At 65.7% G+C, this 42,454-nt stretch carries 33 protein-coding genes and 2 pseudogenes (1 of these 35 only partly in view); 19 read left to right on the plus strand and 16 right to left on the minus strand.

Going from position 1 to position 42,454, the window contains the following annotated elements:
• Positions 1-115, minus strand: the 5' portion of a protein-coding gene (mtgA, locus tag AC1DW9_RS03645) for a monofunctional biosynthetic peptidoglycan transglycosylase (RefSeq protein ID WP_441487961.1). Its footprint begins 605 nt before the window's first position; 115 of the gene's 720 nt are visible here — the first part of the coding sequence; it begins with the start codon at positions 113-115; the stop codon falls past the left edge of the window.
• Positions 116-195: 80 nt separating this feature from the next.
• Between mtgA and AC1DW9_RS03650 the strand changes: the two genes are divergently transcribed.
• Positions 196-1,131, plus strand: coding sequence for a polyprenyl synthetase family protein (locus tag AC1DW9_RS03650; protein ID WP_441504378.1), 936 nt, complete (start codon positions 196-198; stop codon positions 1,129-1,131).
• Positions 1,132-1,460: 329 nt separating this feature from the next.
• The gene (locus tag AC1DW9_RS03655) at positions 1,461-2,573 is read left to right on the plus strand and encodes a branched-chain amino acid ABC transporter substrate-binding protein (RefSeq protein WP_441488337.1); all 1,113 of its coding nucleotides are present in this window, start codon (positions 1,461-1,463) and stop codon (positions 2,571-2,573) included.
• 722 nt (positions 2,574-3,295) lie between these two features.
• Here the strand turns inward: AC1DW9_RS03655 and AC1DW9_RS03660 are convergent.
• The 3 genes from AC1DW9_RS03660 to AC1DW9_RS03670 all read right to left on the minus strand — a co-directional run bounded on the left by AC1DW9_RS03660 (position 3,296) and on the right by AC1DW9_RS03670 (position 7,782).
• Positions 3,296-5,032, minus strand: coding sequence for a cache domain-containing protein (locus tag AC1DW9_RS03660; protein WP_441504377.1), 1,737 nt, complete (start codon positions 5,030-5,032; stop codon positions 3,296-3,298).
• Between the two features lie 33 nt (positions 5,033-5,065).
• On the minus strand, positions 5,066-6,046 hold the full coding sequence (locus AC1DW9_RS03665; protein WP_441504510.1) for an ABC transporter substrate-binding protein: 981 nt from the start codon (positions 6,044-6,046) through the stop codon (positions 5,066-5,068).
• Between the two features lie 245 nt (positions 6,047-6,291).
• A complete protein-coding gene (locus tag AC1DW9_RS03670; protein ID WP_441504376.1) occupies positions 6,292-7,782 on the minus strand; it encodes an amidohydrolase family protein in 1,491 nt (496 codons plus the stop codon).
• A gap of 310 nt (positions 7,783-8,092) precedes the next feature.
• Between AC1DW9_RS03670 and AC1DW9_RS03675 the strand changes: the two genes are divergently transcribed.
• The 6 genes from AC1DW9_RS03675 to yddG all read left to right on the plus strand — a co-directional run bounded on the left by AC1DW9_RS03675 (position 8,093) and on the right by yddG (position 15,246).
• Complete coding sequence (locus AC1DW9_RS03675) at positions 8,093-9,115, plus strand: amino acid ABC transporter substrate-binding protein (protein ID WP_441487957.1); 1,023 nt, start codon at positions 8,093-8,095, stop codon at positions 9,113-9,115.
• A gap of 85 nt (positions 9,116-9,200) precedes the next feature.
• Positions 9,201-10,373, plus strand: a complete 1,173-nt coding sequence (locus AC1DW9_RS03680) for an amino acid ABC transporter permease (RefSeq protein ID WP_441504375.1) — start codon at positions 9,201-9,203, stop codon at positions 10,371-10,373.
• 1 nt (position 10,374) lies between these two features.
• Entirely contained in the window at positions 10,375-11,496 is a 1,122-nt protein-coding gene (locus tag AC1DW9_RS03685; RefSeq protein WP_441504374.1) for an amino acid ABC transporter permease, read from the plus strand.
• A 48-nt stretch (positions 11,497-11,544) separates the two neighbouring features.
• Positions 11,545-12,819 (plus strand): NAD(P)/FAD-dependent oxidoreductase, encoded by a 1,275-nt coding sequence (locus AC1DW9_RS03690; protein WP_441504509.1) that lies wholly within the window; start codon positions 11,545-11,547, stop codon positions 12,817-12,819.
• A 266-nt stretch (positions 12,820-13,085) separates the two neighbouring features.
• Positions 13,086-14,225, plus strand: a complete 1,140-nt coding sequence (locus AC1DW9_RS03695) for an alpha/beta hydrolase (RefSeq protein ID WP_441504373.1) — start codon at positions 13,086-13,088, stop codon at positions 14,223-14,225.
• Between the two features lie 169 nt (positions 14,226-14,394).
• Positions 14,395-15,246, plus strand: coding sequence for an aromatic amino acid exporter YddG (yddG, locus tag AC1DW9_RS03700; RefSeq protein ID WP_441504372.1), 852 nt, complete (start codon positions 14,395-14,397; stop codon positions 15,244-15,246).
• Between the two features lie 6 nt (positions 15,247-15,252).
• On the opposite strand, the gene AC1DW9_RS03705 is transcribed toward yddG, so the two are convergent.
• The 4 genes from AC1DW9_RS03705 to argH all read right to left on the minus strand — a co-directional run bounded on the left by AC1DW9_RS03705 (position 15,253) and on the right by argH (position 21,179).
• Positions 15,253-17,931, minus strand: a complete 2,679-nt coding sequence (locus tag AC1DW9_RS03705) for a TIGR02302 family protein (RefSeq protein ID WP_441504371.1) — start codon at positions 17,929-17,931, stop codon at positions 15,253-15,255.
• Between the two features lie 130 nt (positions 17,932-18,061).
• A complete protein-coding gene (gene lysA / locus AC1DW9_RS03710; RefSeq protein WP_441504370.1) occupies positions 18,062-19,354 on the minus strand; it encodes a diaminopimelate decarboxylase in 1,293 nt (430 codons plus the stop codon).
• A 7-nt stretch (positions 19,355-19,361) separates the two neighbouring features.
• On the minus strand, positions 19,362-19,622 hold the full coding sequence (gene lptM / locus AC1DW9_RS03715) for an LPS translocon maturation chaperone LptM (RefSeq protein WP_441504369.1): 261 nt from the start codon (positions 19,620-19,622) through the stop codon (positions 19,362-19,364).
• Positions 19,623-19,787: 165 nt separating this feature from the next.
• Positions 19,788-21,179: an argininosuccinate lyase gene (argH, locus tag AC1DW9_RS03720; protein WP_441504368.1), complete on the minus strand. Its 1,392-nt coding sequence runs from the start codon at positions 21,177-21,179 to the stop codon at positions 19,788-19,790.
• A 29-nt stretch (positions 21,180-21,208) separates the two neighbouring features.
• Between argH and tlpA the strand changes: the two genes are divergently transcribed.
• The 3 genes from tlpA to AC1DW9_RS03735 all read left to right on the plus strand — a co-directional run bounded on the left by tlpA (position 21,209) and on the right by AC1DW9_RS03735 (position 23,953).
• A complete protein-coding gene (gene tlpA, locus AC1DW9_RS03725) occupies positions 21,209-21,838 on the plus strand; it encodes a thiol:disulfide interchange protein TlpA (protein ID WP_441487948.1) in 630 nt (209 codons plus the stop codon).
• Positions 21,839-21,886: 48 nt separating this feature from the next.
• Entirely contained in the window at positions 21,887-23,617 is a 1,731-nt protein-coding gene (locus AC1DW9_RS03730; RefSeq protein WP_476775563.1) for a carbamoyltransferase family protein, read from the plus strand.
• A gap of 87 nt (positions 23,618-23,704) precedes the next feature.
• On the plus strand, positions 23,705-23,953 hold the full coding sequence (locus tag AC1DW9_RS03735) for a DUF1272 domain-containing protein (RefSeq protein WP_441487946.1): 249 nt from the start codon (positions 23,705-23,707) through the stop codon (positions 23,951-23,953).
• A 39-nt stretch (positions 23,954-23,992) separates the two neighbouring features.
• Here AC1DW9_RS03735 and grxD read toward each other — a convergent pair whose 3' ends face one another.
• The 6 genes from grxD to AC1DW9_RS03765 form a co-directional block, all read right to left on the minus strand.
• A complete protein-coding gene (grxD, locus tag AC1DW9_RS03740) occupies positions 23,993-24,328 on the minus strand; it encodes a Grx4 family monothiol glutaredoxin (protein ID WP_043233156.1) in 336 nt (111 codons plus the stop codon).
• 46 nt (positions 24,329-24,374) lie between these two features.
• On the minus strand, positions 24,375-24,611 hold the full coding sequence (locus AC1DW9_RS03745) for a BolA family protein (RefSeq protein ID WP_113518613.1): 237 nt from the start codon (positions 24,609-24,611) through the stop codon (positions 24,375-24,377).
• A gap of 12 nt (positions 24,612-24,623) precedes the next feature.
• On the minus strand, positions 24,624-26,831 hold the full coding sequence (purL, locus tag AC1DW9_RS03750; RefSeq protein ID WP_476775641.1) for a phosphoribosylformylglycinamidine synthase subunit PurL: 2,208 nt from the start codon (positions 26,829-26,831) through the stop codon (positions 24,624-24,626).
• 167 nt (positions 26,832-26,998) lie between these two features.
• Positions 26,999-27,451 (minus strand): acyl-CoA thioesterase, encoded by a 453-nt coding sequence (locus AC1DW9_RS03755; protein WP_441504367.1) that lies wholly within the window; start codon positions 27,449-27,451, stop codon positions 26,999-27,001.
• A 16-nt stretch (positions 27,452-27,467) separates the two neighbouring features.
• Entirely contained in the window at positions 27,468-28,349 is an 882-nt protein-coding gene (locus tag AC1DW9_RS03760; RefSeq protein WP_441504366.1) for a methyltransferase domain-containing protein, read from the minus strand.
• A gap of 26 nt (positions 28,350-28,375) precedes the next feature.
• The gene (locus AC1DW9_RS03765) at positions 28,376-30,232 is read right to left on the minus strand and encodes a M3 family oligoendopeptidase (RefSeq protein ID WP_441504365.1); all 1,857 of its coding nucleotides are present in this window, start codon (positions 30,230-30,232) and stop codon (positions 28,376-28,378) included.
• 165 nt (positions 30,233-30,397) lie between these two features.
• Here AC1DW9_RS03765 and AC1DW9_RS03770 point away from each other — a divergent pair, with 165 nt between their 5' ends.
• The 3 genes from AC1DW9_RS03770 (at position 30,398) to AC1DW9_RS03780 (ending at position 35,896) form a co-directional block, all read left to right on the plus strand.
• Positions 30,398-31,891 (plus strand): sigma-54-dependent transcriptional regulator, encoded by a 1,494-nt coding sequence (locus tag AC1DW9_RS03770; protein WP_441504364.1) that lies wholly within the window; start codon positions 30,398-30,400, stop codon positions 31,889-31,891.
• 108 nt (positions 31,892-31,999) lie between these two features.
• On the plus strand, positions 32,000-33,925 hold the full coding sequence (locus AC1DW9_RS03775) for a L,D-transpeptidase family protein (protein WP_476775562.1): 1,926 nt from the start codon (positions 32,000-32,002) through the stop codon (positions 33,923-33,925).
• Between the two features lie 201 nt (positions 33,926-34,126).
• A complete protein-coding gene (locus AC1DW9_RS03780; RefSeq protein ID WP_441504362.1) occupies positions 34,127-35,896 on the plus strand; it encodes a peptidoglycan L,D-endopeptidase MepK in 1,770 nt (589 codons plus the stop codon).
• Between the two features lie 18 nt (positions 35,897-35,914).
• Here the strand turns inward: AC1DW9_RS03780 and AC1DW9_RS03785 are convergent, their stop codons facing one another.
• Positions 35,915-36,523, minus strand: coding sequence for a glutathione S-transferase family protein (locus AC1DW9_RS03785; RefSeq protein WP_441487939.1), 609 nt, complete (start codon positions 36,521-36,523; stop codon positions 35,915-35,917).
• Positions 36,524-36,601: 78 nt separating this feature from the next.
• The gene (locus tag AC1DW9_RS03790; protein WP_441487938.1) at positions 36,602-37,603 is read right to left on the minus strand and encodes a LysR family transcriptional regulator; all 1,002 of its coding nucleotides are present in this window, start codon (positions 37,601-37,603) and stop codon (positions 36,602-36,604) included.
• A 116-nt stretch (positions 37,604-37,719) separates the two neighbouring features.
• Here AC1DW9_RS03790 and AC1DW9_RS03795 point away from each other — a divergent pair, with 116 nt between their 5' ends.
• The 5 genes and pseudogenes from AC1DW9_RS03795 to AC1DW9_RS03815 form a co-directional block, all read left to right on the plus strand.
• On the plus strand, positions 37,720-38,325 hold the full coding sequence (locus AC1DW9_RS03795) for an FMN-dependent NADH-azoreductase (protein ID WP_441504361.1): 606 nt from the start codon (positions 37,720-37,722) through the stop codon (positions 38,323-38,325).
• A gap of 147 nt (positions 38,326-38,472) precedes the next feature.
• Positions 38,473-39,951, plus strand: coding sequence for an SLC13 family permease (locus AC1DW9_RS03800; protein WP_476775560.1), 1,479 nt, complete (start codon positions 38,473-38,475; stop codon positions 39,949-39,951).
• Positions 39,952-40,062: 111 nt separating this feature from the next.
• Positions 40,063-41,231 (plus strand): annotated as a pseudogene (locus AC1DW9_RS03805) (glycerate kinase family protein).
• Positions 41,228-42,217, plus strand: a complete 990-nt coding sequence (locus AC1DW9_RS03810) for a S8/S53 family peptidase (protein WP_476775559.1) — start codon at positions 41,228-41,230, stop codon at positions 42,215-42,217. Before AC1DW9_RS03805 ends, AC1DW9_RS03810 begins: the two are co-directional and overlap by 4 nt.
• 55 nt (positions 42,218-42,272) lie before the next feature.
• Positions 42,273-42,454, plus strand: a pseudogene (locus AC1DW9_RS03815) (IS481 family transposase); the annotation flags it as partial.

Raw genomic sequence — 42,454 nt, forward strand, 5'->3', positions numbered from 1 at the left:
GAAAGATCAGCAGCCCGAGCGCCAGGACAACGGCGAGCCCGATGAGGATGCGAAAACACCACCCCAATGCGCGGCCGACAATTCCTCGCCGCCGCGTTTGCTCGTGACCCGCCATGACCGCCATGCCCCCGCAACTTGACGATCCCGCCCCCATCCGGCAAGCCCCCGCCACCGTTGCGAACGCGAGATCAGCGCATGAGTTCCGCCGCAGATGACGCCCTTCCGGCCCGTCTTTCACAGACGGCCGATGCGATCGAGGCCCTCCTCGACGGTCTGCTCCAGGCTGTTCCGGGAGCGGGCGAGATCGCGCGCCCCGAACGGCTGCTCGCGGCCATGCGCCATGGCGCGCTCGGCGGTGGCAAGCGCCTGCGGCCCTTCCTGACGGTCGAGACGGCACTGCTCTTCGGGGCCAGCGAAGCGCAGGCCTTGCGAGCCGGCGCAGCCGTCGAGCTGCTGCATTGCTATTCGCTCGTCCATGACGACCTGCCTTCGATGGATGATGACGATCTGCGCCGCGGACGACCGACGGTCCACAGGGCCTTCGACGAGGCAACCGCGATCCTGGCCGGGGATGCGCTGCAGACGCTCGCCTTCGAGGTCCTTGCCGACCCAGCCACCCACGAGTCGGGTGCGGTCCGCGCGGCGCTGGTGCTTTGCCTCGCCCGGGCGTCCGGGCTCGGCGGCATGGTCGGCGGCCAGATGTTCGATCTCGCGGCGGAGGGACGCTTCGACCCGGGCTCGAACGCGTTGGCCGAGAACGAAATTCGTCGACTGCAGGCGATGAAGACGGGGGCGCTGCTGGCGGCCAGCGTCGAGATCGGTGCGCGCCTCGGCGGCGCCGATGAGGCCGCCCTTGCCGCGCTTGGGCAATACGGCCGGGCAGTCGGCGCCACCTTCCAGGTGGCCGACGACGTCCTCGACGTCGAGGCGAGCCAGGAGCAGATGGGCAAGGCCACGGCCAAGGACCAGGACAAGGGCAAGGCGACCCTGATCAGCGCGCTCGGTCTCGCCGGCGCCAAGCGCGAGCGCGACCGGCTCTGCGAGGAGGCCGTCGCGGCCGTGTCGGGTTTTGGCGAGGAGGCCGCGATGCTGCGGGCTGCGGCATGGTTCGCAGCGACGCGGCAGAACTAGGGCCCGAGCTTCGCAGCGATGACATCCACGCAGTTTTGCGTGGGGCGGCAGCATGCAGCTCCGCATTAGGCATGGACTCTGCGCCGCAGGACATGCCCACGGACGGAGGGCAGCCGCTCGCCCGGCCGACCCGGCAATTTTGACACCCACCCCACCTGGCGGGCGCAGTGCCGCGGGCAGGCCTGCTGCCCTATAAAACCCGCGAGCGATCTCTATGCACGTTTCGCCCCTGCCCGGCCTCCCCGCGCAGTGGCAGGGTATTCGACCGCTTCACCACGAAGGCTCGCATCCAGGACAGGAACTGCGAGCCAGTTGAGGAGAGGATTGTGATGAGCAAGTTCAAGTTCTTCGTCAGTGCGGCGTTTGCTGCCACGCTGCTCGCCTCGGCGCCGGCCGCACGGGCCGATATCGTCATCGGCCTCATCGCACCACTGACGGGTCCGGTCGCTGCCTATGGCGACCAGGTGCGAAACGGCGCAGAGGCGGCGATCGACGCCATCAACAAGAAGGGCGGCGTGCTCGGCGAGAAGCTGGTGCTCAAGCTTGCCGATGATGCCGGTGATCCCAAGCAGGGCGTTTCGGCCGCCAATCTGCTGGTCGGGGACAAGGTGCGCTTCGTTGTCGGCCCGGTGACGTCGGGCGTCGCGATTCCCGCGTCCGATGTCTTTGCCGAGAACGGCGTGCTGATGGTCACGCCGACAGCTACGGCGCCGTCACTCACCACCCGAGGGCTGACCAATGTTCTGCGGACATGCGGCCGCGATGATCAGCAGGCCGAGGTCGCCGCCAACTATGTCCTGAAGAATCTCAGGGACAAGCGGATTGCGGTCATCCACGACAAGGGCACCTACGGCAAAGGCCTCGCGGATGCCTTCAAGAAGGGGATCAACGCCGGCGGCCTGAACGAGGCGCTCTACCTGTCGCTGACACCGGCCGAAAAGGATCTCTCGGCCATCACCACGCGTCTCAAGGCCGCCAATATCGACCTGATCTATTTCGGCGGCTACCATCCGGAAGGTGGTCTCCTCGCCCGGCAGCTTCGCGACGCCGGGCTCAAGGCCACCATCATCGGCGGCGAGGGGCTTTCCAACACGGAGTTCTGGGCGATCGCCAATGAGACGGCGGCAGGCGCACTCTTCACCAACGCGACAGATGCGCTGAAGAACCCCGACTCCGCGGAAGCGGTCAAAGTTCTCAAGGACAAGGGTATCCCGCCGGAAGCCTTCACGCTCAATGCCTATGCCGCGGTCGAAGTGCTGAAGGCCGGCATCGAGAAAGCCGGCAAGGCCACCAATGCCGCCGCAGTCGCGACAGCGCTGAAGTCCGGAGGGCCCATCACCACCGCCATCGGCAAGCTGGCCTACGACAAGAATGGCGATCTCAGCTCGCCGGCGTTCTCGATGTTCAAATGGGAGGGCGGCAAGATCGTCGCCGTGGAATAACGAGCAGGTTCGGGCGCGAAGACGGCAAACCCGTGCCTTCTTCGCGCCACCGCCTGACTTCCTCGTTGATCCCGATGCCCCTGCCAGCTCGACGCTCTGCGCCAGGCTCTTCCAGGGCCGGGGCCGCGCGCCGAACATTGCCTGCCTCAACCCATGATTGAAGGGGAGTGGGGAGTGGAGCTGGACAATCACAACAACCTCGGACTTCGTCGGCAGCAATGCGGGAGCATCCGCCTTGCGCTCGGTTCCGTCCTCCGGCAACAATGCCTCATGATCAGGACGCCATTTGCGACGCTACTCTGCGTCACCGCACTCACAGCATGCAGCCCGACGCCAGTGCGTCAGGTTATCGTGCCGGACAGCACGCCCGAGAAGCGCATCATAAGGTCGGGCAGCGACTTCGTCCTGCCTGACGGCACGCGCGTGACACCCGACCAAAGCGGCGGTTTCCAGCTGCCCAACGGCGATTATGTCCGGCGGGATCCACGCGGCGCATTGATACTGCCCACGGGCGCGCGCTGCGTCCCGGACCCAACCGGATATGTTTGTCCCTGATCAACGGCCATCGTCGCCGGCGCGCTATCAGGAGCCAATCTGCTCCACGAGCGGCGCCGCCGGCACCTAAGGCATCGGCCCGAAAGGTGGATTGCGGTTTTCGGGAAAGCCGATGCCATCCCGGATGGTTAGATCATCGGATCGGATACGATATCTGGTCCGATGATCTAATGTCCGATGCCGAAGACAACGGCGAAGACGGGAACGGGTTGGTCGAACCCTTTCAGACTCCGCGGATCCAGCTCAGCCAGCGGCACGCTGGAACCAACCGCGCGGGCCGCGACGCGATCGATTAGGATCTCGGAATCCCGGGCGCTCGCGCATAAGCGCGATGCCAGGTTCGTGACGTTGCCGATCGCAGCGTAATCGAGGCGGCCTTCCGAGCCGATCCGCCCGACCGTGGCCGGCCCCATGGCCAGCCCCACGCCAAAGCCAAGCTGGTGGCCCCGGCTGCGCCATCCGACCAGAAGTTTCTGCACGCTCATTTGCATGTCGCTCGCCATGGTGACGGCGCGCAGGGCCGGGTCAGGGCAGGAAACCGGCGCGTTGACCAGGACCATCGCTCCGTCCCCGGAAAAGCCCATCAGCGTCGCCCCATGCGCGCTGACCACCGCTTCGATGGCGCCGTAGTACTCGCCGAGCACGCCCATCACGGTTTCGGGCTCAGCCTGCGCCGAGAAGGCGGTGAAGCCGCGCAAATCGCAGAAGACCACGACGACCTCGACGCGTCGTCCGTCGAGCACGCCGTCATCCCCCGTACGGTCGACGAGTTCGGCCACTTGCGGCGCGAGAAAGCGCCGGAGCCGGCTGATGCGTTCGGAGCGTTCCTGGGACACGGCCAATTCACCGGCCATCTCATTGAACCGGGTGGCTAGCCGCTCGAACTCGTCGCCCGTGCCCAGGCTGATCCGGTGGTCGAACTGCCCTGCGCCGATCTGCGCGACGCCCTCCTCCAGGAGCCGTATCGGCCCGACCATGCGCTGCGTCAGCCAATAGGCAAGCACCGCCGCAAGGGCCGTTCCCGCAATGAGCAGCACCCCGGTGCGCCAAAGTGCGGCGTTGATCCGGCGGAATGCCTCAGTCACGGGCTGCTTTACGATGACGCTCCAATCGACGCCGGGGATCGGCGCCATGGCGGCCAGCACCGTGTTTCGCGCGATATCCAGCCCGGTGATCGCTTGGCCGGGGCGCGCCAGCATGGCGGCCCGCAAGGCCTGAAGCGGTTGCGTTGCGGCTTCGTCGGCACGCAGCACCAGGCTGATATCGGGATGAGCGACAAGGCGCCCCGGCTGGTCGAGCACGAACGCCTCGCCGGTTCGCCCCACCCTTATCGCCGAGATCACATCCCAGATGAACTTGAGATTGACCTCCGCGACCGCCACTCCGACCGCCGAGCGATTGCCGGCGACCGAGACCGTCATGAATGGTTCCGAGCCGCCATAGAACGTCACCGGCCCAAACCAGACCCGCCCCGAGCGGGCTCCCGCCACCGCCGGATTCGCCGAGTGGTCCTCGCCGCTCTCGACCCTGTTCAGGCCGATGCGCGATACGAAAAGGCGTTCCTTGCCGGCAGCGTCGATGAGGCGGAGGCTGACCACGGCGGGGACCTGGCGCAGCAGGCGCAAGGCGTCGAGCCTGCGCCGCTCGTCGGTCGCCTCCGACCACGGCAATTGCACCATCCACCCAAGCTGATCGCGAATCCCTTCCATGAAATCCTGGATCTTCGCCGCCGCCCCTCGGGCTTCTGCATCGAGCAGGTCGTTCAGCCTGGCGCGCTGGTCGTGATAGCCGAACCAGGCTTCGCTCCCACCCGCGATCAGAAGCGGCAGGGCGACCGCCGCAAACAGGGCGAGAAAATACTTCCTGAACAGCGAGGTTCGTGGGACGTCGGGCGAATGGGGCACCGTGCTAGCTCACGCGCCGGCTCACCGGCCGGGTCATTCGATCACCCCGTCGGCGCTGCTCAGTAGCGAAGGCGGGAACGATAGGCCCAGAGAATTGGCGGCCTTCAGATTGATGAACATCTCGACCTTGGTCACGCGCTGGACCGGGAGTTCGGAGGGCTTTTCGCCCTTGATGATGCGGCCGGCATAGGTTCCGGCGTGACGGTGCGATTGCTCGAAATCACCGCCATAGCTCATCAGCCCGCCGGCGATCGGAAAGTCACGGGATTGGGTCACAGCCGGCACCGCGTGCTCGACTGCGAGGACGGCAAGCCGCTGACTGCGATAGGCAAAATAGGGGTCAGAGGAGAAGACGAGACCGCCCGGCCGCATCTGAGACACGGTCCTGAACATGCCGTCGAATTCCTGTTCGGTGCTGGCCGTCAGGACACGAAGCTGCAGACCAAGACTGTCCGCCGCTGCCTGGAGGTTCTTCATTTGCGAGTTCGAAGTCGGGCTGGTCGGGTTGACGGCAACGGCAAGGCTCCCGGCACCAGGAAGCAGCTCGTGCATGAACTCCAGCCGCTTGCGCGAGACCTCCACGCTGAGGCTCGACACCCCCGTGAGATTGCCTCCCGGCCGAGACAGGCTGTCGACGACGCCCAGCGCAATGGGGTCTCCTCCCATTTCAAAGACGATCGGGATCGTCGTCGTCGCCGATTTTGCCGCGAGCGCGACCTCGGCGCCGCCGGGCGCCACGATCACCGTCACCTGACGATTGACGAGATCCATCGCGAGGGCGGGCAGTTGGCGATACTGGCCCTCCGCCCACCGATACTCGATCGCGAGATTGCGCCCCTCGACAAATCCGGCTTCTGCCAGGCCCTCACGAAAGGCCCGGAGGCGGCTGGCATAGGGCCCCGGGGATTCGGAACCGAGATACCCGATGACCGGCATAGCCGGCTGTTGCGCGCGAGCCGGGAGGGTCCAGGCCATCGCTGCACCGGCGAGCGCGACGAAATCGCGCCGCCTCATTCGGCCAGCGGCCTCGGCACAGACGGAGGGCATGAAACGCAACGCCGTCTCTCCTTCCAACCAACATCGCCAGTCGGCTTGAAGCGCTCGATGTTACCTCAATCACTCGGCCGCAGCATAGCCGCGCGACCGGGGCCGCACAGCCGGTTGAGCGACATCGAGCCGCCCAACCGAACTCACCGCCGCCGGCATGGGATGGCGGCAAGTTCGCCCTCGCCTCCCTCCCCTCCGCGATGCCTGGGAAGCTAGCCGTCCGTGCGATCGGGATGCTTGATCTTATAGACGCGCGGCGTCAGCTCCTCGATTTCCCGTCCGGCCCAATCCCGCTCGCTCGCCGTCTTGATCACGTCCCGCTGCCCTTGGCGCAGCATCTCGATATCGTTTCCGATGTCGAAGTGGAGCACCTGCCCGTTGGCGACAACCTGTCGCCCATCCACGTAAACGTCCCGGATCGCACGGTCATTCGCGGAATAGACGATGCTGCGGATCGGATCGTAGTCAGGCTGCATGTAAGGGTTCGTCATGTCGACGATCGAGAAATCGGCCTTGCAGCCGATGGCCAGGCGGCCGAGATCGGGCCTGCGAATGATGTCGGCTCCGACATTGGTGGCGGCACTGAAGGCATAGGATGTCGGCGCTGCGGTGAAGCTCCCCGCAACGATGCGCCCGGCGTAACAAGCCATCCGCAACTCATCCAGCATGTTGTGCGGAAAGCTGTCGGTGCCGATGCCGACCGGAACTCCCGCATCGACATAGCGGGCGAGCGTATTCAGCGCGATGCCCCGACGCGCGAAGACGACGGGGCAATGGGCGACCTGTGCGCCGCTCCGCACAAGCCGTTCGAAGTCGTTGCCCTGCGGCCAATGCAGCCATGGATGATCGTTGAGGAAGATGCAGTGCCCGATCACGGTGTCGGGACCAAGCGCACCGATCTTGTCGAGCCATTCGATCGGCGTGCAGCCGGTGCGACGCACGATCTCCTGGAATTCGACAATGCTCTGTGCGGCATGGATCTGGATCGGCTGGCCACGCTCGCGTGCGGCTTCAAGTGCACCGAGAATCTGCCCTTCGGTGCAGGTATCGATCTGCGCGGGCCCGAAATATCCGCTGATCCGGCCACTCGGATGCTTGTTTGCTTCGTCGGCCACCTTGATAGCCTCCAGCAGCAGCCGGTCCCCGCGTTCCGTATCCAGGTCATACTCGACGGAGTGGCCATTGCTCGTACGCCAGGCCCCCGAGCGATGCATCGCCCAGAGAACGGCGCGAATACCCGTGACCTCATAATCGCCAACCCAGTCTTCGCGGGGGGCGGCGAGATCGCAGATCGTGGTCACGCCGCTCCGCAGCAGTTCCGATGTCGCCACCCGGCAGGCATGACGGGCATATTTCGGACCGATGTTGAAGACCGGCATGAACTCGTAGAGCGAGCTTTGCCCCAGGCGCTTGCTCCCCAATTCCTCGAGCATGCCCTTCCAGCCCGGCTCATGGCCAGTATGGCTGTGAATGTCGACGAAGCCGGGCATGAGCATCACGCCGCGGCCGTCATGCTCGGTATCCGCCGATCCGAGATAGCCCGGCCCAACATGGGTGATCTCATTGCCGGCGAAGGCGAAATCCGCATTCTGCAGGTAGACATGGGAAGATGTGGAAGCGTCCCACGCGACGATCCAGTCGCAGTTCCGGATAACCGTCGTCCCAACCTGCCCGTTGCCGGCCTGTCCTTTGCCGTCATTCATCCTGTGATCCCCCCTCGAATGTGTTGCGGAACGGCATTCTGCGCCGTGCCTTGCAGAAAACGCATCAGCTCACTGCGGATTCACGAAAGCCATCGCGGTCCCTTGGTCTCGCATGTTCCGGGATGGCGTCCTTCACCGGTGCCTGACGCACGCCCTGCGATTGCAGCACTCCGATGGCAGTGTTGGGAACCGGGTCCCATCGCATGACGACTGTGCTGATCAGGACACTTGAAGTTGTTTTCCAGCACAAATAGGCTCGTTACTACACGCCGGAAAAAAGGCGGGCCTAGGGGAGTGAACAATGCCGAAAATGATCAATAAAATTGCTGCGCTCGGGATCGCCGCCGCCGCACTCGCCGTATTTGCGGGTCCGGCCTCGGCACAGGCGACGCTCGATGCCGTGAAGAAGCGTGGCAAGGTCCTTTGCGGTGTTTCGCCAAGTTCCGCGGGCTACTCCTATGCTGACGACAAGGGCGTGCGTCAGGGATTCGATACGGATGTTTGTCGGGCAGTGTCCTCTGCAGTGTTCGGCGCGCCAGACAAGGTCGAATTCGTCCCGCTCAACACCAATATCCGCTTCCAGGCCCTGCAGTCCGGCGAGATCGACGTGTTGTCGCGCCAGACGACCATGACCTTCTCGCGCGACAACTCGCTCGGGCTCGATTTCGCGCCGATCGTTTTCTATGACGGCCAGGGGTTGATGGTCTCGACCAAACTCGGCGTGAAGAGCGCGTCGGAGCTTTCACAGGCAGCGATCTGCCTGCTGCCCGGCACGACGACGCTCCAGAATCTCGAGGACTATTTCAAGCCGCGGAACATCAAATACGAGGCCGTGGTCTTCGAGGACAACAATGAGTGGCGCAACGCCTTCTTCTCAGGCCGCTGCGACGTCATCACCACCGACCGCTCCGACCTTGCTTCGGTCCGCGCCGTTGCGAATGATCCCAAGCAGTTCGTCATCCTGCCCGAAACGATCTCGAAGGAGCCGCTCGCACCCGTCGTTCGCCAGAACGACAGCAACTGGAAGGACATCGTCTCCTGGTCGGTCAATACGCTGATCGCGGCTGAGGAATATGGCATCACCCAGGCCAATGTCGACGAGCAGCTGAAGAGCAAGGATCCCGAGATCCAGCGCATGCTGGGCGTCAATGGCGATCTCGGCAAGATGCTGAATCTCGACAACAAATGGGCCTATAACATCATCAAGCAGAACGGCAATTACGGCGAAATCTTCGAGCGCAGCCTCGGCGAGAAGACCGCGCTTGGCCTGAGCCGTGGCCCCAACCAGCTCTGGAACAAGGGCGGCCTGCTCTATTCGCCACCGTTCCGGTGATCACAGCCAACGTGCGTTCCCTCGATTGAACTGAGACCGCCGGCAGCGCCCTGTTGCCGGCGGCACTCCAGACCGGAACAGCTCGATGGCTTCCTCTGCATCCAGTCCGGTGCGGCTGCTCTATGACGTGCGCGTGCGCGCCGTGCTCTATCAGGTCGTCGCCGTTGCGCTCGTCGTCGGTGTCGGGCTCTATCTGTTCGGCAATGTCTCGCGCAAGTTGGCGGAACAGAACATTGCGACCGGATTTGACTATCTCTCGCGCCCGGCCGGCTTCGTCATCAGCCAGTCCTTCATCCGCTATGATTCCGGCGATACCTACGCGCGCGCCCTGCTCGTCGGCATCTTCAACACGATCTGGGTGTCGATATTCGCGGTCACCGTTTCGACGCTGCTCGGTCTGATCGTCGGGATAGCCCGGCTCTCGCGCAATCCACTTCTGGCCTTTCTGGCACTGATCTATGTCGAGGCGCTGCGCAATGTGCCGCTGCTTCTCTATCTCTTCCTCTGGTATGCACTCATCGTCGCGGTCTTCCCGCCTGTCCGCGAAGCCTGGCAGCCATTGCCCGAGGTCTTCCTCAGCAATGGCGGGCTGATCGTTCCGTCACTGCGTTGGTCTTCCGCGCATACCGGCGTCCTCGCGGCGGTGATCGCCGGTATCGTACTGGCATTCTTCGTGGCATCCAGGCTGCGCAGCAAGCGCGTCGCCTCCGGACAGAACCAGACGGGATGGCCGATCATCGTCGCCGCCCTTCTTGGTCCTCCACTGCTCGCGATCCTGCTGCTGCAGCCTGATTTCGTGATCAACTGGCCGGAGAAGGGCCGGTTCCGCATCACCGGCGGTGTTCAGGTCACCCCGGAATTCACCGCATTGCTGGTCGGGCTCGGCCTCTCCGCCTCGGCCGGAATCGCGGAGATCGTGCGCGCCGGCATCCTTTCGGTCGGGCGCGGCCAATGGGAAGCGGCGCGCGCCGTGGGTTTGCATGACCGTCAGACCATGCGGCTCGTCGTGCTGCCGCAAGCGCTACGCGTGATCGTGCCCCCGCTGACCAGTTCCTATCTGTCGACGTTCAAGAACTCATCGCTCGCCATTGCCATCGGCTACCCCGATCTCGTGATGGTTTCCAACACCACGATGAACCAGACGGGACAAGCGATCGAGGGCATCGCCATCTTCATGCTGGTCTATCTCAGCATGTCGATCACGATCTCCCTGTTCATGAACTGGTACAACGCCCGCGTCGCCCTGGTGGAGCGCTGAGATGGTCAGCGCCGCCGAAATGGAAACACTCAACCTCGCGCGGGCGGACCTGCCGCCGCCGCGCGGACGCGAATTGACCGCCCGGTTGAAGCCCTTTCTGGGCACGCCGATCAATGCCGTCATCACACTGGCCTGCCTGTGGCTGATCTATCGCCTGGTCACGGGAGCCTGGGGCTGGCTCGTGACGCGCGCGGTGCTCGAAGGCGGGCCGCAGGCGTGCAAGGTCGGGGCCGGGGCTTGCTGGCCGTTCCTGGCGGCGAAGCTGCGCTTCATGATCTTCGGCTTCTACCCCTACGACGAACATTGGCGGCCGGCCTTCGCCGTGATCCTGTTTCTCGGCGCCATGATCGTTTCGATGATTCCGCGCTTCTGGTCGCGGCGACTGCTTTGGCTCTGGCTGGCCGTGCCGGTGATCTGCGGCGTGCTGATGTATGGCGGCGTGTTCGGCCTGCCTGTCGTCAGCACCACGAACTGGGGTGGCCTGCCGCTCTCCTTCATGCTGTCTTCGGTGGGCCTGGCGTTCGGTTTCCCACTGGGTGTCGTTCTGGCGTTGGCACGCAGCTCGAAGCTGCCGGCGATTCAGGTCATCGCCATCATCTTCATCGAGGTCGTCCGCGGCGTGCCGCTGGTTTCGATCCTGTTCATGGCCTCGGTGATGCTGCCGTTGTTCATGCCGGACGGGCTCACGGTCGACAAACTGCTGCGGGCACAGGTCGCGATCATCATCTTCGCCGGAGCCTATATCGCGGAGACCGTCAGAGGCGGGTTACAGGCGGTCTCGAAGGGCCAGCACGAAGCCGCTGCGGCGCTCGGGCTCGGCTACTGGCTGTCGATGCGCAAGATCATCCTGCCGCAGGCGCTGAAGATCGTGATTCCGCCGCTCGTCAATATCTTCATCGGCTTCTTCCAGGACACCACGCTGGTCACCATCATCGGCCTCCTCGACTTTCTCGATACGGTCCGCGCCTCGCTGCGCGACCCGAACTGGCAGGGTATCGCCGTAATCGAGGGATATGTGTTTGCCGCTCTGGTCTACGCCCTGTTCAGCTATGGCATGGGGTCCTATAGCCGGTTCCTTGAGCGTCGACTCAAGACCGATCACGATCGCAGTCCGGCCCACTGACCGGACTGCCTCGCTCCTCCTGCGACAAGAGCCTTGCTGGGCATCATGCTGACCTATCCCGATACCTTCTATGCCCGCACCGCCGCGACGACGAACAAGAGGGCCCCGCTGCAGGGCCGCATCGAGGTCGATACCTGTATCATTGGCGGCGGGCTCGCCGGGCTCACCTGCGCCTATGAATTGGCCCGGGCCGGACGCTCGGTCGCGGTGCTGGAAGCCGAGGCGGTCGGCTGGGGCGCATCGGGGCGCAATGGCGGCTTCGTCAGCCCCGGCTATGCCCGCAGCCATTCTTCGATCGCAAGCGCCATTGGTGAGACTAAGGCGAACGAACTCCATGGCCTCTCGATCGAGGGCATGCGCATCGTTTCCGACAACATTCGCGACCTCGCCATCGCCGGTGCCGATCCCCGGCCGGGCAGGATCAGCGTCGTGCGCTATGACAGTGGCGACAGTCTCGCTCGGGCTCGCGACCAGTTGGCGCGAGATCACGGCTACACCGTCGACTTCTGGCCGACCGAGCAGGTTCGCGAGGTGCTTCGTTCGCCGAAGTACCACCAGGCCCTGTTTGATCCCCATTCCTTCCACATCCATCCGCTGAACTACGCACGCGCCCTGGCAGACGCCATCGAAGCGTTGGGAGGGCGAATCATCGAGGGATCGCGCGTTGTCTCGGCCGAGCTCTCCGGTCCCGAGAAACGCCTGGTCACCGCATCGGGAGAGCTGCGCGCCCGGCAGGTCGTGATCGCCTGCGGCGGCTATACCGACAACCTCGTGCCAAAGCTGCGCTCGAGCCAGTTGCCGATCGCGACCTATGTGCTGACGACCGAGGCAGCGCCGGAGCTGATCGCCAAGGCCATCGGGACGCGCGCCGCGATCAGCGATGACCGTCGTGCCGGGGATTATTATCGCATCGTCGAGGACGGCCAGCGCCTGCTGTGGGGCGGCCGCATCACCACCCGCACCAGCGAGCCGCGCGATCTCGCCGCCCTGTTGCGCCGGACCATGATCTCGACCTATCCCGAGCTCGAAGCACTGAAGGTCGAGATCGCGTGGTCGGGCCTGATGTCCTATGCGCGACATCTGATGCCGCAGATTGGCCAGCTCAGCCCGAATGTCTGGCACTGCCTCGGCTTTGGCGGACATGGGCTCAACACCACCGCAATCGGTGGCCGCGTCATTGCCGAGGCCATTCTCGGAACCAGCGAACGCCATCGCCTGTTCGCCCCCTTCGGCCTCGTCTGGAACGGCGGCGTATTCGGCACTGTCGCTGTCCAGGCGACCTATTGGCGCTATCAGATGATGGACTGGCTGCGCGAGCGCTGAGCGCGAGCGAGCTCATCCCCGGTCGCAAGCGACAGTTTTAGCGGGGGCAAGCACAGAGCTCGCAAGAATTGTGCGGCCGGAGCGCAGGCTCAACTGTATCCGGCCCCACAGAATAGGCAGCTCGAAGCAAGCGCAGACCGCTTCTTTACGGCCCGGGCTGCGCGTCATACGCTCGGCGCGCCGGGGAGCCGTACATGACCTATTCGCAAGCGGGCGTGGGATACAGGATTCGTCGTTTGGGCCGGGGCTCGCTCCTGTCGCCTCGCATGCGTTACGCGGCAATCGTCGCTGCAATCATGGCCGCTGCGCTTGCGGGCGCCTGCGCCTCGCGGCCCGAAACGGGGTTCCTGGCCCCCGTTGCAGCAGTCGAGGCCGGGTCGACCTCTCACACCATACTGGTCGCCACCACCCGCCAGCGCGACGAGCGGCCAGGGACGCTCTTCAACGGCGAGCGTGCCATGCCGCTCGATTTCGCCAAGATCGAGGTCTCGGTTCCGCCAACGCACACACCTGGCGAAATCGAATGGGCCTCGACGGCTCCAGGCGATCCGAAGGCCAATTTCGTCGTGCGCCAGGCCGGCTACCTCGACGGAGAGCAGGCCTTCATCAGGGCGCTCAACGCCCAGCTCGCCTTGCGCCCACGCGGGAGCCGCAACGTTGTGCTCTTCATCCATGGCTACAACACCATGTTCGCGGAAGGGCTCTACCGCTTCGCCCAGGTCATGCACGATTCCCAGGCCCCCGCCGTACCGGTGTTGTTCACCTGGGCATCGCGGGGGGCGCTGACACAATATGTCTATGACTCGAACAGCGCGACGGCAGCGCGCGACAACCTCGAACGGACGATCCGGCTGCTCCTGGCCAGCAACGCTGAAAAGGTCAATATCCTGGCCCATTCCATGGGCAACTGGGTGACTGTCGAAGCCCTGCGCCAGATCAAGATCTCAGGCGGGCTCGCCGGCGCCGAGAAGATCGATATTGTCATTCTGGCGGCGCCCGATATCGACATCGACGTCTTCAAGACGCAGATGCGGCGCTTCGGAAAACCAAAGAAGCCGTTCTTCATCGTGTTGTCCAAGGACGACAAGGCGCTGGGTGCATCGAGTTTCATCGCAGGAGGCCAGGGCCGCGTCGGAGATGCCCAGAATGCGGAGGAGCTGGCGCAGCTTGGCGCCGTTGTCCTCGACATGACCGACGTCAAGGCCACCGATTCGAGCAATCACGGCAAGTTCGCGCAATTGGCGGAGATCGCGCCTCAATTGAAGAGCACGCTGGAGCGCGGTGTCGGCAGGCAGGCCCGCGCGTCGGAGAATGCGCGTGAGGCTCTGGGCGACTCGCTGGAAGCGATCGTCTCGGTGCCCCTCAAGATCCTGGGCGCACCGATCAAGATCATAACCGGACGGTAAGCCCGCAGCGCCAGAAGACCTGTTCGACGCGGCCGCGGGATCAGCGCGCCACGGCTTGCGAGCATGCAAGCCGCTTTCCTCACGTCGGTTGAGCGCTGCGATCAATGGGCAGCAAGCCGTCGATCTGATAACGCCAGCAGCGTCCCGCCCCCAAGCAGCTTTCCCGCCGATGACCTCTCGCACCGCGACCTTCACCGGATTTGGCGCCATCCTGCTCTGGTCGACGCTGGCTCTGTTCACGGCCATGTCCGGTCGCGTACCGCCGTTCCAGCTCGTCGGCATGACGTTTGCCATCGGCGGCATGCTGATCCTCTGCATCACCGCCGCACGTGGGCAACTGCGCAGGGTTCGGCCGACCTGGGGCTCTTTCGCGCTTGGCCTCTACGGCCCCTTCGGCGACACCGCGCTCTACTATGCCGCGGTCAAGACCGCGCCGGCGGCCGAGGCCAATCTGATCCACTATCTCTGGCCGTTGCTGATCGTGCTCTTCGCAGCGCTGCTGCCGGGCGGCACCCTGAAGCTCCGGCATCTGATCGGGGCGCTGATCGGGCTCGCCGCGACGGCGCTGCTGATCTCGGGCGGGCTCGGCGCAGGCGGCGGGCTCTCGCTCGGACACGGACTTGCCGCGCTTGGCGCCTTCGTCTGGGCGAGCTACTCGGTTCTGTCGCGCCGGTTTGCCGAGGTGCCGTCCGAGAGCCTCGGCGTCACCCTGCTTGGCTGCGCTGTGGCCGCCCTTGCGTGCCACGCGGCCTTCGAGACGACCCTCTGGGAGCTGACGACAGTTGAATGGGCCGGCGCGCTCGGGCTCGGCCTCGGCTCGATCGGGCTGGCCTTCATCTGCTGGGATATCGGCATGAAGCGCGGCGACGTCGCCTTCCTCGGTGTGGCCTCCTATGCCGCACCGGTGCTCTCCACGCTCATCCTCGTGATCGCGGGCTATGCGGCCGCGAGCTGGCTGCTCGCGGCGTCCTGCGCGCTGATCGTGGCCGGGGCGCTGGTCGCGAGCTCCCGCAAGGCCTGAAAGCGCTCAGTTCCGCCGGAGCAACCGCTCGAGATAGTCGAGCTCTTCGAGGGGCCGCGACGGATCGCCGAGCCGACGCCGGAGCTCTTCGAGGATGCGCCGCGCCCGCTGCGTCGCACTTTCATCGGCCCCGGGCACGCGCACGCGGCCATCGGCCCAGTCGCGCTGACGCTGCGGCCGGCCGAGCGGATCGTCACGGCCTCGCTGCTGTGCAGAAGGCCGGCCGGCTGGTTGGCCATCCGGCTCGCCGAAGGCGCCTTCCGTACCGTCGCCGTCACCGGGCTGCCCCTGCATTTGCTGGGCAAGGTTCTGCCCGCCACGGCGCAAGGCATCGAGCGCCTTGCCTTGCGATTCGAGCGCACCCTCGCCCTGCCCCTGGCCGAGCTGGCCTTCGGCCTCGCGCATTGCGTCCTCGGCCTCGCCCAGCTCGCCGGACTCCGGGGCGCCCATGCCGCGCATCCGCCGCTGCAGATCCTGCAGGCGCTCGCGCAGAGCCTGCTGGCGCTGTGACAGCCCCTGCCCTTGGCCCTGCTGCTGACCCTCGGCTCCCTGCTGCCCGTCCTCGCCCTCGCCGTCTTCGCCCTCCTGGCCGGGCTGCTGCTGTCCACGCTGCCCGCGCTGGCCCTGTTGGCCCTGCTGACGCTGTCCTTGGCCAGGGCGCGCCTGCTGTTGGCCAGGGCGTCGGCCCTGCTGCGCCCGGTTCTGACGCTGCTGTTCCTGCTGATAGGTTTCGTCGCGGAGGTTCTGCTGGTCGCGGGTCATCCGGTCGAGATCGCCGAGTGCCTGGTTCATCTCGCGCTGCCGCGGATCCTGCTGGCCGGGCCGCGCCATCTGGAGATTGTTGAGGAGATTGTTCAGCTCCTCCATCAGCCGCTGAGCCTCGGCCATGTCGCCGCGCCGGGAAAGCTCTTCGATCCGGTTCAGCATGTTCTGCAGGTCTCGCGGCGTCACTGAGCGGAAATTCTCCGGCAGTTGCGCCTGGTTCTGGTCGCCATTCTGCTGCTGGCGCTGCATTTGCTGGGCGAGCTCGCGCATGAACTTGTCGAGCGCCCGCCGCATATCTTCGGTCAGCTTGCGGATCTCTTCCTCGGACGCCCCGCGCTCCAGAGCCTGCTGCAGCCGTTCCTGGGCGGCGCGCAGATCGCGCTCCGCATCGGAGAGATCGCCATCCTCGAGCTGGAGCGCCATGCCCCACATCAGGTCGGCGACATCGCGCAACTGGTCGTCATTGGTGGCGCGCCGCAGCCTTTCGCCGATCATGCGCATGCCGAGATAGACGCCGGCCTCCTTCATGAAGCGCCCAGGCTCGATCAGCAGCGCATCCATGGCGAGCTGGACGTGCTTGCGCGCGTCGACATCCATGACGAGCTTGCGTCGCTGCTCGACCAGCGCCTTGGCGAGCGGCTTGGTGAAGGTGCGCTGCGGCAAGACGACCTCGACCGTCTCGCTGCGGCCCTCCTGCCCGGCTTCGTCGCGGGCAACGAGCACCATCTTGACCTTGGCACCGGCCCAGGGATGAGCCGAGAAATCGACCGTGTTCTTCAGTTCTTCCTCGCCGGACGGGGAGGACGGAACGCTGAGCGCCTGTTTCGGCGGCTCGACCAGCGAGCGCCCGCCCGATGGCGGCCCGGTCCGCGAGACGACGACCTCGGCCGAGGCAATGCCGTAATCGTCCTTGGCGCGGAACGTCAGCCCCAGCCCGCCCTGCACCCCGCTGACCGGTTTGGGCGGCTCGACGAAGCTGATCTGCGGCGGCTGGTCCGCAACCGCGGTCAGGGTCAGTGTCGCCTGAGGCGCGCCGCTGCCGGTGATCCTGAGCGTGCCATTGCCGGCCAGCATGTAGCGCTTTTCCAGCACGGCAACAGAGGCCGGCTCGACCGGCTTGCCATCCTTCGTCTGCGGCGGCGGCAATACGTCGAGCCGGCCCGTGGTCACGACATCCATGCCGCTCTTGCCGGCAATGCGAATCACCACGGTCGATTTTTCCGGCGCGGTGAAGGCGGTGCCGTGCAGCCGGGCGAAATCGATCAGGATCGGCGGCAAGCGGGTATAGGCGGGCGGATCGATCCAGGCATCGATCCTGGCGGCGGCAACCGGCGCCGAGGGACCGCGCCAGTCGAAGGCAGCCGAGATACGGGATCCGGCCTCGTGGCCAGCGACGAAAAAGGCGGTGACGGCCGCAAGCAGCGGCACGGCGCGAATGGCAAGCCGGTCGCGCATGGCCATGCGTGGCCGCGGCGGGGCGACCCGCAAACCAGCGATCTGCGCGCCCTGGCGCTCGACGTGAAGCTTCCACAGCGCCTGGGAAACCGGATCGTTCGAACCGACGGCGAGACTGTCCTCCAGCGCCGAGGCCGGGCGATGCGCCCCTTGCAGCGACTGGTCAAGCCGCGCCAGCGCATCGCGCCGTGACGGCAAGGGCGTGCGAACAACGTACCAGATGCTGGCAGCCAGCGCAGACAAGAAGAGCACGACGCCCATGGCGCGGCCCTGCCAGGGCAGGTGCGTCCACAGCCCGAGCCAGGACAGCGCCAGGAACGTGAGGATGACTGTCGCGGGCAACCAGAGCCGGGGCCAGAGGCGCTCCCAGGCAAGCGAGGCGCGGGACACCGCGGCCAGCCTGCCAAGGCGCTGGCGGATGCTCCCGATCGGATCAAGCGCCATGCGGCGCTGCGCCTCTTTCATGCCGTCGCTCCGAGCCGCCCCCGCTCCGCGTGAACCCCACCAAGTAACAGCACGCTATCACGTGAATATGGCAAGGCCAGAGTGCAGCCCTGTCACACACAGGCCGCTCCGCGTTTCGTGAACCGCAGGCTCAGGCCAGCCAGGGCGGTGCACGATCCGTGCCGATCAGGTCTTCATAGCTCTGGCGCGGGCGCGTCACGGCAAATTCGGCACCCTTGACCAGCACTTCGGCGACCAGCGGGCGCTGATTATAGGTCGAAGACATGCTGGCGCCATAGGCCCCCGCTGTCATGAAGGCGATCAGATCGTGCTGTTTCAGCTCCGACAGCAGGCGATCGGTGGTGAATGTGTCGCCCGATTCGCAGATCGGTCCGACCACGTCATAGGCAAGCTTGCGCATATCGGCAGCAGGCTCGGCCACCGGCCAGATCTCGTGATAGGCCTCGTACATCGCCGGCCGCAGCAGGTCGTTCATCGCCGCATCGACGACGAGAAACTGCTTGGTGGGCCGCGAATTGAGATGCAACACCTGCGTCAGCAGGATGCCGGCATTGCCGACGATCAGGCGGCCAGGCTCGAAGCCAAGCTCGACATCGAGCCCCTTGGTGACGCGCCCGACCATGGCCGCGTAATCCTCGATCAGGCTCGGACCGTGATCGAAATCCTTCGGAATCTCGTAGGGAATTCCAAGGCCTCCGCCGAGATCGAGCCGGTCGACCCGGTGCCCCTCCGCCCGCAGGCTGCCAACGAGGCCGACCATCTTGGCATAGGCCGCCTCAAAGGCCTCGGTCTCGCGGATCTGACTGCCGATATGAACTGCCAGCCCCATCATCCGGACACCCGGCATATTGGCGGCGCGTGCGTAGAGCCGGCTCGCCTCCTCGAAGGAAACGCCGAACTTGTTGGCGGCAGAGCCGGTGGTGATCTTGGCGTGGCCGCCGGCACCGACATCGGGATTGACGCGGAAGACAGCCTCCTGGCGCTTGCCGAGCCTTGCCGCCACCTTCGACAACAGGTCGAGCTCGCTCTCCGACTCGATATTGATCTGGAAGATGCCCGCCCCGACTGCGAAAGCGAGTTCGCTCTCACTCTTGCCGACGCCGGAAAAGACGATCTTCTCGGGAGCGAAACCGGCGGCAAGTGCCTTGCGCACTTCGCCTTCCGAGACGGTATCGGCCCCCGCGCCGAGCGCGGCCAGCGTCTTCAGGACACCGAGATTGCCGTTCGCCTTGACGGCATAGAAGACATGCGGCGCCGGCCCCGCGGGATCGATGCCACGCATTGCGCTTTCGAACAGCCTGTAGTGCCGCTCGATCGTCGCCGAGGAATAGACATAGACCGGCGTCCCGACGTCGGCCGCAATCCGGCGCAGATCGACATCCTCGGCGAAGAGCGCGCCGTCGCGATAGGCAAAGTGATGCATCGGGATCTCAGAGCAGAGGATCGAGCACGAAGCTCTTGTTCGGAATGGCGATGGCGCGGCTCGCTTTCGGCGGCTTGGCGATCGGCGAAGTCGTGGTCTCCGGCACGCGGTTCTCGACCGCGCCGATGTCCTCGTCAGGCAGGTCGAGGGCGTTGGTCGCGTTCGGCGGCGCTTCGAGCGGTCCCTTGCGGCCGCAGGCAGTCAAAGCGAGACCTAGCAGGCCGGCGACCACGATGGCGCGGCCGAGTTTCAGGCGGGGGTGCAGCACGAACGGGAATCCTCGGGCAATATGTGACGGGGACTGTAGCGAAAGGCGCGCGCGCTTGCGAGCCTTTGCAGCGACGGAGCGTCATTCCCAGGGCAGAGTGCAGGGCCGCCCCGGGAATCTCCTGCGGTCATGCCCGGGTTGTGCCCGGGCATCTCCCCCGAATTGTCACTGCTGCTCCTTGGCGAGCTGCCTCAGCCAGCGCTTGGCCTGACGACGGACATTGGCCGGCGCCGTGCCGCCATAACTGACACGGCTCTTCACCGACTGCTCGACGCCGAGCACGGCGAAGACAGCCTCGGTAATCTTCGGCTCGACGTCCTGCATCTCGGCGAGCGTCAGCTTCTCCAGCCCGACGCCCCTGGCAGAAGCGACGCCGACCAGCTTGCCAGTGACGTGATGCGCATCGCGGAACGGCATCTTCAGAACCCGAACCAGCCAGTCCGCAAGGTCGGTCGCGGTGGCGTAGCCGAGGCCCGCGGCGTTCTTCATCACCTTCAGGTTGGGCTCCATGTCGCGGACCATGCCCGACGTGGCGGCAAGGCACAGCGAGAGCGACTGCAGCGCATCGAAAGTGCCTTCCTTGTCCTCCTGCATATCCTTGGAATAGGTGAGCGGCAGCCCCTTCATCATCGTCAGCAGCGCCTGAAGATGCCCGAAGACGCGTCCCGCCTTGCCGCGCACCAGCTCGGCGGCGTCGGGATTGCGCTTCTGCGGCATGATCGAGGAGCCGGTCGAGAACTTGTCCGAGAGCTTGACGAAGCCGAACTGGGGCGTCGCCCACAGCACGATCTCCTCAGCGAAACGCGAGAGATGCATGGCGCAGATCGAGGCCGCCGCGAGTGTCTCCAGTACGAAATCGCGATCCGAAACCGAATCCAGTGAATTGGCGGTCGGCCTGGCAAAGCCGAGCGCCTTGGCCGTGTGGAAACGATCGATCGGGAAGGAGGTGCCGGCAAGCGCCGCAGCGCCGAGCGGGCATTCGTTGAGGCGCTCGCGCGCATCATGGACACGACCGCGGTCGCGCGCCAGCATCTCGACATAGGCGAGCATGTGATGCCCGAACGTCACCGGCTGCGCCGACTGCAGATGCGTGAAGCCCGGCATCACCGCACCGGCATGGGCCTCGGCCTTCTCGGCAAGAGCCAGTTGCAGGTCGGCGATCTGCCGATCGAGCGTTTCGAGCGTATCGCGCACCCACAGGCGCATATCGGTCGCGACCTGATCGTTGCGCGAGCGGGCCGTGTGCAGACGGCCCGCCGCAGCGCCGATCCGCTCCTTGAGATTGCTCTCGACATTCATGTGGATGTCTTCGAGCGCGCGCGAGAACGTGAACGTGCCGGCCTCGATCTCGGCCTCGATCGCCTTGAGCCCTGCGCTGATCACGTTCACATCTTCACGGGTCAGGATGCCGGTCTCGCCCAGCATCGCCGCATGCGCCAGCGACCCGCGGATATCCTGGCGCCACAGGCGCTGGTCGAAGTCGATGGAGGCATTGATCTCCTCCATGATGGCATCCGGCCCCGTGGCGAAACGCCCTCCCCACATGCGATTGCTCACGACGCTCTTTCCTGCTTTTTGGACGCGCAATGACGTCTCGTTCAAAAACATTTGCCGCCTTCGGCGCTCTCGCCTTGATTGCACTCGGCGGCGTCGCGGCCTTCTACTCTGTCCAGGGCCGGGCCGGCAATTCGGGATCATGCTCGGCGGCGGCAGCGACCGCTGAAAAACTGCGACCGTTGGCACGCGGCGAACTTGCGGCCGTGGAGGTTGCAAAAGCACCGCAGCCCTTGCCAAACCTCGCCTTCAACGGCCCCGACGGCCAGCCGACAACATTGTCAGCCTTCAAGGGACGGACCGTCCTGGTCAATCTCTGGGCGACATGGTGCCTGCCCTGCCTGCATGAGATGCCGTCGCTGGACGCGCTGCAGGGCAAGCTCGGCGGCCAGGATTTCGCGGTGGTGGCGATCAATATCGACACCCGGAACCTCGAGAAGCCGAAGACCTGGCTTGCCGAGCGCAAGATCGACCAGCTCGGCTATTACGCCGATCCGGAGGCCAAGGTCTTCCAGGATCTGCGCTCGGCCAAAAAGATCGAAGGCATGCCGGTCAGCTTCCTGGTCGACCCGTCGGGCTGTGAACTCGCGATGCTCCAGGGCCCTGCCGACTGGGCCAGCCAGGACGCGCTCTCCTTCATTCGCACGGCGCTCGGACGCTGAGCCGCCGCGGTTTGCCTGATCGCGCGCTCTGCTCCATATCGTTGCGGCATGAGCTACACGATCGGCCTCGCGACCACCTTCCACGATCCTGCGATCGCGATCGTTGGCCCCGATGGCGAGGTGCTCTTCGCCGAGGCGACCGAGCGCTACCTGCAATATAAGCGCGCACCGAACTGCGAACCCGATTCCGCACCGCGGATGGAAAGCCTGCTCAAGCGCTACATCCCGGCAGGCGCTCCGGTACAGATCGCGACGAGCTGGAGCGGGGAGTTCACCGGGTTCCTCGAGCAGATGAGCCGGACCGGCGCCTTCACGATCGATGAACTGCTCAAGCTCTCCCCCGAGCTCAACCGCTCGCTGGTGCCGGAGCGCTCCGAGCGGGCCTTGATCGCCTCGCTGCATCTCGGCCAGCAGCGCGCCGGCCTAGGCACTCTGCTCGGGCTCGACCGCGCCTTCGGCAAGGCAAATGTCACCGGGATCAAGCGCTATGGCCACCATCTCGGTCACGCGGCCTATGCCTGTTGGTCGTCGCCCTTCCGCGATGCCGCCTGCCTCGTCGTCGACGGCATGGGCGAGACAGGGGCCTCGGCCATCCTTACGTTGCGCGATGGCGAGATCAGCGAGGTGAAGCGTCACCGCGGGCGCGAGTCGATCGGCTTCTATTTCGGCCTCGTCACCGACCTGACCGGCTTCGACCAGGCGAAGGGCGAGGAATGGAAGATCATGGGGCTCGCGCCCTATGGCAAGCAGGATGCCGGCTTGCTGGCGCTGCTGCGACGCCTCTATCGGATCGAGGAGAACAAGCTTTCCTTCGCGGATACCGCAACCATACGCGCGGTCTCCGCCGAGATCCTGGCGCGGCGGCCCACTGATGCGCTCGACCAGGGCTGGGCCGACCTTGCCCGCTGCGGCCAGGATGTCTTCGCCGAGATGATGGCGGCTCTGCTGGCTGAAGCTGCCGCATTGGTGCCCTCCGAGAATCTGGTGCTGTCAGGCGGCTGCGCGCTCAACTCCTCGTTCAACGGCAAGATCGTCGGCCGCCACGGCTTCAGCCAGGTCTTCGTACCCTCCGCTCCCGCCGATGACGGCAATGCCATTGGGGCGGCCTGGCTCGCCCATGCCGAGGCGCATCCGGACTGGCGCGCGCCGAAGGGCCCGATGACGCCCTATCTCGGCTCGCGCGTCTCGACCGAGCCGCTGGAGCGCATGGCGGCCTGGGAGCCTCGCCTGAAGCGTCTCGCACCCAAGGAGGTTGCCCCGGTGACGGCCCGGCTGCTTGCCGAGGGCAAGCTTGTCGGCTGGGTCCAGGGCAAGGCCGAGTTCGGCCCACGTGCGCTCGGGAACCGCTCGATCCTTGCCGATCCTCGCCCGGCCAACGCCAAGGATCTGCTCAACGCCAAGGTCAAGTATCGCGAGGCCTTCCGCCCCTTCGCCCCGTCGATTCTCGCCGAACACGGCACGGACTGGTTCGAGAACTACCAGGACTCGCCCTATATGGAGCGTACGCTGGTCTGGAAGCCGCCGGTGCGCGGACGCGTCCCCGCCGTGGTTCATGAAGATGCGACTGGCCGGCTGCAGAGCGTCACAGCCGACCGCAACGAGCGCTATCACGCGCTGATCTCAGCCTTCCATGCCATCACCGGCGTTCCGGTGATCCTCAACACCTCTTTCAACATCATGGGTAAGCCCATTCTGCACACGGCAGAGGATGCGATCCTGATGTTCTATACCAGCGGCCTTGATGCGCTGGTCGTCGAGGACTGGCTTTTGGTGAAGTAATCGCCTGGGCTGATCGATCTCATCAGCAAGTGCTGGCGGCGCAGCATCGCCGGTCGCATGATCTCTCCGCCGTGTCTGGAGAATGCCATGCTGCAACTTCGCCCGAACTGTGAATGCTGCGACCGTGACCTGCTGCCCGAGGCGCGCGACGCGATGATCTGCACCTTCGAATGCACCTTCTGCGCCGACTGCACCGAGACGCGCTTCAACGGCGCCTGCCCGAATTGCGGCGGCGAACTGGTGCGCAGGCCGATCAGGCCCGCCGACAAGCTGGAAAAATACCCGCCCTCACAGGAACGGATCCGCAAGCCCCACCCGGAATGCGCCGCGGCCTGAAGGCTACGACGCAGCTCCGCGGACGGGTCCGGACGAGCCTCAGCTCGCCTGCTTGACGGTGATGCCCTTTTCTTCGAAGAGCGCCTGCAGCTCGCCGGCCTGGAACATCTCGCGGGTGATATCGCAACCGCCGATGAACTCGCCCTTGACGTAGAGCTGCGGGATGGTCGGCCAGTTGGAATAGGCCTTGATGCCCTCGCGGATCTCCTGGTCTTCCAGCACGTTCACGCCCTTGTAGGGCACGCCGAGATAACCGAGGATCTGGGCGACCTGCCCGGAGAAACCGCACATCGGGAACTGGGGCGTGCCCTTCATGAAGAGCACCACGTCGCTGGACTTCACTTCGGCGTCGATACGGGCGTTGACGTCGCTCATCGGTCTTCTCTCCTGAGGCGGGGTCAAGGCCCGCTGGTCATCTCTACTAATTCTGGGGAACCGTCGTCGTCAGCGCAAGGGCGTGCAGCACGCCGCCCATGCGGCCTTGCAGCGCGGCATAGACCATCTGGTGCTGCTGAACCCGGCTCTTGCCCTTGAAGGCGGCCGAGGTCACGGTCGCCGCGTAGTGGTCGCCATCGCCGGCGAGATCCTTGATCTCGATCACCGCGTCCGGCAGCGCCGCCTTGATCATCGCCTCGATATCGTGCGCGTCCATCGCCATGATCGTGTCTCCTTACGCGCCCTTGGCCGACATATAGGTCGGGAACCAGTCCTCATGCGCCTTGTCGAGCGCGGTCAGCGCCACCGGCGCCTCGCCCGGCAGCGCAAGAGCGTTTCCGCCAGTCCGGCCGATGAGAGCGGCAGGCACGCCGGCCGCCCTGGACTCGGTCAGCAGCCCCTCGACGGCACTCGACGGCACGGTGACGAGATACCGCGCCTGATCTTCACCGAACAGGACGGCATGGGCCGGCCCCGCGGGAAGCTGCGTCACGGTCGCGCCGACGCCGCCGGCAAGCGCCATCTCGGTCAGGGCAACCGCGAGGCCGCCATCCGACAGATCATGGCAGGCGCTGACGCGGCCGCCCGTGATCAGCGCGCGCACGAATTCGCCATTGCGGCGCTCGATCGCGAGATCGACCGGCGGCGGCGCGCCTTCTTCCCGGCCGCAGATGGTCGCGAGATAGGCCGACTGGCCGAGCCAGCCGGAGGTCTCGCCGATCAGGATGATGCTCTCGCCTTCGGCCTTGAAGCCGACAGTCGCGTGCTTCGTCACGTCGGCCAGAACACCGACGCCGCCGATCGTCGGGGTCGGCAGGATCGAGATGCCATTGGTCTCGTTGTAGAGAGAGACGTTGCCGGAGACGACCGGGAAGTCGAGCACCTTGCAGGCCTCGCCGATACCCTTGATGCAGCCGACAAGCTGGCCCATCACCTCAGGGCGCTCGGGATTGCCGAAATTCAGGTTGTCGGTGATGGCGAGCGGCGTCGCACCGACGGCGGTAAGGTTGCGCCACGCTTCGGCGACCGCCTGCTTGCCGCCCTCGAACGGGTCAGCTTCGCAATAGCGGGGCGTCACGTCGGCGGTCATGGCAAGGCCCTTCGGCCCCTCCTCGATGCGAACGATGCCGGCATCGCCGCCGGGCGTGACCACCGAGTTTCCGAGGATCAGCGTGTCGTACTGCTCATAGACCCAGCGCTTCGAGCAGAGATCCGGCGAGCCGACGAGCTTCAGCAAGGCATCCGCGTTCGACATGGGTGGCTTCACCGCAGCCGCCTCGATGATCGCCAGCTTCGGTGTCTCGATCCAGGGCCGGTCATATTCGGGAGCCTCGTCGCCGAGTTCCTTGATCGGCAGGTCGGCCATGGTCTCACCCTGGTGCTTCACGACGAAGCGCAAGGTGTCGGTGGTCTTGCCGACAACGGCGAAATCCAGACCCCATTTCCTGAAGATCGCCTCGGCCGGCTCCTCATGACCCGGCTTGATCACCATGAGCATGCGCTCCTGGCTCTCCGAGAGCATCATCTCATAGGCGCTCATCTGGTCTTCGCGGCAGGGCACCGCGTCGAGATCGAGTTCGACGCCGAGGTCGCCCTTGGCGCCCATCTCGACGGCCGAGCAGGTCAGTCCGGCTGCGCCCATGTCCTGGATGGCGTCGACATGGCCTGCCGCCATGATCTCGAGGCAGGCTTCCAGCAGCAGCTTCTCGGCGAAGGGATCGCCGACCTGCACGGTCGGGCGGCGTTCCTCGCCGCCATCGCCGAAGGCGGCCGACGCCATGGTCGCGCCGTGGATGCCGTCGCGACCGGTCTTGGATCCGAGATAGACGATCGCCTTACCAACACCCGACGCCTTGGCGTAGAAAATCTCGTCGGTCTTGGCGAGGCCGACCGCCATCGCGTTGACCAGGATGTTGCCGTCATAGCGCGTGTGGAAGCCGACCGCGCCGCCGACCGTCGGGACGCCGAAGGAATTGCCGTAGCCGCCGATGCCGGCAACGACGCCCGAGACAAGATGCCGGGTCTTGGGATGCGAAGGATCGCCGAAGCGCAGCGCATTCAAGGCCGCGATCGGGCGTGCGCCCATGGTGAAGACGTCGCGCAGGATGCCCCCGACACCGGTCGTCGCGCCCTGATAGGGCTCGATGAACGAAGGGTGGTTGTGGCTCTCCATCTTGAAGACCACCGCAAGTCCGTCGCCGATATCGATGACACCGGCATTCTCGCCCGGGCCCTGGATCACCCAGGGCGCCTTGGTCGGCAGCGTCTTCAGATGGATCTTCGAGGATTTATAGGAGCAATGCTCGTTCCACATCGCCGAGACGATGCCGAGCTCCGTGATCGTCGGTTCGCGACCGATCAGGTGGAGGAAACGCTGATATTCGTCCGGCTTGAGGCCGTGCTCGGCCACGAGTTGCGGAGTGATCTTGATCTCGTTGGGAATCACGGCTCGCCTGGTCCCTGATCGCGGACGCCCGGCCCGCCTCTGATGCGCGGGGCATAACCTGCTTGTCCGCCGGAGACAACGCATTCCCGCCGATCAATGCCATGCAGGCGTGCATTCGCGCCTATTCCGCCCGCGAAAGCACCAACCGGTGTCCCGAACTGAGATCAGCCCGGCGCGTCCGATACGGCGAGCGCCTGGAGCGCATCGCGCAATCCGTCCGGGATCGGGGCCGGCTTCTGGCTGGCGCGCCCGACATAGACATGGGTGAAGCGGCCCTGCGCCGCCGCCTGCTCGCCACCGCGCCGGAAGATGCCGATCCGATAGGTCACCGAACTGCGGCCCAGTTTCTCGACCGCAATTCCAGCCTCGATCGTCTCGGGGAAGGCGACGCTTTCGAAATAGGTGCAGGCCGTCTCGACCACGAGGCCGACAATCTCGCTTCCGGCAAGATCGAGATGCCCCTGCTCGATCAGCCAGGCATTCACCGCCGTGTCGAACCAAGAGTAATAGACCACGTTGTTGACGTGACCATAGGCGTCATTATCTGCCCAACGCGTCGGAATCGCGCGAAACAGCCTGAAATGGGAGCGACCAAGCCGTACCGCGCGTTCGCTCATCGGCTGCTGCTCCCTGTCATTGCCCCGGCTTCTCGCCTGTCCCGATCTCGGGCACGCCGAGCGCATCCGCCAGCCTCGCCTTGGCCGAGCCCGGCCTGAGCGGCTTCTGCTGACTCTCATGCGGCGCCCAGCCGGAAAGCCAGACGATCTCGAACGTGGCGCGCAACCGGCTGTCGGGATCGGCAAAACGCTCGGCATAGAGCGCAGCTGCACGCATCAGCGTGTCGCGACGGAGCGGCGCCTTGCGCCGGTCGGTCAGCGCATTAGCCCAGCCCATCGCGCGTAGATCACGCAGCAGGCCGAACAGGTCGCGATAGCGCACCGTGACGAGTTCGCTGTCGACCACCGGAAGTGCGAATCCCGCGCGCTGCAGCAGGCTGCCCATGTCACGCAGATCGGCGAAGGGCGCGACACGCGGGCTCACGCCGCCGGTCGTCTCGGCTTCTGCGGCAAGCAGGACTTCGCGCAATTCCTGAAGCGTGCGACCGCCCAGCAGGCAGCCGATGAAGAGGCCATCGGGCCTGAGCGCCCGCCTGATCTGAATCAGCGCGCCCGGCAGGTCGTTGACGCCGTGCAGGGCGAGCAGCGAGGCGGCAAGGTCGATCGAAGCCGCTGCGAGCGGTAGGCGCTCGAGATCGCCGACGACATCGCCTCTCGCCCCCTCGGTCTCCGCCATTCGCCAGAGCGCCTCGGCCTTGGCACGCAGCACGGGTGCTGCAACCGGCAGCGGCGTGCCGAGATCGGCCGCCAATGCGAAGCGGCGCAGCACCGCAGCGAGCCTCTCGTCGAGATCCTCGCTGGCGCGGGCCAGCAGGAAATCGGGATAGCCTCCCGCCACCGCCCGTGCCTGGCGGCGGCGGACGAGATCACGATCGAAAACCAGGGGACCCTCAGCCATGCCCGCGCTCCAGCGCTATTGCGGCCTCACGCCATTCCCTCCAGCTCGATGATCAACCCCTCGATCATGGTGAGGCCGATCTGCCAGAAAGCGGGATCGCGCGCATCGAGACCAAACGGCTTCAGCAGCTCGGAGTGGTGCTTGGTTCCACCGGCCGAGAGCAAGGCGAAATAGCGCTCCTGAAAGCCCCCGGCCGAGTTCTGATAGACGCCGTAAAGCGAGTTCACCAGGCAATCCCCGAAGGCATAGGCATAGACGTAGAAGGGCGAATGAATGAAATGCGGGATATAGGCCCAGAACGGCTCATAGCCCGGTCCAAGCGTGATCGCCGGCCCGAGACTTTCCGCCTGCACGCTCATCCAGAGTTCGCAAAGCTGGTCCGCCGTCAGCTCGCCTGCCTTGCGCGCTTCATGCACCTTGCGCTCGAAGGAGTAGAACGCGATCTGGCGCACGACCGTATTGATCATGTCCTCGACCTTGGCCGCCAGCATCGCCTTGCGCTGCTTCGGATCGGTGGTTCCGTCGAGCAGCTTGCGGAACGTGAGCATCTCCCCGAAAACGCTCGCCGTCTCTGCCAGGGTCAGTGGTGTCGGCGCCATCAGCGCCCCGTTCGGCGCCGCCAGAACCTGATGCACGCCATGCCCGAGCTCATGGGCGAGTGTCATCACGTCGCGCGGCTTGCCCTGGTAGTTCAGCAGGACATAGGGGTGGACCGACGGCACGGTCGGGTGCGCGAAGGCGCCGGGCGCCTTGCCCGGCCGGGCGGGCGCATCAATCCAGCCCTCGTCAAAGAAGCGCCGGGCAATGCCGGCCATCTCGGGCGAAAAGGCGCCATAGGCGTCGAGAACGGTGTCGCGCGCCTCGGTCCAGGGAATCGTGCGCTGCTCGACCTTGGGCAACGGCGCGTTGCGGTCCCAGTAATCGAGGGCCTCGCGGCCAAACCAGCGGGCCTTCAGCTTGTAGTAGCGGTGCGACAGGCGCGGATAGGCCTCGCGCACGGCCGCAACGAGAGCATCGACGACCTCGCGCTCGACCCGATTCGCCAGGTGCCGCGAATCGGCGACATCCTCGAATTTGCGCCAGCGGTCGGAGATTTCCTTGTCCTTGGCGAGGGTGTTGGTGATCAGCGAGAACGTGCGCAGATTGCCGCGCAGCACCGTGCCCAGCGCTTCGGCCGCAGCCTTGCGCACCGCGCCGTCGGCATCCTGCAGCTTGTTCAGGGTGAGCTCGAGCGTCAGCTCCTCGCCATTCACCGTGAAGCGCAGCGAGGCGACGGTCTCGTCGAAGAGCCGGTTCCAGGCACCACGCCCAGTCACCGACTTCTCGTGGAACAGTTCCTCGATCCGGTCTTCGAGCTGGTGCGGCTTGTCCTTGGCGAGATCCTCGATCCAGGGTTGCCAATGGCTCAGCGGCGGCTCGGCCGCGATCTTGGCCAGCAGCGCCTCGTCGAGGCGGTTGAGTTCGAGCCCGAAGAACAGCAATTCGGTCGAGGCGGTCGTCATCCGGTCCTGGGTGTCGCCATAGAATTTGGCGCGCTTCGGATCGGTGGTGTCGCCGGAGTAGATGAGGCCGGCATAGGACATGATCTTGCCGAGCAGGTCTTCCAGCCGCTCGTAGGCACGCACGGCTTCAGCGAGTGTCGCGCTCGCGTCGTCACGGGCGGCGAGCTCCGCCAGCTTGCCGCGATAGAGTGCGGCGAAGCGCTGCGAGTCGGTCAGCGCGCGGTCGAGATCGGCGGTGAACTCGGGCGAATCCATCGACGCATAGAGATGGCTGAGATCCCATTCCGGCAGCTTGCCCAGCGCCTTCGCGGTCTTGGCGGCGCTGCTCGCCGCGCTTTTTGCGACGTTGGCGGAGATCGTCCCGTCGAAAGCAATCGTCATGTCAAAGGCACCTCGCTGGCGAAACCATCCTTACCCATATGCGCGGACAAGGCCGCGCGATCAACGCCGCTGCCCGACGCCGGCGCTTAAGAGCGGCTTAACCGTTCTGGATGACAGTGCCCCGAAACGGAACACTGATTCTGCAGCGACCGGCATCGAGGTGACATGACAACCACCGTTCTCGTCGTTGATGACGATCCCGTTCAGCGCCGACTGCTCGACGCCATGCTGAAGCGCTTCGGCTACGACGTCGTCGTGACTGAGAGCGGCGACGAGGCGCTTGCCCTGCTTGGCAATGGCGAGACCGGAGCCTTCGACGCTGTGGTCCTCGACCTGGTCATGCCCAATCTCGATGGCATGGGCGTGCTCTCCCGGCTGCGTGAGCGCGGCATCGACACGCCGGTGATCGTGCAGACCGCGAACGGCTCGATCGAAACCGTGGTCTCGGCGATGCGCGCCGGCGCCGTCGACTTCGTGGTCAAGCCGGTCGGCGCCGAGCGGCTGCAGATATCGATCAAGAACGCGCTGAAGCTCGGCGCGCTCGAACATGAACTGCGCTATCTCAAGCGCCGCGCCTCCGGGCAGCTCGGCTTCCGCGACCTCGCCACCAAGAGCCCGGACATGGGCCGTGTCATCGGACTGGCCGAACGCGCCGCGAAATCGAACATCCCGATCCTGATCGAGGGCGAATCCGGCGTCGGCAAGGAGGTGCTGGCGCGCGCCATCCAGGGCTCCAGCGACCGCAAGGGCAAGCCCTTCGTCACGGTGAACTGCGGCGCAATCCCGCATAATCTCGTTGAATCCATCCTGTTCGGCCATGAGAAGGGCGCGTTCACCGGCGCCACCGAACGCCATATCGGCAAGTTCGTCGAAGCCAATGGCGGCACGCTCTTCCTCGACGAAGTCGGTGAATTGCCGCTCGATGCCCAGGTCAAGCTCCTGCGCGCGATCCAGGAGGGCGAGGTCGACCCTGTCGGCGGCAAGAAATCGGTGCGCGTCGACATCCGGATCATTTCAGCCACCAACAAAAGCCTGCTCGATCAGGTGAAGCGCGGCGAATTCCGCGAGGATCTCTACTATCGCCTGAATGTCTTCCCGATCACGCTGCCGCCACTGCGGCAGCGCTGGGAGGACATCGCCGATCTGGCCCGCGGCTTCCTCGTCCGGTTCGCTGCCGAAGAGGGCAAGAAGCTGCGAGCGATCTCGCCCGAGGCTCTCAACCTGATCAACGGCTATGACTGGCCGGGCAATGTCCGCCAGCTCGAGAATGCGATGTTCCGGGCGGTCGTGCTCGCGGATGGCGATGAGCTGACCGTCGCCGAATTCCCCCAGATCGCGGCGCAGATGGAAGGCTTTGAAGTCCGTATCCCGGCCGCGCCGACCGCAACCGCTCGCCCCGAGCCGCGCGACGAGGCGCCGCGCATCATTCAGGTGCCGGTGCGCGATCCCAATGCGCTCGATTTGGTCGCCGGCTCCGACATCCGCAGGCTCGAAGAGCTCGAGCGCGAGATCATCAAATTCGCCCTGGCGCATTATCGCGGACACATGTCCGAGGTCTCGCGCAAACTCGGCATCGGTCGCTCGACGCTCTATCGCAAACTCAAGGATTACGGGCTGATCGAGGGCGATGACGCATCTGCGAACTCGGATGCGGCATAGGCGTTGTAGAGCTGAAAGATGCCCGCTGTTGCACCCCCGCATCTTGTCGAAACAGGCCGAGTCACGCAGGTATCGCGGATATCGGGCAGAGCTATAGGGAATTGGACCATGCGTCGTCGCCACTGGGCGAGCTTTGCTTCTGCATCGGTCCTGGCCTTGGCCCTTGGTACCGGATATGCGCTTGCGCAGGCTACCCTTGAGCCTCAACTCGGCATCCCCCTGCCCGAGCAGCCGGCACTGCTGATACTGAATGGCGACAAGCCGCCCGAGAGCCTGACGCCGCCGGTCTTGCCGGAGGTTGTCGTCACGATCGAGACCGCCCCCAAGGCCGCGAACGCCGAGCCGGAGATGGTGACCGGCACGGTTGCCCCCTCGGCCCAGCCACAGGGCGGGCTTGCTCCGCTCGAGGTGCCCCCGACGCCTGCCACGACGCCCGGCGTCGACCTCGACGAGCCTGTGGTGCTCGACATCCCGGCCATCGATCTGCCGCCTTCCGACCCAGCGCTTGTCCCCGCCGCCAGGCCTGCGCCTCTGCGCTCCGCCGAACCCGTGATTGCGCCGCCGGACCTGCCCAAGGTCGTGGTCGAGCTTCCCGCCGGACCGGCGCTCGCCGCCGAAATCACCGAGCGCGCGCCGGAAGCGCTGGCATTGCCGCGCCTCGCGGAACGCGAGCGCAGCGAGATCCTCGCCGCCTATCAGGCTTTCGAGAACCGTCCCTTCTGGATCGACGGCAAGGGCTGGAGCGCGGCGGCCAAGCTGCTCGTGGCGCAGCTAAGCCGCGCCGGCGAGGATGGCCTGCGACCGACCGACTATCCGCTGCCCGTTTTCGAGGCCAGCGACAAGGGCAGCCTCGCCGAGGCCGATGTCCGGCTTTCCGCGCTCGCCGTGCTCTATGCCCGCGACGCGCGCGGCGCCCGCGTCGACCCGCGCCGGCTTTCCAAGCTGCTCACGCCGACACTGTATCTGCCCTCCGCCACCGAGGTTCTCTCCGAGATCGCGGCCGTTCCAGATCCGGGCAAGGTGCTGGCGGCCTACAACCCGCCGCATGAGGGCTATCGCCGCCTGAAGGCCAAGCTCGCCGAGCTGCGCCACCACCAGGACGATACGCCCATGGTGCGCATTCCCGCCGGCCCTCCGCTCAAGCTCGGCATGCGTGACGAGCGCGTACACCTGATCCGCGCCCGGCTCGGCCTCGGCCCGTCCGATGAGGCTGTGTTCGATCGCTCGACCGCCACTGCAGTCGCCGAGTTCCAGAAACAGGCTGGCCTGCGCGCCAACGGCATCCTCAGCGCCCAGACGATTGCGGCGCTCGGCACGCCGGCGACCAACCGCGCCCAGCAGGACATCGTCGCGCAGATGGAGCGCTGGCGCTGGCTGCCCGCCGATCTCGGCCAGACCCATATCATGGTCAATGTGCCGGAATTCCAGATGCGGGTAATCCGCGACGGCAAGGTGGTGCACCACGCCCGCACCATCGTCGGCAAACCTGAATCGGCGACGCCGATTTTCTCGCACCGGATGGACCATGTCGTGGTCAACCCATCCTGGTTTGTGCCGCCATCGATCCTGAAGAAGGAATTCCTGCCCGGCCTCGCCGCCGATCCGGACTATGCCGCCAAGCGCGGCTATGTCGTGACCCGCCGCGGCAACAACATCTCGGTGCGCCAGCCGCCGGGCGAGCGCAACGCGCTCGGCTGGATCAAGTTCATGTTCCCGAACGACCATGCCGTCTACCTGCATGACACGCCGAACCGCCGGCTCTTCGCGACGGAACGCCGGGCCTACAGCCATGGCTGCGTGCGCGTCGACAATCCTTTCCTGCTTGCCGACCAGGTGCTCGGCCCGGAATGGACGACAGAGCGTCTGAAGCGTCTGATCGGCTCCGGTGAGCGCACCATCCGGCTGCCGCAGCCGCTGCAGATCCACCTTGTCTACAACACTCATGTCGTCCAGCCGGACGGCAAGCTGGTGACCTTCGACGATATCTACGGCTTCCACCGCATGGTGAGGCAGGCTCTGGAGCAGCGGGGCTGAGATCGTGGCGAAATGTGGGATCGAGCACCTTTTCGCCACGATCCACAGCTAGCCAGCTTCGGTGGAAAGAATCGTAGCGTACAGGTTACCTGCTTGTTAACCTGCTGTTAACGCATCTCCGCAACTGTTCGTTGACGTTTGCCGAGCTCCTTGCCGGCGCATCGAGACGGGTCGAGTAGCTTGAGCAGATCCTCAGCCACCATGCCGAGACGGCTTCTGCTGCGCGTTACGCCGGGTTTCCGTGGCGGACTGACGATGGCCATTGCATTCGCGGCCCTCGTCTGCGGCATCCGCGGCACGCAGAACGCCGTCGCCAATGGCGACACGCGCACGATCTCCATCCGGCACATGCACACCAAGGAAGAGATCACCGTAACCTTCAAGCGTGACGGACGTTATGTCGCCGAAGGCCTGGAGAAGCTGAACTGGGCCCTGCGCGACTGGCGCATCGACGAACCGATCAAGATGGACCCGCGCCTGTTCGACGTCGCCTGGGAGGTTCAGCGCACCGTCGGCTCCGAGCAGCCCTTCCACGTCGTCTCAGCCTATCGCTCGCCCGGTACCAATTCGATGCTGCGCCGACGCTCGCGCGGCGTCGCCAAGCACAGCCAGCACACGCTTGGCAAGGCGATGGACTTCTACCTGCCGGATACCCCGACAGCCAGGATTCGCGAAGCCGGCATGCGGCTGCAACGCGGCGGCGTCGGCTTCTATCCGGGCGCGCATACGCCATTCGTCCATCTCGATGCCGGTTCGGTCCGCTCCTGGCCGCGCATGACGCGCGACCAGCTGGTGCGCCTCTTCCCGGACGAGAAGACCGTGCATCTGCCGGCCGATGGCCAGCCGCTTGCCGGATACGAGCTGGCCAAAGCCGATGTCCTGGCGCGCGGCGGTGCCGTGGCTGGTTATGCCGCCGCCGATCTCGATGAAGGCGCGGTGATTTCATCCGGTCGCAAGAGCCTGTGGGCCGCCCTCTTCGGCGGCGATGACGAGGAGGCGGATGCACGGCCACAGCGCGGGCGCGCCCCCGCGCCGAAGCCGCAGCCGGTCGTCATGGCCTATGCCCGCCAGAATTACGCCGACAGCAGCTCGGAGGATGGCGGCACGCGCTTCGGCGCATCGCTCGTCGCGGTCCCGGCTCCGGAGCCGGCTCCGCGCGTGACCCGCCCCATCCGTCAGGCCCCCGTCCCGGCCGAGCCGCCGGTTCAGGTCGCGGCGCTCGCACCAGCGCCCGCTCCCGAAGAGGTCAGGCCGAAGCTGATCGACGCGCCGCTTCCCATCGCACGCCCTGGCGGCCTCACTCCGCCGGCTGGGCAGCAGGGCGTTGTCCAGGTTGCTGCACTGCCGCAGCAAGGCGGAGCACTTGCCTTCGCACCTCAGCTTGCGCCCGGCGGCCGCCCCGGCGAGGAGCAGAAATTGATCTTGGCCTCGCTGCCGCCGCGCCGTCCCGGCGAAATGACGGCACTGGTCGAGACGGTCGTCGCCGGCAAGCCGATGGCCGCCCCGCTGCCGCCTTCGCGTCCGGTCGCCTTTGCGAACCTGGCCACGGCCTCGTTGCGCGGCAGCGATGCCGACCCGGTGCCGGCCGTCCAGCAGGAAGGCAGGCTGGTCACGATCACTCATCCGATGCCGCCGAGCCGGCCGCAACTCGGCAGCACCGTGATTGCCCGGACCGAGCGGAACAACGGTGGCAGCCCTGCACCCACGCCGATCGTTGCGCAATATGACGCCGACCGTTCGAACCTGGACTCGCTCTTCGCCGCCGTTAGCCGTCCCGCGCCCGAAGGTCGCAAGGTGACGGTTGCGACCGCACGCGCCAAGGCCGCCTCGGCCCCGCCACCCGGCTGGGTCCAGGGCCCCGGTCCGGCCGCCTCGCTCGGCTTCAGCCATGCCGATCCGAGCGACGCCAAGACCGGCAGCTTCAGCGGCCCTGCGGTGAAACCACTGCCGACGAACTTCGTCCAGAACTGAGCAGGCTGAACCGGGGGCTCACTCCCGGTCGATTGGCCAGGCCTTGAACACGGCCAGCTCCTCGCAGGCGCGCGCCTGAGCAGCAAGAGCCGGCCAGCGGCTCTCCTCGACATAGTCCGGGATCACGAAGCGGCAGAACCCCCAGGCGATGGCAGCTGCGATATCGGCAGGCTCGAGCTCCGGCCCCGAGCCCAGTTCACCGCGCTGGGCCGCCTGATCCAGCAGATCGAGCGCAGTGTGCAACTGCGTCACGATGCGCTCCTGCCAGGGTGCATAGCGCTGGGCTTCGGGACGCTTGCGCTCATATTCCACCGAGACGGCCTTGTCCGCCGCGACGATGCCAATGCCGGTCAGGCTGAGATCGCGGACCCGGGCAGTGTCTTCGATCGGTCGCAGGGAACGGCCGGCGACATCCTCGAAATGCTGGATGATCAGCAGCGACTCGCTGATTACCGTGCCATCCTCGCAAACCAGCGAGGGTGCCTTGATCAATGGATTGATCGCCCGGAACGCATCCATGTGGCGGAACACGGAGACCGAGCGATGCTCGAATTCGACCTCGAGCAAGGTTCCGGTAATGGCGGCGCGCCGCACATAGGGACTGTCCAGCATTCCAACGAGCAGCATCGCAATCTCCGTTTGTGAGCGCGTGCAGACTGGCCGCTCGTTCAGGGAATGCAACGCCAAATCATGTGATGCCGAAGATCACGCCAATTGATGTGCAGGCAGCCCGGCCTCCGACGCGACGGCATCATCGGAAACCGGCTCCGCGCCGAAGGACAATCCGCGCGCCTTCGCCGCCATCTGGCAGCGATCCCAGCTCGGCTCGCCTCCGAAATGCTCGACCAGGAGATCGATCAGAACGCGCACTTTGCCGGGAACATAGGCGCCTGGCGGGCGCACGACAAAGAGCCCCTGCTCCTTCATCGGATAGTCCAGCAACAAATGCTCGAGCGCGCCTCTGCTGATCGCGTCCGTGAGCATGAAGGTCGGCAGCACGGCGAGCCCGAGCCCCGCCTCCGCCCATTCCGCCAGGGTTTCGCCACTGTCCGAGCGCATCCGGCCGGTCGGCCTGACCGAAACCCAGCGCTTGCTCATCCGAAAGGTCCAGTCTGTCGTCGCTGTACCGGTATAGATGAGGCAGTCGTGCTCGGTCAGGTCGAGCGGCGAGATCGGGCGGCCCCTGCGATCGAGATAGCCCGGGCTTGCGACCACGGCTCCGTAGACCGGCGCGATGCGCCGCGCGACCAGGCTGGAATCCTTGAGCGTGCCGATCCGGATCGCCGCATCGAAACGTTCGCCGATCAGATCGACATAGCGGTCGCTGGCCTCGACATCGAGCTCCAGCTTGGGGTGACGATGCGCCAGCTCGGCGAGGACCGGCGCGACATGGCGCACGCCGAAGGTCAGCGGCATCGACAGGCGCAGCCTCCCGGCAACGCCACCGGTCTGCTGCGCCACCGATTCACGCGCCTCCGCGAGATCCGCAAGGATGCGTTCGCCGCGCGCCTTGAACTCGATCCCGGCCTCCGTGGGGCTGATGCCGCGGGTCGTGCGGCTGAGCAGCCGGGTACCGAGATCGGCCTCGAGTCGAGCGATGCGACGGCTGACGATAGACTTCGACAGACCCAGCACCTTGCTCGCGCGCCCGAAGCCACCGGTCTCGACCACGGCGATGAAGCTGCGGATGTCATCGAGCTCCGACATGAGAGTGTTCCCCTGAGAGCAACAGTATGGTTCCCACTATGGGCGTTCTGGTGCGTGAAGTGAACCGCTATGTTGCACTGCATCGAGGCCATTCCCTCCGTTTCAGGATCGCAACCATGTCCAACCTTCTCGTTCTCAACAGCAGCGCCCTCGGCTCGGCTTCCGTTTCGAAGCAGCTCGTCCAGGATACCGTCACCCGACTCACCGCCCAGAACCCTGGCCTGAAGGTCGTCGAACGTGACATCGGCCTGGCCCCGGTTCCGCATCTGACCCTCGATTCCGCGACCGCCATTCGCGGCGGCGAGCCGGCCAATCCGGCTCAGGTAGAAGCCCGCACGCTGTCCGATGCGCTCGTAGAGGAACTGAAGGCGGCCGATATCATCGTGGTCGGCGCGCCGATGTACAATTTCGGCATCTCGTCGACGCTGAAGGCCTGGTTCGACTATGTGCTGCGCGCCGGCGTGACCTTCCGCTACACCGAGTCTGGCCCGGAAGGCCTGATGACCGGCAAGCGTGCGATCGTGGTCGAGAGCCGCGGCGGTCTCTACAGCAGCGGCCCCGCCCAGATCATGGACTCGCAGGAGCCGCATCTGCGCACCCTGTTCGGGTTCATGGGCATCACCGATGTCACGTTCATTCGCGTCGAGAAGCTCGCTTTCGGTCCCGAGGCACGCGAGCAGGCGATCAACGCCGCCCAGGCCGAACTTAAGCTGGTTGCCTGAGCCTGATATTTCGCCAGGACAGGGCCGGCGTCGGGAAACTGACGCCGGCCTTGTCTATGCAGGGTCAACTCCGCCACGCCGGGCGGACTGAGCAACTGCTGCGCCGAGCCGAGGGAATAAGACGCGTTCTCGCTCGTTTCTCTCGACATGAGCAGCGTCCTCCCCCCTCCTCCCGTCGTGATCGCGCCGGTGCAGCCGTCCCGACATGCCGGTGCGCCTCTGGCGCCGCCCGGCGCGCCCGGCACATTCATCCGTTTCGCCGCCATAGCCCTCGCGTCGGCTGCGGCATCGTCGATCTGGTTCGGGGCCCCACTGGCACCGGATGCCAGGATCGTGCTGATCGTCTTCTCCCTCGCCACCATCGGCTGGACGATGACGGCGATCGACGACACGCTGATCGCCCTTGCGGCCGCAGCGGCCCTGGTCGCAACCCGCACGGTGCCGACCGAACAGCTCTATCTCGCACTTGGCAGCGAGTTGATCTGGCTGTTGATCGGTTCCTTCGTGATCGCGGCCGCACTGCGCGCTTCCGGCCTCGCCGAACGCCTGGCCCTGTCGGCGCTGCAGCCCTTCTCGCGCGTATCCTCGCTCTTCTTCTCCGTGACCTTCGTCATCATTGCCACCGCCTTCCTCGTCCCCTCGACCTCCGGACGCGCCGCATTGCTGTTGCCGGTCTATCTGGCGCTGGCCGAGGCGATCGATGACCGCCGTATCAACCGGGCATTGGCGCTGCTGTTTCCCTCCGTCATCCTGCTATCGGCGGGCGGATCGCTGATCGGAGCCGGCGCGCATCTGATCGCGGTCGAGATGATGACAAGGGCAGGCCGCCCGGGGCTGGACTATCTCGACTGGATCGTCCTCGGCCTGCCCTTCGCGGTGCTGTGCAGCCTCGCCGCCACGATCGCCATTCTCACGCTGTTCCTGTCTCGCGCCGAGCGCAGCTGCTCGCTGGAGCGACGCTCGCCTGAGCGAACGCCTTTGACCCGACCACAAATCCATGTGCTCGCGGTCGCTGTCACAGTGATGATCGGCTGGAGCACGCAAAGCTGGCACGGCATCGACATCGCGATCGTGACATTGCTCGGCGCTGTCGCGGTCACTCTGCAACCGCTCGCTCCAGTCTCGATGAAACAGGCCGTGAAAGCGACGGAATGGCAGCTCATCCTGTTCCTCGCGGCGACGACACTGATGGGTGGCGCGCTGATCGAAACCGGGGCGGCGGGCGCGATCGTCAAGGGCCTGCTCGGCCTTCTGCCCGGTGAAGCGCTGACAACGCCATGGCTGCTGGTCGGGGTGATCTGTGCCATCGCGCTGCTCTCGCACCTGGTCATCACCTCACGCTCGGCCCGCGCCGCGGTGCTGATTCCGATGCTCGCCTTGCCGTTCGCGGCGCAGGGTTACGATCTCCGCGCGCTGGCTTTCGTCATCGTGATGGGAACCGGCTTCTGCCAGACCTTGCCGGTCAGCGCCAAGCCGGTTGCACTCTTTGCCGGGCTCGACCGGCCGACCTATCAGCCGCGCGACCTCGTACTGCTATCGGCGGTATTGCTACCCCTGATCTTCGCCCTGCTCATGGGCTTCGCGACCTACATCTGGCCGCTGATGGGCCTGCCGCTGCTGCGTTGACCGGCCCTTCGCGGGTGGCCGCAGAAATTATTGAGCCGGCATGGAATAAGCGCGCACAGGCTTCGTTTGGCACAGGGAGGCACGAGCCTCCCTGCGTTCGAGGAGCCCAACATGACCCTCAAGATCCTGATCGCCCCCTCAGGTTTCAAGGAAAGCCTGGATGCGAGCGCTGTCGCAGCGGCCATCGCGCTAGGCGTGAAGACTGGCATGCCCGACGCTGACACCCTGCTTGCCCCCCTCGTCGATGGAGGAGAAGGTTTCACCAAGGCGCTCGTCGCCGCGACCGGAGGCCGTCTCCATCGCCTCACCGTGACGGGGCCGGTCGGCGAGCCGGTCGAGGCCTTCTTCGGCTTCCTCGGGCGGTCCGGACCAAGGACGGCTGTCGTCGAGATGGCCGCCGCCGCCGGGCTCGCACTTGTTCCTCGTGATCGGCGCAATCCGATGCTGGCTACGGTGTCGGTGAACTGATCCGTGCCGCACTCGACGCCGGCGCCGAGCGCATTCTGGTCGGCTGCGGCGACAGCGGCATCAATGACGGCGGCGCCGGAATGGCAGATGCCCTCGGCATCAGGCTGCTCGACGCTTCAGGCCGGCGCATCGGCCGGGGCGGCGGCGCACTTGCCACTCTCGCCCAGATCGACCTGAGCGGCCGGGATCCCCGCCTTGCGACCACCCGGATCGATGCTGCGGTCAACTGGCACAATGTCCTGCTCGGCCGCAACGGAGTCGCCCGGGTCTTTGCTCCCCAGAAGGGCGCAACGCCGGAGCAGGTGGTCGCGCTCGAGCAGGCGCTGCATGTCTATGCGGCTCAACTCCAGGCTGCGACGGGCGACGATACGAGCACAGCGCCCGGTTGTGGTGCCTCTGGCGGGCTGGGCGCCGGTCTCCAGGCGCTCCTAGGCGCGAGGCTGCATCCGCGGTACAACATCGTCATGCAATATCTGGCTTTTGATGACTTGCTGGGTCAGGCCGACCTGGTCATTACGGCCGAAGGCTGCCTCGACGCGCAGACACCATTCGGCAAGATTCCCGCCGAGGTTGCGCGCCGGGCCAAGAAGCGGGGCATCCCGGTCATCGCGCTCGCCGGAACCATCGGCCGCGGCCGTGTCCGCATCAATTTCGAGCATGGGATCGATGCCTTCGCGAGCATCTTGAAGCGTCCCTGCACGCTGGAAGAGGCCATCGCCGAAACCGAGAAGCTGCTGCGCCGTGCGGCCGAAGACGCGATCCGGATGATCGGCGTCGGCATCAGGCTGCAGCATGAAGGGCACGCCGCGTGAGCGACCTGCGTGGCCCCCAGGCCAGGGCGCTCGCGCTCGGCCTCGTGCTGGCTCTGTCGCCGCTGCCCGGCCCGGGCAACGCGCCATGGCAGGCGCCTGCGGCATTTGCCGATGACGATGGTGGGGACGGTGGCGGCGGTGGAGCCGGCGGCGGCGCAGGCGGTGGCAACGCAGGCGGCGGCGGAGGCGGTGACGGCGTCGACCCCGCGCGCTATCGCGGCACCGGGACCGGCCCCTTCAACCTGCTCAGGCTCTTCGGCATTGAAAGCCGTGCCCCGCAGCGTCCACGGCGGGCGGGGCCGCCCACGCCACAAGCGTCTCCGCGCGAGCTTGTCGCCAGCGGGCTCGTCGAAGCCGATTTCGACAAGCTTCGCCGCGACGGCTTTCGGATCATGGCACAGCGGCAACTCGCCTTGCTGCCCGGTCTGTCGGCCCGGCTGCGCGTTCCGCGTGGCCTCTCAACCGCGCGTGCGCTGCAGCGGGTGCGCTCGCTCGCGCCTTCAGCGCTGGTCGATCTCAACCATCTCTATCGCAGTCTGGCCGCCCCCTGTTCCGAGGCACGCTGCTTCTCCTTGACGACGCCGGAAGCACGGATCGAGGGCACCTGTCGCGCCCATGGCACGATCGGCATGGTCGACACCGCAGTCGATGCCGAGCACCCGTTCCTGTCGCACAGCGGCATTGTCACCGAGGTGGTGCGAGCCCCGTACTACCGGCCAGCTCGCGACACGCACGGCACCGATATCGCGATCCTGCTGACCCGGAACGGACCGGGCCCGGCCGGGGCGCGGGTGATCGCGGTCGACGCCTTCCATCGGCGCGCGGGTGGCGCCAGCACAGACAGCCTCGACCTCGTAACGGCACTCGACCGTCTGGCGGAACGTTCCGTACCCGTGGTCAATCTCAGCCTCGCGGGGCCGGCCAACGCATTGCTCGACCATGCCGGCCGGGCGATGCAGCAGCGCGGTACAGTCCTAGATGTGTAGTCCCGAAATCTGATGGTGCATCATCGATCCTGAGTCGTCAGGAGGAGGATGCATTATGGGAAGCGTTCTTCATGGCAGCGCCCGCACGACGGCGCGTGTTCGAGCCGAGCTCCAAGGGTCGAAAGAGAGCAGCCGGGCCCTTGCCGTCCGCTACGGCTTGAATCCGAAGACTGTGCTCAAGTGGCGCAAAAGGACCACCACATCCGATGCGCCCATGGGACCGAAGGACCCTCGAAG

Source organism: Allobosea sp. P4_E12, assembly GCF_056401655.1.

Coding starts and splice junctions, on each gene's coding strand:
- AC1DW9_RS03770 (WP_441504364.1), top strand. CDS start 30,398: ATGACAACCACCGTTCTCGTCGTTGATGACGATCCCGTTCAGCGCCGA.
- AC1DW9_RS03745 (WP_113518613.1), bottom strand. CDS start 24,611: ATGGCGATGGACGCGCACGATATCGAGGCGATGATCAAGGCGGCGCTG.
- AC1DW9_RS03735 (WP_441487946.1), top strand. CDS start 23,705: ATGCTGCAACTTCGCCCGAACTGTGAATGCTGCGACCGTGACCTGCTG.
- AC1DW9_RS03650 (WP_441504378.1), top strand. CDS start 196: ATGAGTTCCGCCGCAGATGACGCCCTTCCGGCCCGTCTTTCACAGACG.
- AC1DW9_RS03790 (WP_441487938.1), bottom strand. CDS start 37,603: ATGTCGGAGCTCGATGACATCCGCAGCTTCATCGCCGTGGTCGAGACC.
- lysA (WP_441504370.1), bottom strand. CDS start 19,354: ATGCATCACTTTGCCTATCGCGACGGCGCGCTCTTCGCCGAGGATGTC.
- AC1DW9_RS03775 (WP_476775562.1), top strand. CDS start 32,000: ATGCGTCGTCGCCACTGGGCGAGCTTTGCTTCTGCATCGGTCCTGGCC.
- AC1DW9_RS03780 (WP_441504362.1), top strand. CDS start 34,127: ATGCCGAGACGGCTTCTGCTGCGCGTTACGCCGGGTTTCCGTGGCGGA.
- AC1DW9_RS03785 (WP_441487939.1), bottom strand. CDS start 36,523: ATGCTGCTCGTTGGAATGCTGGACAGTCCCTATGTGCGGCGCGCCGCC.
- AC1DW9_RS03685 (WP_441504374.1), top strand. CDS start 10,375: ATGGTCAGCGCCGCCGAAATGGAAACACTCAACCTCGCGCGGGCGGAC.
- yddG (WP_441504372.1), top strand. CDS start 14,395: ATGACCTCTCGCACCGCGACCTTCACCGGATTTGGCGCCATCCTGCTC.
- AC1DW9_RS03705 (WP_441504371.1), bottom strand. CDS start 17,931: ATGAAAGAGGCGCAGCGCCGCATGGCGCTTGATCCGATCGGGAGCATC.
- AC1DW9_RS03760 (WP_441504366.1), bottom strand. CDS start 28,349: ATGGCTGAGGGTCCCCTGGTTTTCGATCGTGATCTCGTCCGCCGCCGC.
- AC1DW9_RS03680 (WP_441504375.1), top strand. CDS start 9,201: ATGGCTTCCTCTGCATCCAGTCCGGTGCGGCTGCTCTATGACGTGCGC.
- AC1DW9_RS03665 (WP_441504510.1), bottom strand. CDS start 6,046: ATGAGGCGGCGCGATTTCGTCGCGCTCGCCGGTGCAGCGATGGCCTGG.
- AC1DW9_RS03765 (WP_441504365.1), bottom strand. CDS start 30,232: ATGACGATTGCTTTCGACGGGACGATCTCCGCCAACGTCGCAAAAAGC.
- AC1DW9_RS03755 (WP_441504367.1), bottom strand. CDS start 27,451: ATGAGCGAACGCGCGGTACGGCTTGGTCGCTCCCATTTCAGGCTGTTT.
- AC1DW9_RS03695 (WP_441504373.1), top strand. CDS start 13,086: ATGCGTTACGCGGCAATCGTCGCTGCAATCATGGCCGCTGCGCTTGCG.
- AC1DW9_RS03655 (WP_441488337.1), top strand. CDS start 1,461: ATGAGCAAGTTCAAGTTCTTCGTCAGTGCGGCGTTTGCTGCCACGCTG.
- AC1DW9_RS03800 (WP_476775560.1), top strand. CDS start 38,473: ATGAGCAGCGTCCTCCCCCCTCCTCCCGTCGTGATCGCGCCGGTGCAG.
- AC1DW9_RS03670 (WP_441504376.1), bottom strand. CDS start 7,782: ATGAATGACGGCAAAGGACAGGCCGGCAACGGGCAGGTTGGGACGACG.
- grxD (WP_043233156.1), bottom strand. CDS start 24,328: ATGAGCGACGTCAACGCCCGTATCGACGCCGAAGTGAAGTCCAGCGAC.
- tlpA (WP_441487948.1), top strand. CDS start 21,209: ATGACGTCTCGTTCAAAAACATTTGCCGCCTTCGGCGCTCTCGCCTTG.
- AC1DW9_RS03795 (WP_441504361.1), top strand. CDS start 37,720: ATGTCCAACCTTCTCGTTCTCAACAGCAGCGCCCTCGGCTCGGCTTCC.
- AC1DW9_RS03730 (WP_476775563.1), top strand. CDS start 21,887: ATGAGCTACACGATCGGCCTCGCGACCACCTTCCACGATCCTGCGATC.
- AC1DW9_RS03675 (WP_441487957.1), top strand. CDS start 8,093: ATGATCAATAAAATTGCTGCGCTCGGGATCGCCGCCGCCGCACTCGCC.